The organism is Mycobacterium sp. NS-7484 (assembly GCF_001953975.1).
Lineage (GTDB): Bacteria > Actinomycetota > Actinomycetes > Mycobacteriales > Mycobacteriaceae > Mycobacterium.
In genome coordinates, this window is the sequence record NZ_MBEJ01000110.1 from 1 (window position 1) to 56,971 (window position 56,971).

General features: G+C 67.3%; 55 protein-coding genes and 1 tRNA gene (1 of these 56 cut by a window edge). 18 read left to right on the forward strand and 38 right to left on the reverse strand.

The features are described 5' to 3' along the window. Positions 1-402 (reverse strand): tRNA (adenine-N1)-methyltransferase (locus A5733_RS20455; protein ID WP_369830959.1); only part of this gene is annotated, 402 nt, incomplete at its 3' end. 86 nt (positions 403-488) lie between these two features. On the opposite strand from A5733_RS20455, the gene A5733_RS20460 reads away from it, so the two are divergent. The 3 genes from A5733_RS20460 to A5733_RS20470 all read left to right on the forward strand — a co-directional run bounded on the left by A5733_RS20460 (position 489) and on the right by A5733_RS20470 (position 2,608). After that, on the forward strand, positions 489-1,316 hold the full coding sequence (locus A5733_RS20460; RefSeq protein WP_076241471.1) for a RecB family exonuclease: 828 nt from the start codon (positions 489-491) through the stop codon (positions 1,314-1,316). Next, complete coding sequence (locus A5733_RS20465) at positions 1,313-2,113, forward strand: thioesterase family protein (RefSeq protein ID WP_076241472.1); 801 nt, start codon at positions 1,313-1,315, stop codon at positions 2,111-2,113. Before A5733_RS20460 ends, A5733_RS20465 begins: the two co-directional genes overlap by 4 nt. 135 nt (positions 2,114-2,248) lie before the next feature. After that, a complete protein-coding gene (locus tag A5733_RS20470) occupies positions 2,249-2,608 on the forward strand; it encodes a nuclear transport factor 2 family protein (RefSeq protein WP_076241473.1) in 360 nt (119 codons plus the stop codon). A gap of 25 nt (positions 2,609-2,633) precedes the next feature. Here A5733_RS20470 and A5733_RS27590 read toward each other — a convergent pair whose 3' ends face one another. The 5 genes from A5733_RS27590 to A5733_RS20495 all read right to left on the reverse strand — a co-directional run bounded on the left by A5733_RS27590 (position 2,634) and on the right by A5733_RS20495 (position 6,214). Beyond that, entirely contained in the window at positions 2,634-2,984 is a 351-nt protein-coding gene (locus A5733_RS27590; RefSeq protein WP_158070628.1) for a hypothetical protein, read from the reverse strand. Between the two features lie 147 nt (positions 2,985-3,131). Next, positions 3,132-4,508: an FAD-containing oxidoreductase gene (locus tag A5733_RS20480; protein ID WP_076241475.1), complete on the reverse strand. Its 1,377-nt coding sequence runs from the start codon at positions 4,506-4,508 to the stop codon at positions 3,132-3,134. Between the two features lie 3 nt (positions 4,509-4,511). After that, positions 4,512-4,994: a DUF4126 family protein gene (locus A5733_RS20485; protein WP_067770597.1), complete on the reverse strand. Its 483-nt coding sequence runs from the start codon at positions 4,992-4,994 to the stop codon at positions 4,512-4,514. A 69-nt stretch (positions 4,995-5,063) separates the two neighbouring features. Then, positions 5,064-5,918 carry an ATP phosphoribosyltransferase gene (gene hisG / locus A5733_RS20490; RefSeq protein WP_076241513.1) on the reverse strand — a complete coding sequence of 285 codons (855 nt, stop codon included), beginning with the start codon at positions 5,916-5,918 and terminating at the stop codon, positions 5,064-5,066. 14 nt (positions 5,919-5,932) lie between these two features. Next, positions 5,933-6,214 carry a phosphoribosyl-ATP diphosphatase gene (locus A5733_RS20495; protein WP_067770595.1) on the reverse strand — a complete coding sequence of 94 codons (282 nt, stop codon included), beginning with the start codon at positions 6,212-6,214 and terminating at the stop codon, positions 5,933-5,935. A 37-nt stretch (positions 6,215-6,251) separates the two neighbouring features. Between A5733_RS20495 and A5733_RS20500 the strand changes: the two genes are divergently transcribed. Next, positions 6,252-6,731 carry a hypothetical protein gene (locus A5733_RS20500; protein WP_076241476.1) on the forward strand — a complete coding sequence of 160 codons (480 nt, stop codon included), beginning with the start codon at positions 6,252-6,254 and terminating at the stop codon, positions 6,729-6,731. An 11-nt stretch (positions 6,732-6,742) separates the two neighbouring features. Here A5733_RS20500 and A5733_RS20505 read toward each other — a convergent pair whose 3' ends face one another. From A5733_RS20505 to metH, 3 genes are all read right to left on the reverse strand, one after another. Beyond that, entirely contained in the window at positions 6,743-8,218 is a 1,476-nt protein-coding gene (locus A5733_RS20505; RefSeq protein WP_067770591.1) for a sugar porter family MFS transporter, read from the reverse strand. Positions 8,219-8,317: 99 nt separating this feature from the next. Further along, on the reverse strand, positions 8,318-9,001 hold the full coding sequence (locus tag A5733_RS20510) for an HAD family phosphatase (RefSeq protein WP_076241477.1): 684 nt from the start codon (positions 8,999-9,001) through the stop codon (positions 8,318-8,320). A 76-nt stretch (positions 9,002-9,077) separates the two neighbouring features. Next, positions 9,078-12,782, reverse strand: a complete 3,705-nt coding sequence (gene metH / locus A5733_RS20515) for a methionine synthase (RefSeq protein WP_233152748.1) — start codon at positions 12,780-12,782, stop codon at positions 9,078-9,080. 346 nt (positions 12,783-13,128) lie between these two features. On the opposite strand from metH, the gene A5733_RS27595 reads away from it, so the two are divergent. Together A5733_RS27595 and A5733_RS20525 are read left to right on the forward strand one after the other, a co-directional pair. Continuing rightward, on the forward strand, positions 13,129-13,281 hold the full coding sequence (locus tag A5733_RS27595; protein ID WP_157561275.1) for a hypothetical protein: 153 nt from the start codon (positions 13,129-13,131) through the stop codon (positions 13,279-13,281). After that, positions 13,278-14,156 (forward strand): PAC2 family protein, encoded by an 879-nt coding sequence (locus tag A5733_RS20525; RefSeq protein WP_067770584.1) that lies wholly within the window; start codon positions 13,278-13,280, stop codon positions 14,154-14,156. Before A5733_RS27595 ends, A5733_RS20525 begins: the two co-directional genes overlap by 4 nt. Before the next feature lie 22 nt (positions 14,157-14,178). Here the strand turns inward: A5733_RS20525 and A5733_RS20530 are convergent, their stop codons facing one another. From A5733_RS20530 to A5733_RS20540, 3 genes are all read right to left on the reverse strand, one after another. Continuing rightward, entirely contained in the window at positions 14,179-15,063 is an 885-nt protein-coding gene (locus A5733_RS20530; protein WP_067770582.1) for an SDR family oxidoreductase, read from the reverse strand. A gap of 25 nt (positions 15,064-15,088) precedes the next feature. Beyond that, the gene (gene mshC, locus A5733_RS20535) at positions 15,089-16,327 is read right to left on the reverse strand and encodes a cysteine--1-D-myo-inosityl 2-amino-2-deoxy-alpha-D-glucopyranoside ligase (RefSeq protein ID WP_067770580.1); all 1,239 of its coding nucleotides are present in this window, start codon (positions 16,325-16,327) and stop codon (positions 15,089-15,091) included. Between the two features lie 102 nt (positions 16,328-16,429). Beyond that, positions 16,430-17,194: a 3'(2'),5'-bisphosphate nucleotidase CysQ gene (locus tag A5733_RS20540; RefSeq protein ID WP_076241479.1), complete on the reverse strand. Its 765-nt coding sequence runs from the start codon at positions 17,192-17,194 to the stop codon at positions 16,430-16,432. A gap of 68 nt (positions 17,195-17,262) precedes the next feature. Between A5733_RS20540 and A5733_RS20545 the strand changes: the two genes are divergently transcribed. Continuing rightward, positions 17,263-17,670: a DUF2628 domain-containing protein gene (locus A5733_RS20545; protein ID WP_067770576.1), complete on the forward strand. Its 408-nt coding sequence runs from the start codon at positions 17,263-17,265 to the stop codon at positions 17,668-17,670. Here the strand turns inward: A5733_RS20545 and A5733_RS20550 are convergent. From A5733_RS20550 to A5733_RS20570, 5 genes are read right to left on the reverse strand one after another with little or no spacing between them, the layout of a single operon-like run. Then, positions 17,667-18,497, reverse strand: a complete 831-nt coding sequence (locus tag A5733_RS20550; protein WP_076241480.1) for an SCO1664 family protein — start codon at positions 18,495-18,497, stop codon at positions 17,667-17,669. The genes A5733_RS20545 and A5733_RS20550 overlap by 4 nt on opposite strands. Continuing rightward, positions 18,481-19,068, reverse strand: coding sequence for a DUF3090 domain-containing protein (locus A5733_RS20555; RefSeq protein WP_067770572.1), 588 nt, complete (start codon positions 19,066-19,068; stop codon positions 18,481-18,483). The genes A5733_RS20550 and A5733_RS20555 overlap by 17 nt, the downstream gene beginning before the upstream one ends. 35 nt (positions 19,069-19,103) lie before the next feature. Beyond that, complete coding sequence (locus tag A5733_RS20560) at positions 19,104-19,775, reverse strand: histidine phosphatase family protein (protein ID WP_076241481.1); 672 nt, start codon at positions 19,773-19,775, stop codon at positions 19,104-19,106. Between the two features lie 15 nt (positions 19,776-19,790). Next, positions 19,791-20,621 carry an undecaprenyl-diphosphate phosphatase gene (locus A5733_RS20565; RefSeq protein WP_067770644.1) on the reverse strand — a complete coding sequence of 277 codons (831 nt, stop codon included), beginning with the start codon at positions 20,619-20,621 and terminating at the stop codon, positions 19,791-19,793. A gap of 55 nt (positions 20,622-20,676) precedes the next feature. Beyond that, complete coding sequence (locus A5733_RS20570; RefSeq protein ID WP_067770568.1) at positions 20,677-20,988, reverse strand: hypothetical protein; 312 nt, start codon at positions 20,986-20,988, stop codon at positions 20,677-20,679. Between the two features lie 161 nt (positions 20,989-21,149). On the opposite strand from A5733_RS20570, the gene A5733_RS20575 reads away from it, so the two are divergent. Genes A5733_RS20575 through A5733_RS20585 form a run of 3 tightly spaced genes read left to right on the forward strand, consistent with a single transcriptional unit; the run spans position 21,150 to position 23,487 of the window. Further along, a complete protein-coding gene (locus tag A5733_RS20575; RefSeq protein WP_076241482.1) occupies positions 21,150-22,139 on the forward strand; it encodes a YncE family protein in 990 nt (329 codons plus the stop codon). Next, the gene (locus A5733_RS20580) at positions 22,136-22,405 is read left to right on the forward strand and encodes a DUF5703 family protein (RefSeq protein WP_067770565.1); all 270 of its coding nucleotides are present in this window, start codon (positions 22,136-22,138) and stop codon (positions 22,403-22,405) included. Before A5733_RS20575 ends, A5733_RS20580 begins: the two co-directional genes overlap by 4 nt. Next, positions 22,405-23,487 (forward strand): quinone-dependent dihydroorotate dehydrogenase, encoded by a 1,083-nt coding sequence (locus A5733_RS20585; RefSeq protein ID WP_076241514.1) that lies wholly within the window; start codon positions 22,405-22,407, stop codon positions 23,485-23,487. The genes A5733_RS20580 and A5733_RS20585 overlap by 1 nt, the downstream gene beginning before the upstream one ends. 42 nt (positions 23,488-23,529) lie before the next feature. On the opposite strand, the gene A5733_RS20590 is transcribed toward A5733_RS20585, so the two are convergent. Further along, complete coding sequence (locus tag A5733_RS20590; RefSeq protein WP_076241483.1) at positions 23,530-24,054, reverse strand: YbhB/YbcL family Raf kinase inhibitor-like protein; 525 nt, start codon at positions 24,052-24,054, stop codon at positions 23,530-23,532. 42 nt (positions 24,055-24,096) lie between these two features. Then, the gene (locus A5733_RS20595; protein WP_076241484.1) at positions 24,097-25,431 is read right to left on the reverse strand and encodes a M20/M25/M40 family metallo-hydrolase; all 1,335 of its coding nucleotides are present in this window, start codon (positions 25,429-25,431) and stop codon (positions 24,097-24,099) included. 86 nt (positions 25,432-25,517) lie between these two features. Between A5733_RS20595 and A5733_RS20600 the strand changes: the two genes are divergently transcribed. Then, a tRNA-Leu gene (locus A5733_RS20600) sits at positions 25,518-25,603 on the forward strand. Between the two features lie 4 nt (positions 25,604-25,607). Here A5733_RS20600 and A5733_RS20605 read toward each other — a convergent pair. The 3 genes from A5733_RS20605 to A5733_RS20615 form a co-directional block, all read right to left on the reverse strand. Next, entirely contained in the window at positions 25,608-26,951 is a 1,344-nt protein-coding gene (locus A5733_RS20605) for a serine-threonine protein kinase (protein ID WP_076241485.1), read from the reverse strand. A gap of 25 nt (positions 26,952-26,976) precedes the next feature. Continuing rightward, entirely contained in the window at positions 26,977-28,848 is a 1,872-nt protein-coding gene (locus A5733_RS20610; RefSeq protein WP_076241486.1) for a S8 family peptidase, read from the reverse strand. 148 nt (positions 28,849-28,996) lie between these two features. Then, positions 28,997-30,382: a hemopexin repeat-containing protein gene (locus tag A5733_RS20615; protein ID WP_076241487.1), complete on the reverse strand. Its 1,386-nt coding sequence runs from the start codon at positions 30,380-30,382 to the stop codon at positions 28,997-28,999. 186 nt (positions 30,383-30,568) lie between these two features. Between A5733_RS20615 and A5733_RS20620 the strand changes: the two genes are divergently transcribed. From A5733_RS20620 to A5733_RS20630, 3 genes are all read left to right on the forward strand, one after another. Next, on the forward strand, positions 30,569-32,356 hold the full coding sequence (locus A5733_RS20620) for a peroxidase family protein (protein WP_076241488.1): 1,788 nt from the start codon (positions 30,569-30,571) through the stop codon (positions 32,354-32,356). A 20-nt stretch (positions 32,357-32,376) separates the two neighbouring features. Further along, positions 32,377-33,492 carry a catalase family protein gene (locus tag A5733_RS20625; RefSeq protein WP_076241515.1) on the forward strand — a complete coding sequence of 372 codons (1,116 nt, stop codon included), beginning with the start codon at positions 32,377-32,379 and terminating at the stop codon, positions 33,490-33,492. A gap of 122 nt (positions 33,493-33,614) precedes the next feature. After that, complete coding sequence (locus A5733_RS20630) at positions 33,615-36,215, forward strand: LuxR C-terminal-related transcriptional regulator (RefSeq protein ID WP_076241489.1); 2,601 nt, start codon at positions 33,615-33,617, stop codon at positions 36,213-36,215. On the opposite strand, the gene A5733_RS20635 is transcribed toward A5733_RS20630, so the two are convergent. From A5733_RS20635 to A5733_RS20655, 5 genes are all read right to left on the reverse strand, one after another. Beyond that, the gene (locus A5733_RS20635) at positions 36,209-40,228 is read right to left on the reverse strand and encodes a bifunctional nitrate reductase/sulfite reductase flavoprotein subunit alpha (RefSeq protein WP_076241490.1); all 4,020 of its coding nucleotides are present in this window, start codon (positions 40,226-40,228) and stop codon (positions 36,209-36,211) included. The genes A5733_RS20630 and A5733_RS20635 overlap by 7 nt on opposite strands. 113 nt (positions 40,229-40,341) lie before the next feature. Further along, complete coding sequence (locus tag A5733_RS20640) at positions 40,342-40,728, reverse strand: universal stress protein (protein WP_067765982.1); 387 nt, start codon at positions 40,726-40,728, stop codon at positions 40,342-40,344. After that, entirely contained in the window at positions 40,725-42,266 is a 1,542-nt protein-coding gene (locus A5733_RS20645) for a tripartite tricarboxylate transporter permease (protein WP_076241491.1), read from the reverse strand. The genes A5733_RS20640 and A5733_RS20645 overlap by 4 nt, the downstream gene beginning before the upstream one ends. Then, complete coding sequence (locus A5733_RS20650; protein WP_198938907.1) at positions 42,267-42,752, reverse strand: tripartite tricarboxylate transporter TctB family protein; 486 nt, start codon at positions 42,750-42,752, stop codon at positions 42,267-42,269. Next, positions 42,749-43,732: a tripartite tricarboxylate transporter substrate binding protein gene (locus A5733_RS20655; protein ID WP_076241516.1), complete on the reverse strand. Its 984-nt coding sequence runs from the start codon at positions 43,730-43,732 to the stop codon at positions 42,749-42,751. Before A5733_RS20655 ends, A5733_RS20650 begins: the two co-directional genes overlap by 4 nt. 118 nt (positions 43,733-43,850) lie before the next feature. Here A5733_RS20655 and A5733_RS20660 point away from each other — a divergent pair, with 118 nt between their 5' ends. The 4 genes from A5733_RS20660 (at position 43,851) to A5733_RS20675 (ending at position 47,612) form a co-directional block, all read left to right on the forward strand. After that, on the forward strand, positions 43,851-45,434 hold the full coding sequence (locus A5733_RS20660) for an ATP-binding protein (protein ID WP_076241493.1): 1,584 nt from the start codon (positions 43,851-43,853) through the stop codon (positions 45,432-45,434). After that, positions 45,427-46,080, forward strand: coding sequence for a response regulator (locus A5733_RS20665; protein WP_076241494.1), 654 nt, complete (start codon positions 45,427-45,429; stop codon positions 46,078-46,080). Before A5733_RS20660 ends, A5733_RS20665 begins: the two co-directional genes overlap by 8 nt. Positions 46,081-46,163: 83 nt before the next feature. After that, positions 46,164-46,886: a type 1 glutamine amidotransferase gene (locus A5733_RS20670; protein ID WP_076241495.1), complete on the forward strand. Its 723-nt coding sequence runs from the start codon at positions 46,164-46,166 to the stop codon at positions 46,884-46,886. 45 nt (positions 46,887-46,931) lie between these two features. Beyond that, the gene (locus A5733_RS20675; protein ID WP_076241496.1) at positions 46,932-47,612 is read left to right on the forward strand and encodes a phosphoribosyltransferase; all 681 of its coding nucleotides are present in this window, start codon (positions 46,932-46,934) and stop codon (positions 47,610-47,612) included. Here the strand turns inward: A5733_RS20675 and A5733_RS20680 are convergent. The 11 genes from A5733_RS20680 to ftsW all read right to left on the reverse strand — a co-directional run. Continuing rightward, the gene (locus A5733_RS20680; RefSeq protein ID WP_076241497.1) at positions 47,609-48,007 is read right to left on the reverse strand and encodes a hypothetical protein; all 399 of its coding nucleotides are present in this window, start codon (positions 48,005-48,007) and stop codon (positions 47,609-47,611) included. The genes A5733_RS20675 and A5733_RS20680 overlap by 4 nt on opposite strands. 72 nt (positions 48,008-48,079) lie before the next feature. After that, entirely contained in the window at positions 48,080-48,901 is an 822-nt protein-coding gene (locus A5733_RS20685; RefSeq protein ID WP_067767783.1) for a DivIVA domain-containing protein, read from the reverse strand. A gap of 216 nt (positions 48,902-49,117) precedes the next feature. Next, complete coding sequence (locus A5733_RS20690; RefSeq protein WP_067767780.1) at positions 49,118-49,408, reverse strand: YggT family protein; 291 nt, start codon at positions 49,406-49,408, stop codon at positions 49,118-49,120. 170 nt (positions 49,409-49,578) lie between these two features. After that, positions 49,579-50,214, reverse strand: coding sequence for a cell division protein SepF (locus A5733_RS20695; RefSeq protein ID WP_067767777.1), 636 nt, complete (start codon positions 50,212-50,214; stop codon positions 49,579-49,581). Beyond that, a complete protein-coding gene (locus A5733_RS20700) occupies positions 50,211-51,044 on the reverse strand; it encodes a YggS family pyridoxal phosphate-dependent enzyme (protein WP_076241498.1) in 834 nt (277 codons plus the stop codon). Before A5733_RS20700 ends, A5733_RS20695 begins: the two co-directional genes overlap by 4 nt. A gap of 45 nt (positions 51,045-51,089) precedes the next feature. Then, positions 51,090-51,800 (reverse strand): peptidoglycan editing factor PgeF, encoded by a 711-nt coding sequence (gene pgeF, locus A5733_RS20705; protein WP_142254117.1) that lies wholly within the window; start codon positions 51,798-51,800, stop codon positions 51,090-51,092. Between the two features lie 34 nt (positions 51,801-51,834). Then, positions 51,835-52,995: a cell division protein FtsZ gene (ftsZ, locus tag A5733_RS20710; protein WP_067767768.1), complete on the reverse strand. Its 1,161-nt coding sequence runs from the start codon at positions 52,993-52,995 to the stop codon at positions 51,835-51,837. 208 nt (positions 52,996-53,203) lie between these two features. Then, entirely contained in the window at positions 53,204-54,175 is a 972-nt protein-coding gene (locus A5733_RS20715) for a cell division protein FtsQ/DivIB (RefSeq protein ID WP_083666360.1), read from the reverse strand. After that, positions 54,172-55,590, reverse strand: a complete 1,419-nt coding sequence (gene murC / locus A5733_RS20720; protein ID WP_369830960.1) for a UDP-N-acetylmuramate--L-alanine ligase — start codon at positions 55,588-55,590, stop codon at positions 54,172-54,174. Before murC ends, A5733_RS20715 begins: the two co-directional genes overlap by 4 nt. A 38-nt stretch (positions 55,591-55,628) precedes the next feature. Beyond that, positions 55,629-56,801, reverse strand: a complete 1,173-nt coding sequence (murG, locus tag A5733_RS20725; RefSeq protein ID WP_076241500.1) for an undecaprenyldiphospho-muramoylpentapeptide beta-N-acetylglucosaminyltransferase — start codon at positions 56,799-56,801, stop codon at positions 55,629-55,631. Continuing rightward, a protein-coding gene (ftsW, locus tag A5733_RS20730) for a putative lipid II flippase FtsW (protein WP_076241501.1) crosses the window boundary here: on the reverse strand, positions 56,798-56,971 show its 3' portion. 1,464 nt of this gene lie beyond the right edge of the window; 174 of the gene's 1,638 nt are visible here — the last part of the coding sequence; its start codon lies beyond the right edge, outside the window; the stop codon is at positions 56,798-56,800. Before ftsW ends, murG begins: the two co-directional genes overlap by 4 nt.

The window sequence follows — 56,971 nt, forward strand, 5'->3', positions numbered from 1 at the left end:
AGAGAAAGACGTCACCCGTCCCTCGGGTCCCACCGCCCGCAGCAGCGAGCATGTCAGCGCACCCGAGCCAGCACCGGCCTCCAACACCCGTGCGCCCGGGAAGATGTCCCCCTCGTGCACGATCTGCGCGGCGTCCTTCGGATAGATCACCTGCGCCCCGCGCGGCATGGACATCACGTAGTCGACCAGCAGCGGGCGCAGCACCAGGAACTGATCGCCGTTGGTGGATTTGACCACGCTGCCCTCGGGCAACCCGATCACGTTGTCGAACGCGATGATGCCGCGATGAGTGTGGAACTCTCCGCCGGGGTTGAGCACCATCGTGTAGCGCCGGCCCTTGGCGTCGGTGAGTTGTACCCGGTCGCCAACGGCAAACGGTCCGGTCGGTCTCTTCGCTGCCACGGACGTCCAGCCTGCCAGTAGCCGCGCACGGTCGGGTGGTCGGGGTTCGCCCAACTTTGTCAGAGCCCGGCCCTAGGCTTGCGGATGTGAGTGAGGAACCGGCTTCGACGCCCCGCCGCCCGGCGTTGTCACCGTCGCGGGCCGGCGATTTCAAGCAGTGTCCGTTGCTGTACCGGTTCCGTGCCATCGACCGACTTCCGGAGCCGCGGTCCACCGCACAGCTGCGTGGCTCCGTGGTCCATGCCGCATTGGAGCAGCTCTACGGACTTCCGGCGGCCGAGCGAGTGCACGACACCGCGCTGGCCCTGATCGAGCCGGCCTGGGAGCAGGTCCTCGCCGCCGAACCCGAGTTGGCCGACACCGAGTATCCGACCACGTTGCTGGCCGAGGCGAGGGCGCTGCTGTCCGGGTATTACCGGCTGGAGGATCCGACCCGGTTCGATCCACAGTGCTGCGAGCACCGCCTCGAAGTCGAGTTGGCTGACGGCACCCTGTTACGCGGATTCGTCGACCGGATCGATGTCGCTCCGTCGGGCGAGTTGCGGGTGGTCGACTACAAGACCGGCAAAGCGCCGCCGGCGGCACGGGCGCAGGCTGAGTTCAAAGCGATGTTCCAGATGAAGTTCTATGCCGTGGCGTTGCTGCGGTCGCGCGGCGTGATGCCGGCGCGGCTGCGGTTGTTGTACCTCGCCGACGGTCAAGTGCTCGACTACTCCCCCAGCCACGACGAGCTGTTGCGGTTTGAGCGCACGCTGATGGCGATCTGGCAGGCCATCCAGGTGGCCGGGGCCACCGGAGACTTCCGGCCCAACCCGTCGCGGCTGTGCTCGTGGTGCGCACACCAGAACCTGTGCCCGGCGTTCGGCGGCACGCCGCCACCGTATCCGGGCTGGCCAGAATCAGGAGCTGCATGATCGGGTGTCACTATCATCGGCTCGGTGCCGATGGTGAGTATCAGCTGTTCGAGTCCACCGCCGACACCCGGAGCAACTGGGATCCGGCGATTCAGCACGGTTCACCGCCGCTGGCGCTGCTGACCAAGGCGATCGAAGAGTTGACCGCTGGCTCGGGTCTGCGGGTCGGGCGTTTGACGCTCGACATCCTGGGCGCGATTCCCGTTGCCCCCGTGCGGGTTCGGGCATGGGTCGATCGGCCCGGCAGCCGGATCTCGATGGCCGTCTCGGAGATGGAGGCGGCCCGCGCGGACGGCTCGTGGCGTGCAGTCGCTCGGGTGACGGCCTGGCTATTGGCGCCCAGTGACACCAGTGATGTGGCCACCGACCGCTTTCCACCGTTGCTGGAGGGTGAGGCCGCCGAGGTGGCGCACAGGTGGGAGGGCGCTGCAGGTTACCTCGACACCGTGACGTGGCGACGCCAGCGCACCACCGAAGGTGAGGCCGCTGTGGCGTGGATGAGTCCGCTGACGTCCGTGGTCGACGACGAAGAGACGACGGCCCTGCAACGCCTGGCGCTCGTGGTGGATTCGGCGAATGGCATTGGTGCGGCGTTGGATCCGCAGAAGTTCATCTTCATGAACACCGACACCTCCGTGCATCTGCACCGGCTCCCAGTCGGCTCCGATTTCGCCGTTCGGGCCCGTGGTTCGATCGGTCCGGACGGCATCGGCGTGACCACAGCGGAAATCTTTGACCGCCAAGGGTTTATCGGCACCTCTGCGCAAACCTTGTTGGTGATGCGCGCGCCGGGTTAGATGCTTTGGTCCAATCAGCGTCTCAGGCTGACGCGATCCCGCTCATACTGGCACAAGGGACGATAGGTCACGCCGAGGCTGGGGGCTCCGATGACATCTCAAACTGAACGTTCTCGGACGGTCGTACAGGACTTCGTGAGTGCGATCGGGGAAGCCAGGTTCGATGATGCTCGACGGCTGCTGCACGACGACTTCGTGATCCATGCGGCCGGGGACGTTCCGTACCGCGGCGACTACCTCGGCCCCGACGGCTTTTTCGATCTCATCGCGCAGATGTTCACGGTGCTAGAGCTCACACCGAGCCCGGACATGCGGTACATCGCCGACGACGACACGGTGGTGCTCTACTACCGCCTGAATTTCACGGCACGCGCCTCTGGAGCGACTGCCGAAATGGCCGTGACCGAGGTGGTGACGGTTCGAGAAGGCCTGATCACCGAACTCGACGTGTTCTACAAGAATCCGTCGGCCGTCACCGCACTGCTGGCCGAATAACTTTCAGCGCCGAACAGATCGCAGCTCAGATACTCCCGGGCATTCCCGGAATGCTCCCAGGCATGCCGGGAGGCGGACCACTGCCGTAAGGCATTCCGTCGGGCATCATGCTGCCCGGCAGATCGCTGCCGACCGGCGGCGGCATGGCCGGCGCCGGCGGCGCGTACGGACCTCCCGCGCACACCGGATCGATCGGCGACGAAATGCATGCGGAATCAGACGGACCGGTGGGCGCCCCGAATCCGCTGTCCGTGCACTCGGCCAGGTACGGCTCCGCGACACAATTGGGATCACCTGAGTTGGGGTTCGCCTTCGCCGGGGCGGCCACACCCATGGCTGCCATCCCGATCAGCACGGCGGCAACTGCAATTCTCATCTTTGCTCCTCACGCCAAGGCCGATGGTTACACGCCTGGCTACCGCGTGAGGACGAAATCGAATTTCCCACCCGCCTTTGGTAATTGACGCTGACGTCGCTGAAATCCGCCGCTGACGATCACCACGCGTTCAACGCAGAGGGTCGCTCACTCCAGTGGCTTCAGCTCCTGCAGCATTGTCGGCACCAGCTCACTGACCGTCGGGTGGATGTGCATGGTTCGCGATATCGCGGTGTAGGGCAGTTTGGCGGTCATGACGTCGAGGATCGAATGCACCACCTCGTCCCCGCCCACACCGAGGATCGCCGCACCGAGGATCTCCTCGGTCTCGGCATCGACCACCACTTTCATGAAGCCCTGCGTCTCACCCTTCTCCACGGCCCGCCCGACCCGGGTCATCGGGCGCTTGCCCACCAACGCCTTCCGGCCTGATGCCCGCACCTGGTCGACGGTCATGCCGGCCCGGCCCAGCGGCGGGTCGATGTAGAGCGCATAGGTGGTAACGCGGTCGCTCACCCGCCGTGGGTCGTCGTCGAGAAGGTTGGCCGCGACGATCTCGAAGTCGTTGTAGGACGTGTGCGTGAACGCCCCTTTGCCGTTGCAATCCCCCATCGCCCAGATGTGCTCGGCGGTGGTGCGGAGTTGATCATCGACGACGATGTAGCCGCGCCGGTCGACGTCCACGCCGGCGTTCTCCAGCCCGAGGTCGTCGGTGTTGGGTGCGCGTCCCACCGCGAGCAGCAGATGGGTTCCCCAGATCGGATCCGCACCATCGCGAGGCGTCACTTCGAAGCCGTTGTCCCGCTTGGCGAACCGGATACCGGTGGCGTCGAGCACCACCGAGATGTCCTCGGCCCGCAAGATTTCGGCGATGGCGGCCGAGACGTCCTCGTCTTCGCGCGAGGTCAGCCGCGGGCCCTTCTCGATTACGGTGACGCGCGAACCGAACCGGCGGTACATCTGCGCGAACTCCAGTGCGATGTAGCTGCCGCCCACGATTACCAGATGTTCCGGAAGCACATCGAGGTCCAGGACACCGACGTTGGTCAAATAGTCGATGCCGTCCAGGCCGGGAAAGTCGGGAACCACTGCGCGCCCACCGACATTGAGGAAGATGCGCTCGGCCCGCAGTAATTGACCATCGACATCGATGGTGTGCGGGTCGACGAACCGAGCATGTCCGCGGATGAGGGTGGCGCCGTCCATGCCGTCGAGCCAATCCTCGACGCCGCGGCGGTCGGCCAGCATGATCGCATCTTTGCGGGCTTTCACCTTGGCCATGTCGACGACGACTTCGCCTGTGCGCACACCGAAGTCAGCCCCGCGGCGCGCCATGTGGGCAGCATGCGCGCTGGCAACGAGAGTCTTGGTGGGAATGCAGCCGTAGTTGACGCAGGTTCCGCCCACCAGCTTGCGTTCGATCACCGCGACGGTCTGCCCCGCCGAGGTCAACCGACCGGCCAGCGGTGGGCCGGCTTGGCCCGCACCGATGACGATGGCGTCGAAATTGCGTGCGGGCGCCATGGTTCAGACGACCGCGGTCAGCGCGGCGACGCCGAGACCGCCAAGCACCGCAACGGCGTCCTCCACCAAGGCGATCGGCAGGTCACGACCGCCGGTGGCGGCGACCAGACGCTTACGCGCCTCATAGCCACCGAGGGTGCCCAGCACCGCGCCGATCAGACCCGCACCCAGGCCGCCGAACGTGTATCCCCATGCGGTGCCGATCACCGCCCCGGCGAAACCACCGGTGATCAGCCGGGCGATGAACTGCACCGCCGTCTTACGGCTCGGCGTACTCGGCAGTTGATCGGTAACCAATTCGCCCACAGCAAGAATCGTCAACACGGTGACCGTGACCGGATGCGCCAGCCATTCCACCCAGGTGCCGTCGAGGTTGATCCAGCTCAATGTGGCGGCCCAGGCCACGACGGCCGGTGCAGTGAAAGCCCGGAGACCGGCCACCACGCCGATCAGCAGCGCCAACAACAGAACCAGAAAATGCGTCACGGCAACCTCCGAGGGCCTGGACTTGTCCCCCCCGGACGCTAACACGCAGAACGACGCGGCACGCGCCGATCAGAAACGGCAGAACCGAATATCTGACGCCAGTATCGCTTTGGCGCCGATCGCCGATATCTCATCCATGATGGCGTTGACGTCGCGGCGCGGCACCAGCGCGCGCACGGCCACCCAGTCCGGATCGGCCAGCGGTGCGATGGTCGGTGATTCCAGCCCCGGCGTCGCCTGGGTGGCCTTCTCCAGAACCGCACGCGGGCAGTCGTAATCCAGCATCAGGTACTGCTGGCCGAAGACCACACCCTGCACCCGCGCGGTGAGTTGATCGCGCGCGGCGGCGTTGCCGTCGCCCTGAGCGCCGTCGCGTTCGATCAGCACTGCCTCCGACTCACACAGCGGCGCACCGAACGCCACCAGATCATGCAGCCCGAGCGTGCGACCCGAGCCGACCACGTCGGCAATCACGTCGGCGACACCGAGCTGGATCGAGATCTCCACCGCGCCGTCGAGCCGGATGACCGAGGCCTCGATGCCCTGCGCCGCGAGATCCTTGCGAACCAGGTTCGGAAACGAGGTCGCGATGCGCTTGCCCGCCAGATCCTGCGCGGTCCACTCCCGACCAGCCGGGCCGGCGTAGCGGAACGTGGAGTTGCCGAATCCCAGCGCCAGGCGTTCACGAACCGGGGCATCCGAATCGGCGGCCAGATCACGTCCGGTGATGCCCAGGTCGAGTTCGCCTGAGCCGACGTAGATCGCGATGTCCTTGGGCCGGAGGAAGAAGAACTCGACGTTGTTGATCGGGTCGACGACGGTCAGGTCCTTGGGATCACGCCGGCGCCGGTACCCCGCCTCGGAGAGGATCTCGGCGGCCGATTCGCTCAGTGACCCCTTGTTGGGGACGGCAACGCGCAACATCTGATCGGCCACGTTCACAGCTTCCGGTAGACGTCGTCGAGGGTCAGACCGCGGGAGAGCAGCAGCACCTGCGTCCAGTACAGCAACTGGCTGACCTCCTCGGCGAGCGATTCGTCGCTCTCGTGCTCGGCGGCCAGCCATACCTCGCCGGCCTCCTCCAGGATCTTCTTGCCGAGCCCATGGATGCCGGCGTCAAGTGCGGCGACCGTGCCGCTACCGGCGGGTCTGGTGCGCGCTTTGTCGCTGAGTTCGGCGAACAGGGCATCGAAGGTCTTCACAGCAGTGAATTGTTTCATGCTCGGTGGGGGTCGGTTTGTGCGGTGCAATAGAAGCGTGAGCGAATCAGCCGACTGCCCGTTGCCGACGTACACCGCCCGGGTCGCCGAGATCCGGGCGATCCTGGCCAAGCATCTTCCCGTCGAGCACCTGATTCAGAACAACCGCACCGCCAATCCGATCCGGCCCCTCGATTGCCTGGCGGCGGCCTGGGGTCCGGATGTCGCCGCGGCCGCGACGCTGACGGTGGCCATCCATCCGATCGACGACGCGACGGTGGCGCGTGAGGAGTTACGTCAGGCGGCGGACTTCACGCCGGGGACCTATGGGGTGCCTCGCGACGAGCCCGACGAGTTCGCCCTGGTGCAGACGACGCTGGCCAGCGTCCGGGTCCTCGTCGGTGATTGCGAGGTCTATCTGGCCCACCGGGACATCTCCCCGGAGAAGCTGGTCGAGGCGGCCGTCGAGATAGCTCGCACCCTCGACGCCGGACCGTACACCGACGACTACGAACCTCTGCCGATGCCAGAAGCGTGAACGCTCGGCCTTTACGTCTTCAACACCTCGGCGTGCATGTCTTCGAGGTTCTTGCCCTTGGTCTCCTCGACCCAGCGCCACACGAAGAGGAACGACAGCACCGCGCAGATCGCATAGAACCCATATGCCGCCCCGAGCATGTTGCGCAATTCCGGGAACGACACGGTGATCAGCCAGTTCGCCGCCCACTGCCCCGCGGCCGCCAGACCGAGCGCGGCCGCGCGGATCCGGTTGGGGAACATCTCTCCGAGCAGCACCCACACCACCGGCCCCCATGACATACCGAAGGCCACCACGAACAGGTTGGCCGCGACCAGCGCTATCGGACCGGTGATACCACCGAGGAAGGGCTGCTGCTCCATCAGGCCCGTCGAGGTGTTGAGTACCTCATGCGTCTTTGCCGTACCGAAGATCACGGCCATCGTGCCCAGTGTCACCGCCATTCCCAACGACCCGATCAGCAGCAACGGTTTACGGCCCACCCGGTCGATCAACGCGATCGCGATCAGCGTGGTCAAGATGTTGGTCACCGAGGTGATGACGGTGATGACGAACGACGAATTCTCGTCGAATCCGACGGCCTGCCACAGCACGTTCGAGTAATAGAAGATCACGTTGATGCCGACGAACTGCTGGAAAACCGACAGGCCAAGACCCACCCACACGATGCCGTAGACCCCACCGGTCGGTTTGCGTAGATCACGCCAGGCTGCGGGCTTCTCCTGCTTGAGGGTGTCCTGGATGCGGTTCAGGGTGATCTCGAGGTTCTTCTCGCCCAGCAGCCGTGAGAGCACCTTGCGTGCTTCGGGAATGCGGTGTGTGGCAACCAGATACCGGGGCGACTCGGGGATCGTGAACGTCAGCAGACCGTAGACGGTCGCCGGAATCGCCATCATCAAGAACATCCACCGCCACGCCTCCATGTTCAGCCACAGTTCCTTGGTGGCGTCCCCGGCGAGGCGGGCCAGCAGCGCATCGATGCTCAGCGACAGGAAAATGCCGCAGACGATGGCCAACTGCTGCAGGGACCCCAACCGTCCGCGGATTCCCGGCGGTGAGGTTTCGGCGATGTAGGCGGGCGCGATCACCGAGGCGATGCCGACACCGATGCCGCCGACGATGCGGAACAGGACCACCACCCAGACGCTGGGGGCCAGCCCGGTGCCGATCGCGCTGATGAAGAAGAACACCGCGGCGATCTTCATGACGGCGAGTCGACCGATGCGGTCGGCGATCCGGCCCGCCGTCAGCGCGCCGACGGCCGCCCCGAGCAGTGCCGAGGCCACCGCGAATCCCAGGATCTTGTTGTCGATGTCGAAGTTCTTCTGGACGGCGTCGACCGCGCCGTTGATCACCGCGCTGTCGTAGCCGAACAACAACCCACCGAGGGCGGCGACCGAGGCGATCCGCACGGCGCTGCGCCCCGACGAGAAATACTCGTCGTCGTGGACCGACGAAGTACCGCCGCTTACCGGACCATGTGACATGACCTGTCCTCTCCGCGCCGTCGGGTGACCAGTCATCATCACCTTGGCACAGTGAGCCCAAAGGTCGGGCCATATCCGGGTAGCTGACTTCGGCGCGTCTCAGACGCCGCGGGCACCCGAGCCGACGGCCAGTTCGGCGTGGATGGAACGCAGATCCCAGACATCGAGCGCGCCCAGCGTTTCCGCGTGCCGACGGCCCGGGCCCTGCGGCACCTCGATGTCGTTGGGCACCACCAGCACGGAACAGCCGGCGGACTCCGCAGAGGTCGTACCGGTCACCGAGTCCTCGACTGCCAGGCAGTCGGCCGGCACCACGCCGAGCAGCTCGGTGGCCCGCAGATACGGATCCGGTGCCGGCTTGCCGTTCGGTACCTCGTCGCCGCAGACGATCACCGAGAAGTAATGGCGGCCAATGCTATTCAAGGCTCGCTCGGCGAGATCTCGGCGCGTGTTGGTGACGAGCGCCATCGGGACGCCCGCCGCGGACAATCCCTCGAGCATCTCCTGGGCACCCGGCCGCCAGGGCAGGCCCTGGTCGAACAGCTCACCGGTGTAATCGTGCAACCAATCCGCCGACTCGGCCATCGCGGCCGGATCCGGCTCGAGACCGAGGTCGTCGTAGACGATGCGCATCACAGATTCCGACGAGCCGCCGACCGTGGACTCGCGCACCTCGGGTGTGAGCACCGCGCCCATGCGGGCATACAGCGCGTGCATCGCAATGTCCCAGAGCTTTTCGGAGTCGACAAGGGTGCCGTCCATGTCCCACAGCACCGCCCGCATGATCCGATTGTCCCATCGCACAACCGAGCTCGCGAAATCATGTGACTCAACGCACTGCGGGGCGCCGGGTTTCGGCTCAGTCCTCCGGGTTGTAGGCGAGGTTGGAGGACAACCAGCGCTCGGCTTCGGCCAGGGTCCAGCCCTTGCGCTTCGCGTAATCGGCGACCTGGTCCTGGGCCACCCGGCCGACCACGAAGTACTGCGACTGCGGGTGCGAGAAGTACCAGCCGCTGACCGCCGCGCCGGGCCACATCGCCATCGACTCGGTCAGCTCGATGCCGGTGCGCTCATGGACGTCCATCAACTTCCAGAGCGTCGCCTTCTCGGTGTGTTCCGGGCAGGCCGGGTAGCCGGGGGCGGGACGGATGCCGACGTACTTCTCGGCGATCAGCGCGTCGTTGTCCAGCTGTTCGTCGGGCTGGTATCCCCAGAACTCCTCGCGGACCCGCTGATGCATGCGTTCGGCGAAGGCCTCGGCCAACCGGTCGGCCAGTGACTCCAGCAGGATGGCGCTGTAGTCGTCGAGGGCGGCCTTGAACTCCATGATCTTGTCCTGGCTGCCGAGCCCGGCGGTGACGGCGAAGGCGCCGATATAGTCCGGCACCCCAGTCTCCTTGGGAGCGATGAAGTCTCCCAACGATCGGTTCGGGATGCCTTCGCGGTGCTCGCCCTGCTGGCGCAGGTTGTGCAGCGTGGTCAACACCTCGGTGCGGCTCTCGTCGGTGTAGACCTCGACGTCGTCGCCGACGGCGTTCGCCGGGAAGAAGCCGATCACCCCGTTGGCCGTCAGCCACTTCTCCTTGATCAGCGTGTCGAGCATCTCCTGGGCGTCGTCGTAGAGCTTGCGGGCGGTCTCACCGGTGGCCGGGTTGTTGAGGATGTCGGGGAAACGGCCCTTCATCTCCCAGGCGTTGAAGAACGGCTGCCAGTCGATGTACTCGCGCAACTCGGCCAGGTCGTACTCGTGGAAATCTCGCACGCCGAGACCGTGGGCGGGCACCGGCGGCGTGTAGTCGTCCCAGTCGATCGGCGTGCGGTTGGCGCGCGCCTTCTCCAGCGTCAGCATCGGCCGCTCGTTCTTCTGGGCGTGCCGCTCGCGCAAGGCCGCGTAGTCCTTCTCGGTGGCCTCCAGCAGCGCCGGGCGCTGCTTGTCGTCGAGCAGCGCGGCAGCGACCGGCACGGAACGGGAGGCGTCCTTGACCCAGACCACCGGACCGCTGCGCCGCGGCGAGATCTTCACCGCGGTGTGCGCGCGCGAGGTGGTCGCGCCGCCGATCAGCAACGGGATCTCCAGGCCCTCGCGTTCCATCTCGACGGCGAAGTTGGACATCTCGTCCAGGGACGGGGTGATCAGGCCGGACAGCCCGATGATGTCGGCGTCGTGCTCCCTGGCCGCATCCAGGATTTTCTGCGCCGGCACCATCACGCCGAGGTCGATCACCTCGAAGTTGTTGCACTGCAAGACAACTCCGACGATGTTCTTGCCGATGTCGTGGACGTCGCCTTTGACCGTCGCCATCACGATCGTGCCGTTGGTGTCCTTGGAGTCGCCGGGCTGCTTCTCGGCCTCGATGTACGGCAGCAGGTAGGCGACGGCCTTCTTCATCACCCGGGCCGACTTCACCACCTGTGGTAGGAACATCTTGCCCGAGCCGAAGAGGTCCCCGACGACGTTCATCCCGTCCATCAACGGACCCTCGATCACCTCGATCGGGCGGCCGCCCGACGCGGCGATCTCGGCCCGCAGTTCCTCGGTGTCCTCCTCGACGTGGGCATCAATGCCCTTGACCAGGGCGTGGGTGATCCGCTCCCGGACCGGCAGGGAGCGCCACTCGGCAGCCTGCGGGTCCTCGTCCTTCCCGGACTTGTTGAAGCGTTCGGCGATCTCGAGCAACCGCTCCGCGGCGTCGGCGCGACGGTTGAGCACCACGTCCTCGATGCGGTCCCGCAGCTCGGGATCGATCGAGTCGTAGGGCACCAGGGCACCCGCGTTCACGATGCCCATGTCCAGACCCGCTTTGATGGCGTGGTAGAGGAACACCGCGTGGATCGCCTCGCGGACCGGGTTGTTGCCCCGGAACGAGAACGACACGTTCGAGATACCGCCGGAGAGGTGCACTCCGGGCAGGTTCTCCTTGATCCAGGCGCAGGCCTCGATGAAGTCGATCCCGTAGGTGGCGTGCTCCTCGATACCGGTGGCCAGCGCGAAGCAGTTCGGGTCGAAGATGATGTCCTCGGCCGGGAAGTCGACCTTCTCGGTCAGGATTCGGTAGGCACGGCCGCAGATCTCCTTGCGGCGCTCCAGGTTGTCGGCCTGCCCCTGCTCGTCGAAGGCCATCACGACGACGGCGGCGCCGAACTTGCGGCACAACTGCGCCTCGCGGATGAACTTCTCCTCGCCCTCCTTCATGGAGATCGAGTTGACGATCGGCTTGCCCTGGACGTTCTTCAAGCCCGTCTCGATGACCTCCCACTTGGAGGAGTCGATCATCACCGGGACGCGGCTGATGTCCGGCTCGGAGGCGATCAGCTTGGTGAACCGGTCCATCGCGGCGACGCCGTCGATCATGCCCTCGTCCATGTTGATGTCGATGACCTGTGCACCGACCTCGACCTGCTGCAGGGCCACCGACAGCGCGGTGTCGTAGTCCTCGGCCTTGATCAGGTTGCGGAAGCGGGCCGAGCCGGTGATGTTGGTGCGCTCACCGATGTTGACGAACAGGGAGTCCTCGGTGATGTTGAGCGGCTCCAGGCCGGCCAACCGGGTGGCGACCGGGATCTCGGGCACCTGCCGCGGTGGCTTCCCCTCGACGACCTTGGCGATCTCGGCGATGTGCGCGGGCGTCGTGCCGCAGCATCCGCCGGCCAGGTTGAGCAGGCCGTCCTGGGCGAACTCCGCGATGTAGGAGGCCTGACGCTGCGGCGTCTCGTCGTACTCGGCGAAGGCGTTGGGCAGGCCGGCATTCGGGTAGCAGGACACGAACGTGTCGGCGACCCGTGCCATCTCGGCGATGTAGGGCCTCATCTCCGGTGCGCCCAGCGCACAGTTGAGGCCGACCGCGAGCGGCTTGGCGTGCCGGATCGAGTTCCAGAACGCCTCGGTGACCTGGCCGGACAGCGTCCGCCCGGACGCATCGGTGATCGTGCCGGAGATGATCACCGGCCAGCGCCTGCCGCGCTCCTCGAACAGGGTCTCGAGGGCGAACACCGCGGCCTTGGCGTTGAGCGTGTCGAAGATCGTCTCGACGATGATGATGTCGGAACCACCGTCGACCAAGCCCTTGGCTGATTCGAGGTAGGCGGCGACCAGCTGGTCGTAGGAGACGTTGCGGGCTCCGGGATCGTTGACGTCCGGTGAGATCGACGCGGTACGTGTCGTCGGCCCCAGTGCCCCGGCGACGTAGCGGGGCTTGTCAGCGGTGCTGTACTCGTCGCAGGCCGCCCGGGCCAGCGCAGCGCCGGCGTAGTTCAGTTCGTAACTGAACTCCTCCATGCCGTAGTCGCCCAGCGACACCGCGTTGGCGTTGAAGGTGTTGGTCTCCAGGATGTCGGCGCCGGCCTCGAGGTATTCGCGGTGGATCGCCTCGATGATGTGCGGCTGCGTCAGGTTGAGCAGGTCGTTGTTGCCCTGCAGATCGCTGGGCCAGTCCTTGAACCGCTCGCCGCGGTAACCGGCCTCGTCCGGGCGGTCGCGCTGGATCGCCGTACCCATCGCGCCGTCGATCACCATGATCCGCTCGCGCAGGGTAGCCGTCAGGTCCTCGGTGCAGTCGGGGCGGATGTTCGGCTCGAAGGTGTCCGACGCCTTCGAATTCGACCCAGACGAATTGAACTCAGAGGTATTCGACTCAGAAGTGCTCACGTACGTTCCTTCCGTAGCGGAAGGCGTCCTTGTCTCTGCCGAGCGTGGCGGATACCGCAGGGGTCCGGCCCCCCGATAACCGTTGCAACGCCTCTCGACCAGAAAAGTCTACGTCGTCACCCGATCGACGTCTGGACACCCATCCCGTCGCGTCTACCGCGACCGCCCGCGGATCTTGTCGGCAATGTCGTCGTCACCAAGGCTAACCAGGCTGTGGCCGACCATATTTCATCTCCGCGGCGCGTGGCCGGCGGACGGTCTGCACTTGGCTGCCCAGGTCGATGCCATCGACCGATGTGTCAGCGACAGTCACATCAACAGGGTAGACGGTCTATCAAACATGCTGTTCGACCCCGCGACGACCCGCGCGCGCAACGCGCTCATCGGCACCATCGGAAGGCTTACGCTGAAGGTGTGACACCGTCGTATCCGAACGCCGGCCGGCCGATCAACCTGCCCGAACTGAAGGACGCCACCATCGTGGCGGCATTCGAGGGCTGGAACGACGCCGGCGACGCGGCCAGTGACGCGCTGGACCACCTGGATGCGATCTGGGAGGCCCAACCCATCGTCGAGATCGACGACGAGTCGTATTACGACTACCAGGTGAACCGCCCGGTGATCCGTCAGGTCGACGGCGTCACCCGGGAGCTGGTGTGGCCGTCGATGCGGGTCTCGCACTGCCGTCCCCCGGGCAGCAACCGCGATGTGGTGTTGATGCACGGGGTGGAACCCAACATGCGCTGGCGTACGTTCTGCGCGGAGTTGCTGGCCATCGCCGACAAGCTCAATGTGCAGACCGTGGTGATCTTGGGCGCGCTGCTGGCCGACACCCCGCACACCCGGCCGGTTCCGGTGTCGGGCTCGGCGTACTCATCGGATTCGGCGAAGGTGTTCGGGCTGGAAGAAACCCGGTACGAGGGTCCGACCGGGATCGCCGGGGTGTTCCAGGATGCCTGTGTGCAGGCCGGGATTCCGGCGGTGACGTTCTGGGCGGCGGTCCCGCACTACGTGTCCCAACCGCCCAGCCCCAAGGCCACCGTGGCCCTGCTGCGCCGCGTCGAGGACGTGCTCGACGTCGAGGTGCCGCTGGCCGATCTGCCCGCCGCCGCCGAGGAGTGGGAGCAGGCCGTCTCCGAGATGACGGCCGAGGACGAAGAGATCGCCGAGTACGTCGCGTCGCTGGAGCAGCGTGGCGACGCCGAGGTGGACATGAACGAGGCGCTCGGCAAGATCGATGGTGACGCGTTGGCGGCGGAGTTCGAGCGCTACCTGCGGCGGAGAGGCCGCTGAGCGGCCTGTTCAACCGGCGCCGTTAGGACTCGGGTTTCTCCAGCGCTTCGATGCGGGCGCTGGTCGAGCGGCCCAGCGCGGCGGCCTCGGCGTCCAGCTTGGGCAGCAGCGTCGGCGTGAACTTGCGGATGTCGCGTTCGGCCAGCGACGTGGACACCACCGGCCGGATCCAGCGGAACGCCCCCACCCACTCCGGGCTGTAGATGCGCTTCTTGCGTCCCTCGATGCCCTTGACGAAGGCCGCGCCGCAGGCGTCGACGGTGGTGGTCCGGTTCAACGGCGGCGGCAGTTTGGACAGCATCTCGCGGAACGCCGACAGGTCGGACTTCGCGTCCTGTACCAGCGGAGTGTCGATCCAGCTCATGTGCGCCGAGCCGACGTCGACGCCGAGGTGGGCCACCTCCAGTCGCAGGGTGTTGGCGAAGTACTCGGCCCCGGCCTTGGAGGCGTGATAGGCGGCCAGCCCGGGGGCTGAGGTGAATGCCGCCAGCGAGGACACCACGAGTACGTAGCCGCGGCGTTGGATGACCGCCGGGAGCGTGGCCCGGACGGTGTTGAACACCCCGACCACGTTGATGTCGACGACGCGCTTGAACGCCTCGGGATCCACCTGCATGACCGAGCCGAAGCTGGCGATACCGGCGTTGGCCATCACGACGTCGATGCCGCCGAAGCGCTCGACGGCGGCATCGGCGGCCTTCTGCATGGCAGCCAGGTCGCGCACGTCGGCCAGCGCGGTGAGCACATGTTCCTCGCCGAGTTCGGCGGCCAGCGCGCTCAGCGGGGCCTCGTCGAGATCGGTGAGCACGAGCTTGGCGCCCCGACGTCGCAACCGGCGGGCCACCTCGGCGCCGATCCCGCGCGCACCGCCGGTGATGAACACGACTTTCCCGTTCACAGAACCCATGGCGGTAACGTACCGCCGCGCCCAGCTACAGGTCCACACCCAGCAATGCGTCGACCGCAGTCGCGACCAATCCCGGTGCGGCGGGGTCATGCCCGCCGTAGGCCAGCGCATCGGTACACCAACCATCAAGTGCGGCAAGAGCTTTCGGGGTGTCCAGATCGTCGGCGAGATATTGGCGCACCCGGGCCACCACATCGGTGGCATCCGGTCCGGCAGGCAGTGCGGTGGCCCTGCGCCAGTGCGCAAGCCGGTCGGTGGCCTCGGCGAGCACGGCGTCGCTCCAGAACCGGTCGCTGCGGTAGTGCCCGGCGAACAATCCCAGCCGAATGGCCGAGGGCTCCACCCCCTGCGCGCGCAGTCGCGACACCAGCACCAGGTTGCCGCGGCTCTTGCTCATCTTGTGCCCGTCCCAGCCGATCATCCCGGCGTGCACATAGTGGCGGGCGAAACGCCGCTCCCCCGTTGCCGATTCGGCGTGGGCCGCGGAGAACTCGTGGTGCGGGAAGATCAGGTCGCTGCCGCCGCCCTGGATGTCCAGCCCGGTGCCGATGCGGGTCAGCGCGATCGCCGAACACTCGACATGCCAGCCGGGCCGGCCCGGACCGAACGGCGAGGGCCAGCTGGGTTCGCCGGGACGCTCGGCCCGCCACAGCAGCGCGTCGAGTTCGTCGCTCTTGCCGGCCCGCTCCGGGTCACCACCGCGCTCACCGAACAGCCGCAGCATGGTGTCGCGGTCGTAGCCCGACTCGTAGCCGAACTGCACGGTGGCGTCGGCACGGTAGTACACGTCGGGGTACTGGGCGTCGTCGAGGACGTAGGCCGCCCCCGAGGCCAGCATCTTCTCGACCAGCTCGATCACCTCGGCGATGGCGTCGGTGGCAGCCACGTAGTCCTGCGGCGGCAGCACCCGCAGCGCGGTCATGTCCTCGCGGAACAACTGGGTCTCGCGGTCACCGAGGTCGCGCCAGTCGATGCCGTCGCGCTCGGCGCGTTCGAACAGCGGGTCGTCGACGTCGGTGACGTTCTGTACGTAATGCACGCTGTGCCCGGCATCCAGCCACAGCCGGTGCACCAGGTCGAAGGTCAGGTAGGTCGCGGCGTGGCCCAGATGGGTGGCGTCATACGGCGTGATGCCGCACACGTACATCGTGGCCGTCGGGCCCGGGCTGACGGGACGGACCTGCCGATCGGCGCTGTCGTACAGCCGTAGTTGCGGACCACGCCCTTTCAGCACCGGAATTGACGGCGCCGCCCACGATTGCATGGCCTCGACTCTAAGGTGCTCGCTCAGGACGGCCTCCCGCCGGTCGGTCCCCACAGTTCAGGTAGACAGACAACCGCGCCGACGAATCCATTCCCGCGGCGCTCATCGGGAGGCGACCCCGATCGCCTCCAACAGGATGGGCGCCAGCTCCTTGCGGCACATGACGAAGTCCGGCAGATATGGATCGGCGCGGTTGTAGCGCAGTTCCGAGCCGTCCAACCGGGAGGCGTGCAGGCCCGCGGCCAGCACCACCCCTGCCGGTGCGGCCGAATCCCACTCCCACTGCCCGCCGGCGTGGATGTAGGCGTCGACGTCACCGCGCACCACGGCCATCGCCTTGGCCCCGGCCGAACCGATGCGCACCATCCGGAAATCGAGCTGCTCGCGCATCCGCCACAGCACCGCCGGCGGCCGGTTCGAGCTCGCGGTGATCAACAACGGCCCGGGGCGCCGCGGACCCGGTGGGCTGACCGCATCGCTGCGGTACACCTCGTCGCGGGCCGGCAGGGCCACCACCGCATCCGACAGGCCGCCGTCGACGCCGACCGAGCGCTGCCACAACGCGATGTGCACGGCCCAGTCCTCGCGGCCCGGCAGCGAGAACTCGTGCGTGCCGTCGACCGGGTCGACGATCCAGACCCGATCGGCGTCGACGCGGGCCAGGTCGTCGACCGCCTCCTCGCTGAGCACCGAATCCCCGGGGCGGGCCTGGGCCAACCGGTCGAGGATCAGGGCGTTGGATCGCCGATCCCCCTCGTCACCGAGGTAGTACGGGTCGTAGAAGCCGATCTCCTCGCGTACTGCCAACAACAGCTCACCGGCTTCCTTGGCCACGGCGGCAGCCAGGTCGGCGTCGGTCGAGTGCACCCACCAAGTATCGGTGGCGGGCCAGGCCGGTGCGCTGGCGGGGCCGGTTGTGCCATTAGGGTCAAGCCATGACCGAGCAGACGCCTGTCGACAACCTGTCCGACTCGTGGCGCTGGAAGTTCGATTTCTTCAGTACCTACGGGCTGCCTAGCGCGAGCCCGGAAGCCAAGGCCGCGTACCGCAACCTCAGCTTGATGGCCAAGCTGCGGCTCACGTCGAACATCCTGGCGTTTCTGTTCGGGCCGCTCTACTTCTTCGTCAAAGGCATGTGGCGCAAGGGTTTGACGCTGCTGGGGTTGACGATCGCGGTCGCGGTGGTGTTCACGGCCATCGGGGTCAGCGACGGCATCGCCCGCGCCATCGGCCTGGGAATCGCGGCGATGGCGATGTCGACCGCCAACTACGCCTACTACCTGCACGTGGTGCGCGGCAGCCAGTCCTGGAATCCGTTCGAGGGGTTCGGACGCGCCCGCTAGAACGCCGGCCATGGGATCGGCCGGTGCCGATCGGGTGTCGGCATCACCGGATCATCCAGTAAGCCAACGATTCTCGACCGCAGCGCGGCGATCTCGGCGTCGGTGATGTGGGGGCACAGCTGTTCGGCCAGGCCGGCGAAGCCGTCGCGCAGCGCCGCGACGTCGGCCAGCGTTTCGTCGTCGACGGGTTTGCCGGCCCACCCCCACAGCACCGTGCGCAGCTTGTCCTCGACGTGCAGGCTCACCCCGTGGTCGACGCCGTACACCGCGCCGTCCACCCCGGCCAGGATGTGCCCGCCCTTGCGGTCGGCGTTGTTGATCAGCACATCGAACACCGCCAGCCGGAACAGCCGGGGATCGTCGGCGTGTACCAGGGTCACCTCGTCACCGGCGTAGTCGTAGGCCTGCAGGATCGGCAGGAAACCCGGTGGAAGATGGCCGGCCGGCAGCAGGTCCACCAGATCGGGACCGGCCGCCGGCTCGTCGCCCACCGCGTCTTCCGGCTGGTCCACCCACCGCTGCACCATGCCGGGCCCGGCCGGACCGTCACGAATAATGGTGCGCGGCACCAGGTTCCACCCAAGGCCGGCCGACACCAGGTACGCGCCGACCTCGCGGCCGGCCAAGGTGCCGTCGGGAAAATCCCACAGCGGCGCCTCGCCCCGAATCGGTTTGTACACGCAGTGCACCTGGCGGTCGCGAAAGTTGGCCTCGCACAGGAAAGTGGCGTTGCTGGCCGAGCGGATGCGGCCGATCACCGTCAGTTCGCCCTCGGCCAGCGCCTCGTCGTCGGGTTGGGCGGGCCCGCGCTCAGGTGTCGGCGTCATCGTCGGACCCGGTGATCTCACCGCGCCGATAGCCGTTGGTACGCACGCAGATGTGGCCGTCCGGGTCCAGGGGTTCGTCGCACAGAGGGCACGGCGGACGTCCCGCCGAGATCACCCGGTTGGATCGGGTGGCGAATTCGCGCGCCGACTCCGGGGTGAGGAACACCCGTACCGCGTCCGGCCCGTCCTCGGCGTCGTCGAGGACCACCGACGCGTCGAATTCGCCTTCGGAAACCGCGAGGAGCTCCACCACGACCGTCTGGGCCTCCGAGTCCCAGCCCAGCCCCATGGTGCCCACCCGGAACTCGGCGTCGACCGGGGTGACCAATGGCAACAGGTCGCTCACCTCACCGGTGTCCGGCGGGATTGGCGTGCCGAACCGGCGGTTGATCTCGGTGAGCAACGCGGCGATTCGCTCGGCGAGGACGGCGACCTGCTGCTTCTCCAGGACCACCGAGATCACCCGCTTGTCGTGGACCGCCTGCAGATAAAACGTCCGGTTGCCGGGTTGGCCGACAGTCCCGGCCACGAATCGGTCGGGAGTACGGAATACGTGAATTGCGCGGGCCATGGCACCTTCCAAAATACCGGTATAGCTATGCCGGGTCAGTTGGTGGACCCACCGACCACCGCGTCGGTGGCGGGTTTGGCGGCCAGGCCGGCACTCAACTGCGCACCCGTGTGGTTGATGTGCATGACGAAGGGCCGCAGGTCGGTGTAGCGGATCACGCTCATCGATGCCGGGTCGGCGGTGATGCGCTGGAACCCGTCCAGATGCACCCCCAGCGCGTCGGCCAGCACCGCCTTGATCACGTCGCCGTGTGTGCAGGCCACCCACAGCACGTCGGCGCCGTGCTGCTCGGCCAGTGCACGGTCACGTTCGCGCACCGCAGTCACCGCGCGGGCCTGCACCTGGGCCAGGCCCTCCCCATCGGGGAACACCGCGGCACTGGGCTGCTGCTGTACCACCGCCCACAACGGTTCCTTGACCAACTCGCCGATCGCGCGCCCGGTCCAGCTGCCGTAGTCCACCTCGGTGAGCCGCTCGTCGACGATCGGCTCCAGCCCCAGCGCCTCCGCCAGCGGTGCCACCGTGCGCTCACAGCGCAACAGCGGAGAACGCACGATCACGGTCACCGGCAGCTCCCCGATCCGGGCGGCCAGTCCGGCGGCCTGTTCGGCGCCCCGTTCGTCGAGGTCGACGCCGTCGCTGCGGCCGGCCAGGGTGTGCGCGGTGTTCGACGTCGAGCGGCCGTGCCGCAGCAAGATCACCGTCATCTCAGCTCCTCTCGATCACTGCGCGGCCACCACCCCGGTGCCCAGCAGCGCCAACACCACCACGCCGAGCACCACGCGGTACCCCACAAACCAATACATGCTGTGCGACACCAGGAATTTCAGGAACCAGGCGATCGCGGCGAAACCAACGACGAAGGCGATCACCGTGGACACCAACAGCTGAGCACCGGTCGCGCTCATCCCCTCGCCGACGGGGTGGAACGCATCGGGCAGGGAGAACAGGCCCGAGGCGAAAACCGCCGGGATGGCCAACAGGAAGCCGAACCGGGCGGCGAGCTCGCGCTCCATACCCAAAAAGAGTCCGGCGCTGATGGTCGCGCCCGAGCGCGACACGCCCGGCACCAGCGCCAGGCACTGGGCCAGGCCGACGATGACACTGTCGCGCCAGGTCAACTGCTCGACGCGGCGGGTCTGTCGGCCGTAGTACTCGGCCGCGGCGATCACCGCGGAGAACACGATCAACGCCGAGGCCACGAGCCACAGATTGCGTGCGCCACTGCGGATTTCGTCCTTGAACAACAGGCCGAACACCCCGATCGGGATGGTGCCGATGATCACCCACCAGCCGAGCCAGTAGTCAGCCGTGCGGTGGGCCGCCACGAACAGTCCGTTGAACCAGGCCTTGAGGATGCGGGCGATGTCCTTGGCGAAATAGACCAGGACCGCGAGTTCGGTGCCCAGCTGGGTGACCGCGGTGAAGGAGGCGCCGGCGTCGTCGGCGAAGAAGACCCGTGAGGTGATCGCAAGATGCCCCGACGAGGAGACCGGGAGAAACTCGGTGAGCCCCTGGACAATCGACAATACGACCACTTGCAGCCAGGACATGGCACCGACGTCAGTCACGCCGACGACCGTACCGTGACGATCGCCGGGGACGTCGTCAGCGCGTGGCGCGTGAAACCGGTTGCGCGTCGGCCACCGCGTCCCGCACGGTTGCCGACAAGCTGCGTTCGTCAGACAGGTCGATATCGGTCAGTTTGCGGGAGGCCACGGCGACCACGTCGTCCTCGACGGGAACCGGACCCGACAGTCGCGGGCGATAGATCTCGATGATCAGTTGCTGACGCTCGATATGGAACGAAAAGCTCCGGCCATCGCCAACCTGGCCAAACCCACTGGCGTGTACACCAGTGGAAATATCCTCCATAGCAAACTCACGGCTAACCAGTTGTTGGTCTGCGGCGAGGGTCATGGTCGAACCATACCTCGACTTATGCCGTAATGGTTGAAGACGCGACCATTTCTGGCCAACCACCATGCCTAAACTGGATCCCTGCCCGTCACCGACCATTCACATCCGATCGAGAGCCCACGTTGCGCCCAATCTTTGCAGGTCAGCCTGTTCGCGCCGGCGTGATCGCGCTGGCCCTGCTGCTCACCGCGGGGTGCACGTCCAACCCCGCCGACGCCCCGCCACCCACCATCGAACCGGCTCAGGCCGCAGTATCGCCGCCGGTCACCGTCACCCCCGATGGCCAGATCACACCGCTGGCCGGACGCGCCGAGAGCGCGGTGTTCGATCCAGCAACAGCCACCCTGGCCGTGCTCTCCCCCGGAGCCGAGGGGCAGTCGACGCTGAGCCTGCTGAGCGGCACGGGACCCACCCGGAACGTGACGCTGACCCCGGCGGCCACCGCGATGAGCGTCGACAGCCACGGCGACATCCTGGCCGCCACCCGCGGCGGCTATTTCCGCATCGACATCGGCGCCGCCAAGACCGACAAGATCGAGGTGGCGGACAACCAGGACGTCGAGTTCACCGCGATCGCGGTACGCGCCGACGGCAGAGTCGTGCTGGGCAGCGCCGACGGCGCCGTGTACACGCTGGCCGACAATCACACCGTGAGCGCTCGGCTCAAGATCTTCGCCCGGGTGGATTCGCTTGTCACACAAGGTAATACCGCGGTTGTCCTGGACCGCGGGCAGACCTCGGTGACCGCCGTGGATCCCAGCGGCACCAAGGCCGCGCAGGCACTCCGGGCCGGCGAGGGCGCCACCACGATCGCCGCCGACGCTCGCGGCCGGGTCCTGGTCGCCGACACTCGCGGCGACGAACTGCTGGTGTTCGGCACCGATCCGTTGATCATGCGGCAGCGCTACCCGGTGCCCGCCGCCCCGTACGGCCTGGCCGGATCCGCCGAGTTGGCCTGGGTGTCGCAGACCGCGGCCAACACCGTGATTGGTTACGATCTGTCCACCGGCATACCCGTGGAAAAGGTGCGTCATCGAACCGTGCAGCAACCGAACTCCCTGGCCTACGACGACAAGACCGGCACCCTGTACGTGGTGTCCGGCTCGGGAGCCGGTGTCCAGGTGATCCGCGATGCGGCAGGGCGCCGATGACCACCATCCAGCAAGGCCGCATGCCCCCCGGATGGGACAAGGTCGTCGCCGAGGACCTCTCGGAGGAATACGACTGGATCCCGCTGCGACTGCCCCCTGATGTCACCAGGATCAGCGCGTCGATCCGCTTGTCCATCGAGGCCGAGTACCGCGGCTGGGAACTGACCCGGGTGCGGGCCTACACAGACGGGAGCCGACGGGTGCTGTTGCGCCGCAAGAAAACCGCGTCATCGATGGCGGGCACGCCCCAGGCGCCGTCCCTGTGATCTACGCGGCGCTGCGGCGGGCACTATTCCTGGTGCCCCCGGAACGGATTCATCTGTGGGTGTTCGCCCTCCTGCGGACCGCCACCGGCCCCGCCGTCCTGCGGCGCGCCCTGGCGCGTCGGTTGGCCCCGGCCGATCCGGCGCTGGCCAGCACGGTGTTCGGGGTGCGGTTTCCCGGGCCGATGGGGCTGGCCGCCGGATTCGACAAGGACGGCCGCGGGCTGCAGACCTGGGGCGCGCTCGGCTTCGGCTACGCCGAGGTGGGCACCGTCACCGCGCAGGCACAGCCTGGCAACCCCGAACCCCGGCTGTTCCGGCTGCCCGAAGACCACGCGCTGCTCAACCGGATGGGGTTCAACAACGAAGGCGCGGGGGCTCTGGCGATGCGATTGGCCGAACACACCCCTGACGTCCCGATCGGGGTGAACATCGGCAAGACCAAGGTCACCCGGGCCGAGGATGCGGTCGCCGACTACGCCGAGAGCACCCGACTGGTGAGCGGGCGGGCCGCCTATGTCGTGGTCAACGTCAGCTCCCCCAACACCCCGGGGCTGCGGGATCTGCAGGCGGTGGAATCGCTGCGGCCGATCCTGGCCGCGGTGCGGGCCGAGACGACCAAGCCGGTACTGGTCAAGATCGCACCCGACCTCTCGGACGCCGACATCGACGAAATCGCGGACCTGGCAGTGGAATTGGGCTTGGCCGGAATCGTCGCCACCAACACCACGATCTCGCGGGACGGGCTGACCACCCCCGGCGTCGCCGAGTTGGGCAACGGCGGGATCTCGGGGCGACCGGTGGCGCAGCGGTCGCTGCAGGTTCTGCGTCGGTTGTACTCGCGAGTGGGTGACAAACTCGTGTTGATCAGCGTCGGCGGCATCGAGACCGCCGACGACGCCTGGGAGCGGATCATCTCCGGAGCCAGCCTGCTGCAGGGCTATACGGGGTTCATCTACGGCGGCGGATTGTGGGCCAAGCAGATTCACGACGGCATCGCCGAGCGGTTGCATGCCGGCGGGTTCGCCTCACTGGCCGACGCCGTGGGTTCCGCCAACCCGCGAGCAGACGTAAACCCTTACTAAAACGCCGGTTTCGGTACGGGTTTACGTCTGCTCGGCGGAGAACTACTTCTGCTCGTAGGTGCCGTGGATGACGGCGCGGGCAATGGCCTGCCCGAACAGATTGAAGCCGAGGTAGGCCGGGGTGGCGCCGTCGGGCAGCTCAAGAGACTCGACCGGCAGGGCGTGCACGGCGATGTAGTACCGGTGCGGGCCGTGACCGGCCGGCGGGGCCGCCCCGATGTAGCGCTTCTGGCTCGCGTCGTTGGCCAGCGTCACCGCGCCGCCGGGCAGCTCACCGCCGTCACCGGCGCCGGCGGGCAGCTCGGTCACCGAGGCGGGCAGATCGGCCACCGCCCAGTGCCAGAAACCCGAGGCGGTCGGAGCGTCCGGGTCATACACCGTGACGGCGAAACTCTTGGTTTCGGCCGGGAAACCCGACCAGCTCAGCTGCGGTGAGACGTCTGAACCGCCGGCCCCCATGATCCCGCTGACCTGGTCGTTGGCCAGCGGCTGCCCGTCGCTGACCGATTCGGAGGTCAGGGTGAACGTCGGCAGCTTCGGCAGGTTGTCGTACGGAGATGTGCTCATGGTTCCCTCTCGTAGTCAGTTCGTGTAACCAGCTCGTGCAAGTCAGCAGTTCCGCAGAAAGTGTTCCAGAACGCCCGCCCCGAATTGCAGGGCATCCACCGGTACGCGTTCGTCGACCCCGTGGAACAACGCGGCGAAGTCCAGGTCCGGCGGCAGCCGCAGCGGCGCGAACCCGAAGCAGCGAATCCCCAACCGCTGGAACGACTTCGCATCGGTCCCGCCCGACAGCATGTAGGGCACGGTGCGGGCCTCGGGGTCCAGCGCCAGGATCGCCGCGTTCATCGCGTCGACCAGGTCCCCGTCGAACGTGGTCTCATAGGACGGCAGATCGCGCTCCCAACTGCGGGTGACGTCGGGACCGATCAGCGCGTCGACCTCACGCTCGAAGGCTTCCTTGCGGCCCGGCAGCACCCGGCAGTCGATCACCGCCTCCGCCGACGCGGGGATCACATTGGCCTTGTAGCCGGCCTTGAGCATCGTCGGATTGGCGGTGTCACGCAGTGTGGCCGACACGATCCGGGCCACGCCGCCGAGTTTGGCGATGGTGCCGTCGAGGTCCGGGGAGTTCACGTCGAAGTCGTACCCGGTCTCCTCGGCCACCGCGCTGAGGAACTGCTCCACGGCCGGATTGAGCACCAGCGGGAACTGATGGCGGCCCAGCCGGTCCACCGCGCCCGCGATCGCCGTCACGGCGTTGTCGTCGTGCACCATCGAACCGTGCCCGGCCCGTCCCCGCGCGGTCAGCCGCATCCAGGACAGGCCCTTCTCGGCGGTCTCGATCAGGTAGAGCCGACGCTCCCCGCCGTCCTTGCAGGGCACGGTCAGGGAGAACCCGCCCACCTCACCGATCGCCTCGGTGACGCCCTCGAACAGATCGGGCCGGTTGTCCACCAGCCAGTTGGCCCCGTAGGTGCCGCCGTGTTCCTCGTCGGAGACGAACGCGAACAACAGGTCCCGCGGCGGCACGATGCCCGAACGCTTGAAGTGGCGGGCCACCGCGATGGCCATCCCGACCATGTCCTTCATGTCGACCGCGCCGCGGCCCCAGACATAACCGTCCTTGACCGCGCCGGAGAACGGATGCACGCTCCAGTCGGCCGGCTCGGCCGGGACGACGTCGAGGTGGCCGTGGACCATCAGCGCCCCGCGCGACGGGTCGGCGCCGGCCAAGCGGGCGAACACATTGCCCCGCCCGGGTGCCCCGGCCTCCACGTATTCGGTCTCGTAACCGACCTCCTGCAGCTGCTCGGCCACCCAGTGGGCACACTCGGCCTCCCCCTTGGTGGTGGCCGGATCACCGGTGTTGGAGGTGTCGAATCGGATGAGCGCGCTGACGAGATCGACCACCTCGTCGGCGCTGGAGGCGGGGACAGTCACAGTCCCATTCGTACCACTGGGACACCGGTTTGGGTCTAGGGCACACAATCCGATAGCCTTAGGCGCCCAACCCGCAAGGTTGGCAAGTCCGAGTGGCGGAATGGCAGACGCGCTAGCTTGAGGTGCTAGTGCCCTATTAACGGGCGTGGGGGTTCAAGTCCCCCCTCGGACACAATTCAAACCGGGATCAATTTCCCGGCCACGGCGGTAACCCAACTCAGTTCTTTGTGGAAGATGTCGCTGTGCGCCCCGGACGGGCCCGCATCGGCGATCACCACCTCTGACGAGTTCAGGTTCAGGATCTGGCCCGGTTGGAACGGATACTGCGCCCCCTCCTCGCCCAGAACCTGCGTGTCACTGCCGAATGCGCCCAGTGCGCCCATCGCCCGCCACCGCGCCATCGGATCGTCGAGGCCGGCGGCGTCGTCACCGGCGGTCAACGAGGCCAACGGGTAGAACGTCCCCAGCGCCCGGTCATGGCTGGAGAAGCAGACCGCCATCGGACCGTCGATCCGGGCCAATCGGCCCGCCAGGGCGCCGTCGCCGTCCCGGAACGGCAGCCCCTTCGTGAATGTGAACCGGGAGAATGCGCCCTGCAGCAGGGTCACCGATTTCACCGGCGACGGCCGGTGATCGGCGATGCCGTCGAGCGCGAACGACACCAGCCGGGCACCGAAGCTGTGTCCGATCAGATGGATCCGCAGATCCGGATGAGCACCGGAGAGATCGTCGATCGCGGGGCCCAATCCGGTGCGTCCGACGACGCCGGCCCGGTTCTTCATTTTCCAGTAGCTGAGCTGACGCAGGACTTCCTTGGCACCGTGCCAGAGCTTGTCGCCCATGTCGCCGAGACCGGCCGCCCCGCCGGTGCCGTCGGTGAACTGCACGCCGGAATCGGCCAACCGGTCGGCGAACCGGGTGAAGACGTCGACGGGCTCCCGCTGCGCGTCCAGCATGCCCGGCACCTGGACCGGCTCGTCCGCCTCGCCGTCGTCGAAACCGGTCTTGGTCGAGGCGTTGAACCGGCGCAACTCGGCGAACATCTCGTGCGCGCGCTGTGCGGTGGGTGGCTTCTCCAACAGCGCTGCGATGGCGTCCAGATGCGCGCTGCCATCGGGAAACATGTCCTTGAGGTCGGCCAGCTCGGCCGGCCCGAGCGTGGCCGGGCCGGCCGCGGTCGCGGTACGTTCGGTCAACGCCGCCGCGCCGCCGTCATGTGCGGGTGTGTCCTCGAAGTCCGGGATCGGTTCGTCCCGCCACAGTTGCGACGGCCATCGAATCCCGACGAATCCGACCTTCCGGTCACCGTCGAGCTGATCGGCCAGCAGGGCGAACCAGCGGGCATACAACGACTCTGCTGCGGCCTCGTCGTTGTTCCAGCCGTGGGACAACAGCACCAGGTCGGAGAGTGCGTGGGCGCCGATGCCCTCGCGTATCGCGGCGAGGGTGTCCGTGTCGACGTCGCCATCGGCGTCGAACACCAGCCGCCACAACGGCCTGCCCTTGATCGTGTCGGTCATGGTGACTCCTCGGTGCTGTGAATCTTCAGACGGATTGCAGGGCCCGCATCAGGTCCAGCAGGCCCGCCCCCTGGAACGCCCGGTCGCGACCGAGCGAGGTGGCAGATTCGATGAAGATGCGCTTGATCTCGTCGGGCCGGCCGACCAGTTCGCGCTGCACCGACAGGAATGCCGCGATCGCCCCGGACACATGCGGCGCGGCCATGCTGGTCCCGGTGGCCTCGATGTAGATCGCCGCGCTCTCCGGCGGCGCGTCGGTCTGCCGCAGCACATCGCTGCGCATTCGACCGGCCGCGACCGAGGTGATGCGCTCACCGGGAGCCAGCAGGTCGGGCTTGCACCGGCCGTCACCGGTGGGGCCCTTGGACGAGAAGTAGGACACCCCGGAGGTATGCGGGGCGTCGCGGTGCGTCGAACCGACGGTGATGGCGCGCTCGGCGTTGCCGGGATCGTTGATCGTCATGCCCGCACTGAACTTCGTGACGTCGGTGGTGAACAGCGGGTTGAGCGAGACGTATCCGCTGTTTCCGGCCGCCGCGACCACGACCACCCCCGACCGCACGGTCTTGTCGACCTCGATGCACAGCGGGCTCTGCCCGCACGCGAACCACTCCGCGGCGAACTCGTAACCCAGGCTGAGGTTCACGCCGTGGATGCGCGGCATCCGCTGGCTCGCGGCGTTCACCTCGCGGACATAGGCCAGGGCCCGCATCACCCGACTCACCCGCGCGGCCCGCTCCCCCGGCCCCAACACCTTCAGACTGACCAACTTGGCCTCGGGTGCCATCCCGGCCAACCGGCTCGGATCGCTGATCGCCCGCTTCTGCAGGATGGGGATATCGCCTTCCGGCGCACCGACATTGAAGCGCTTCTCGGCCACATAGACGTCGTCGGCCGATTTTCCGACAAGGCCGCCGGCGATGATGCCCGCAACATGCGAGCCGTGTCCGTCCGCATCCTGCAGTGCACTGGGCGTGAATGCCGCATCACCCCCGGTCACCGTGAAATCGCGATGTAGGTCGCAGACCGAGGGGTCCGTGACGGTGGCCCGGTCACCGAAATGTGGATGCGTCTCGTCGATCCCGGAATCGACGACGGCCCAGACGATTCCGGACCCGAAGCAGGCGAATGTCCGCTGCGCGGGGACCGCCTTGACGGTGTTGGACGACGCGTCGATCTGCGGGTGGGCGTCGAAATCCGGCCAGATCCGGTAGACCGCCCGCTCGGGCCACTGCTGCGGCACCGCGTCCGCCGAGACCATGCCCTCGATCTGGCGGGTGGTCAGCTCACCGACCATGAACTGGTCGGCCACCATCAGCGGGACGTCGGCCCCGCCGACCAGGCGCCACAGCTCGCGCACCCGGTCCATCGCCGCCGCAACTCCGCCGGCAAACCGCAGATTGAGTTCGATCATGATCGGCCACAACGTTTCCCGCGCCGTCTCGGCGTCATCGTCAGGACCCACCACAAACTTCTCCCGCAGTGGCGGCGTGATCACCCCGGCCACCAGCAGGTCGCGGTGCGGTGGCGCGTCGGCCGGAGCCACCGCCCGGGCCCGCTCCTGCGGCGCCATCGCCCGCTCACAGGCCTGCTCGGCGGCACGGCGGCCGGCGGCCGTCAAGGCCACCGTCGGCTCGGCCCCCGCCGCGTCCTTCCTCGCGCGTCGTCGGGTCGCCAGCTTGTCGTGCACCAACCGGTCGACGGCCTCGGCGACACTGCGGTGCCACCGCGGCGTCCCGTCCGCGCAGAGACGATCCTCGGAGTCGAACCGTGAGGCGAACCGGGCGGCCACGGCTTCCAGGATGTTCTGCGGACCGGCGTCGATGTTCTTGGCTGCCAAGTCGGCCAGGGCGCACTGCGCCCGATCGGTCCAGGCTTCACTGTTTGACGGACTCACCGCAACACCTCGGAACTGTGCTCGACCCTACAACTGGCATTCAACACACGATCGGGCCTCAGGGAGGCGATAGTTCGCCGATTCCGCAATCGACGGTTCGACGCCGCCGGTTCGAGCATGCGCGCGGGTGCTGAGCATGGGTACGCGCTCAGTCCGGCCGGCCGACGCCGTCGGCCCACAATCCGGGCCAGTTGCCGGCCACCTGTTTGGGGTAGCCGGCGTCGACCCGTGACGACGCGATGTCATAGCGGATGTACTGCGACCCTTTGAAGAAGTACGCCTTGCCGTTGTTGCGGATCACCACATGATCGATGCCGTTCTCGTATTCGGTGGGCAGATTGGGCGCCCAGTTGTCCTTGATCGGCTTGGGATAACCCGCGTCGACCTGATCGGTGGCGATGTCGTAGCGCAGATACTGCGCCCCCTTGAAGAAGTAGGCCTTGCTGTTCGGCCACACCACCACCGCGTCGAAACCATCCGGCCAGACGCCCGGCCACCCCGCCGAGATGTCCATCGGATAACCGGGATCCACCCGATCGGTCGGCAGATCGAAGCGCAGGTATCGGCTGCCCTTGAAGAAGTACGCTTTTCCGTTGGTCCACAGCACATCCGCATCGATGCCATCGGCGAACTCCGCCGGGAAACCGGCCCAGAACCCGGCCATCGGCAGCGGATAACCGGGATCCGTCTTGCCTACGGCCTCGTCGAACCGCGCGTACTGCGAGCCGTTGAAGAGGTACAGTTTGCCGTTCGGCCACACCGAGCTCGGCGACACCGGACCGGGGTACATGCTCGCCGCGAACTGGGCGTCCAGGTTGTCGATGTCGGTTCCGCCGGGTACACCGATGCCGTCGGTCATGATCGAACCCGGCAGTTCGTAGCACATGATCGAGTTCTCGTCGGTCTCGTTGGTCGCGGTCAAGGCCGAGACGTCGAACGGGGTGAGCACCTGCTCGATCACCTCGTCCCGCGACCAGCCCTGGGTCGCCATGAACAGGGTGATGGCCTTCTCCCGGTCGATCCGGTCGACAATTGCCTTGCGGCGGTGCTCATGTGGGAACCCCAGAGTGTGTCCCGTCTCGTGCCGGACCACCCGGCGAAACTCCGCCTCGGCGGTGCTCATCGTGAAACCGTCGAGGTTCATGGTCTGCTCGTCGGCGGCGGCCAGGAGGATGTCGGTACCGAGGTAGGACCAGTACCCGTCGTCGGCCACCCGGGCGATCCGCACCTGGGGATCGACGTGGGACGCCACGAACCTGACGTTCGCCCACGCTCCCCAGGCGTTCATATGAGCCAGGATTCGGCGCTGCAGATCGGCCGGCGGGGTGTCCAGGAAGCCGACCGTCAGCCGGACCCCGCCGGCATTCCAGCGCTTGTTCGTCATGACGGCCAGGTGTTCACGAGACGGCCGATCCCCGGCCGAGATCCCGGTGACGTTGGGGGCATTCGCCGGATTGACCCCGACGGCGGCCTCCGCGGAGGCGATCACCTTTCCGGCCGGCAGTCCTTTGATCGTGCACGGTATGAATGTCATCGTCGTCCCTCCTTCGGGTCCGGACGTCATCGGTTGTCACCGGCGAACGTAGAGCCATCGACACCTCGACACACGAGTGGAGCGCTACCTGCATTCGGGTAGCTCACTACTCGTGTCATTTCGCATCGGCGCGACAACGATCGACATGTGCGTCAAAACAATGTCGGATCCAGAGCGCGGTCGACGATGGCCGCGGTGGGCGCCCGGATCGCCCAGCAGATTGATCAGTCGGTGGGTTGGTCGCGGCTGCCGACCGCGCTGGGCCTGGCGGTCCTGGTCGGCCTACGCCATCAACTGCGCACCTCGAATCTGTATGCTGCCGAACCGGGTCCACCTCAAACCGCCGTCCCCGGTGCGGTAGGTAACTATCTGTCGGCCCGTACTCGTGACGGCTCGTACAACGACCTCGCCGATCCGCGGATGGGCGCCGTCGGTTGCCGCTTCGGGCGCAACGTGCCGGCCGAGTACACGTACCCGGAATCGGACCCGCAGCTTCTCGATCCCAACCCGCGGCTGATCAGCCGCCGCCTGCTGACCCGCGAGCGCTTTCAACCCGCGACCACACTCAACCTGCTGGCCGCCGCGTGGATCCAGTTCGAGGTACACGACTGGTTCGCCCACGGCACCGTCGCCGGCGGCCCCTGGGTGGTACCGCTGCACGACGACGACCCGTGGCCGCAGCGGCCGATGCGGGTGCAGCGCACACAGCCTGATCCCCACCCCAACCCGGTCGGTCCGCCCACCTTCACCACGCAGGAGTCACACTGGTGGGATGGCTCTCAGATCTACGGAACCACACCGGAATTCGCCAGCGCACTGCGCTCACCCGAGGGTGGCAAGCTACGCATCGATTCCGCGGGGCTACCGCCGCAGGATGTGGAGGCGACGGTCGACCTGACCGGTACCGCCGGAAACTTCTGGGTCGGGCTGGCCTTGCTGCACTCACTGTTCATGCGTGAGCACAACGCCATCTGCGACCGCCTGGCGCAGGCGCATCCACATCTGACCGATCAACAGCTCTACGACAAGGCGCGCCTGGTCAATTCCGCGTTGATGGCAAAGATCCACACGGTGGACTGGACCCCCGCCATCATCGCGCACCCCACCACGGTGGCGGCGATGCGGGCCAACTGGTTCGGGCTGCTGGGCGAACGGCTGGGCCGGCGCTTCGGTCGCATCAGCCGCAGTCCGCTGCTGCGCGGTATCCCGGGCTCAGCGACCACCCACCACGGCGTGCCCTATTCGCTCACCGAGGAGTTCGTCGCGGTGTACCGGATGCATCCACTGATCCCTGACGACTTCATCTTCCGTTCGGTGGTCGATGACCGGATCGTCGCAGAGCACGAGCTGCCCGAGCTGTCCGTCGAGAACGTACGGGCCCGGTTGGCCGAGACGCCGATGGCCGATCTGTTCTACTCCTTCGGCCGTGCCCACCCGGGAGCGTTGTCGCTGCACAACTTTCCCCGGCACCTGCAGAACCTGCGTCGCGTCGACGGCGCACTACTCGACCTGGCCACCATCGACCTGATCCGGTCCAGGGAGCGCGGTGTGCCGCGCTACAACGAGTTCCGGAAGCTGTTCCGGCTCAAGCCGGCCAGGACTTTCGAGGAACTCACCGGTGAAACGGTGCTGGCAGCCGAGCTGCGTGAGATCTACGACGACGTGGACCTGGTCGACCTGATGATCGGCTTGTACGCCGAACCCAAGCCCCGAGGTTTCGGGTTCAGCGACACCGCCTTCCGGGTTTTCATCCTGATGGCCACCCGCCGGCTGGAAAGCGACCGATTCTTCACCGTCGACTTCCGTGAAGAGACGTACACGGTCGCCGGCATGAAGTGGGTTCGCGACAACGACATGCGATCGGTGCTGCTGCGTCACTTTCCCGAATTGGCCCCCGCTCTGGCCGGGGTGACCAACCCATTCGCTCCCTGGAATTCCATGTCCCCCAAGCCCGGCAGAAAGGTATGTACATGACCGAGGCCACCACCGCCACGATGACCGAAGCCGATGTCCGTCGCATCGCCGAGAATCTCGACCCGGTCTCCTACCGCGACGACCTCGAGCAACCACGGGCCGGAGAAGCCGAGGTGATCGAAAAGATCATCGCGGCACTGCGCAAGAACAACGAGCGGGCGTACAAGAAGTTCAAACGGGGCCTGCGGGATGCCCACGCCAAGAGTCACGCCGTGCTGCGCGGTGAACTGATCGTCAACCCCGACCTGCCCGGTGTGCTGGCCCAGGGGATGTTCGCCGAGCCGCGCAGTTATCCGGTGATCGCGCGCATTTCGACGACCTCGGGGGTGTTGCGTAGCGACAAGATGCGCGGTGTCCGCGGCCTGGCCCTCAAGGCCATCGGCGTGCACGGGGCCCGGGCGATGGACGACGAACCGAACATCACCCAGGACTTCGTGTTGGTCACCCACGAGGAGTTCCTGTTCGCCGATGCCCACGCCTATCTCAGACTGGGAATGCCCACGGCCAGTGCGCTGGCCCGGTTGTCCGACGGGGTGCTCGGCGCGGGCAGTGAACTGTTGGGTCTGCTGAAGAAGGTCGGGCTGCCACTCCCGCCGAACCTGGCGGTGTTCGTCGCCCCCAACCGGCCGATCCTGGGCGAGACCTTCTTCTCCTCCGCACCCATCCGCTACGGCGACTACGTGGCGAGGTTCAAGTACGAGCCGTCCTCGCCCGAGGTCAAAGCTCTTGCCGGGCAACTCCTCCCACGAAATCCCGGTCAAGATGCCCACCGTGACCTGATCATGGAATTTTTCGAGAACAACTGTGCGGAATACACCTTCAGCGTGCAGCTGTGCACCGATGCCCAGACGATGCCGATCGAGGATGCCACGAAGCACTGGGACACCTCGGTCTCGCCCTACCTACCGGTCGCCAAAATCGTGTTCCCCCGGCAGAACCCCTACAGCGCGCTGCGTCGGGCCTACGGCGACGACGTGTTGTCGTTCAACTCATGGCGTGGGCTCGAAGCCCACCGGCCGCTGGGGTCGATCAACCGGTTGAAACGCACGGTGTACGAGGCCTCGAGCGACTTCCGGCACCTCAAGAACCACGTCGAACGGCACGAACCGTCGGATATCTCCGAGCTTCCGGACTGAACCTCAGCGAACGGGAATTGCTTGACATGGCAAGAACTTCCAGCCTCGTCGCCCACAGACGTCATGCCGTTGACCCGAGGTTCGCCAGCGTCGGCGGTCCGATGCCCTTAGACTCTGCGTTCATGCCTGGTCAGTGGCAGCTTCTGGACCGGCCCACCGAGCACGAGGCCATCCGGTCCGCCCTCAGTGGGACCGAGAGCTGCGGAGTAATCCTCGTCGGGGCTGCCGGCGTGGGCAAGACCACGTTGGCGCGCACCGTCACAGCATCGTTGGGCCGTAGGGTGCACTGGACGGCCTGTACCGAATCGTCCCGCAGCATTCCGCTCGGCGCCTTCGCCCATTGGGTCTCCTCGACGGCTTCGCGCGACCCCATCGCGCTCATCGGATCGGCGCGTGAATCGCTTGTGTCCGACGGTGACACCGTCGTCGGTATCGACGACGCCCACCTGCTCGACCAGTTGTCGGCCACCCTGTTGCACCAGATCGCCGTCGAACGTTCCGGGCATGTGGTGGCCACCGTGCGCAGCGGCGAACCGGTACCCGACGCCGTCACCTCGCTGTGGAAGGACGGCTACCTCCAGCGCTTCGAGCTCAGCCCGTTCACCAAGCAGCAGAGCATCGCCCTGATCGAAACCGTGCTGGGCGGAACACTTGAGGGTCTCAGCGCCGACGTGATGTGGCAGACCTCCGGCGGCAACCCGCTGTTCTTGCGCAACATGGTCGAGGGCGCTCTCGACGCCGGAACGCTGGCCGAGGTCAACGGGGTCTGGCAGTTCCGCGGTCCCACCGTCATCCCGTCCGGGCTCGTCGAACTGCTCGACGAGCGACTCGCGCATGCCGGTGAAGATGTGTTGCATGCGCTGAAACTGCTGTCGCTGTGCGAACCGCTCGACATCGATGCACTGGCCGAACTCGCCGGGGAGGAGGCGGTGGACGCGGCCGAGATGCGCGGCCTGATCCGGATCGTCTCCGACGACGGTCAGATCAACGTCCGGTTCTCGCACCCGTTGTTCGGCGAGGTGGTGCGCCGCCGGGTGGGTACCGCATCGGCCCGCAAACTCCGCGGTCGCATCGCCAAGATCCTGCACGAACGTAACCTCGACTCCCCGGCCAGCCGAATCAAGTTGGCCGAGTTGGCCATCGAGAGTGATCAGGGCACCGACATCGAACTGCTGATCACCGCCGCGAAAGACGCGGTGTTCCTGTCCAACCTTCCGCTCGGGGAGAAACTGGCGCGCGCGGCGTTCGACCACGGCGGTGGCCTGGGTGCGGCGGCCCTGCTGTCCCGCGCGCTGTTGTGGCAGGGTCATCCCGCCCAGGCCGACAGCATCCTGGAGCAGTTCTCCCCCGCCGATCTCAACGAATTGGAACTTGTGCAGTGGGGCGTACCGCGGGTGTCCAACCTGTTCTGGTCCATGGGCGAGGTGGGGCGGGCGGATCAAGTGCTGGCGCTCCTGCAGCAGCGGGTCAGCCACCCGGCCCTGCGGTTGATCATCGACGCCACCGGCGCGGGAATGGCCGTGCACCAGAACAAGATCGACGAGGGCCTGACGATCGCCGAACGAGTGCTGGCCACGCCCGAGGCGCCCCGCCAGGCCGTGGATTTCGCGGCGTTCGCCGCGGGGTTGTCGATGCCGTTGGTGGGCCGGGGCGATGATTTCCTGCCGATCGCGTCGCGGTGCCGCGCGCAACGCAAGACCACCGACGGCATGGTCCGCATCATGGTGTTCTACGGCGAGGTGCTGGCTCTGGCCTACACCGGCCGGCTGGATCTGGCCCGGCAGCGCGCCACCGAATACGCCGAGTTCTCCTCGGCCGGCCAGTTCGCCGGATGGGCCATCGCCAAGATCATGGAGGGCGTGGCCGCCACCCACAGTGGCCGGTTCCGGGACGCCATCTCGGCGATCGAGCAGGCGCTGGCCGCACTGAACGCCGAGAGCTCACTGCCCTGGCAGCTGCCCGGCCGGCTGCTGTTGGCTCGCGCGTACGCCGGGGTGGGCAACCCCACCGACGCCGAACGGGTGCTCGCCGACGCCGAGGAACACTCGGGCGAATTCATGGCCCTGCACGAGCCGCATCGGATGATCGCCAAGGCCTGGCTTGCCGCCGCCAAAGGGAGTCACCGCTCAGCCATCGACCAGGCCCGCGCCGCCGCTGACGCCGCACATTCCTGCGGCCAGTTCGCCGTCGAGGTCGAGGCTCTGCACAGCGCGGCCCGGTTCGGCGACCGCAGTGTCACCCGTCGTCTGCAGGACCTGGTGGACCGCGTCGGCGGCCCGCTGGCGGCGCTGTACGCCCGCCACGCCGCGGCCGTGACCGCCGCGGATCCGGGCGAATTGGACAAGGTGGCCGCCGCATTCGAAACCGCTGGTGTCCTGTTGTCGGCGGCGGACGCTGCGGCCCAGGCGGTGCCGCTGCACGATCGCGCCGGACATCGCCGCAACAGCACCGAATCTGCCGCCCGCGCACTGCAATTGGCGGCCAAGTGCGGTGGGGCCGCCACCCCGGCGATCCGTTCGGCGGCCCGCCCGCTGCCGGTGACGGGCCGCGAGCGTGAGGTGGCCGGACTCGTCGCGCAGGGCCTGTCCAACCGTGAGATCGCCGAACGCCTGACCGTCTCGGTCCGCACCGTCGAGGGCCACATCTACCGGGCCTGCATCAAACTCGACGTGGCCGACCGCGACGAGCTCGCCAAGATCGTCTGGAGCGATCTGGCTCAGTAGACGTCGCGCACGTACCGCTTGTCGGCGATCAGTTCCCGCTTGTAGTCACGCGTGGTGTCCTCGGACATGCCGCCGTGGGTGCGCAGGATCGTGCTGAGCGCGGCGTCGACGTCCTTTGCCATCCGGGCCGCGTCACCGCAGACGTAGAAATGTGCGCCCTCGGCCAGCCAGCGCCATACCTCTGCGCCGGCCTCGAGCATCTTGTGCTGGACGTACACCCGGTCGGCCTGGTCGCGGGAGAACGCCAGATCCAGCCGGCTCAAGAACCCGTCACCAGCCATCTCCTCGAGCTCGTTGCGATAGTAGAAGTTCTCACGGCGATGCTGATCGCCGAAGAACAACCAGTTGCGGCCGGTGTGCCCGAGTGCCCGCCGCTCCTGCAGGAATCCCCGGAACGGGGCGATGCCGGTGCCGGGGCCGACCATGATCATCGGGGTGCCCGCGCCCTCGGGTGGACGGAAGTGCGGTGAGCGTTGCAGGAAAACCGGTGCGGCCGCAGCCCGGTCAGCCAGGAAGGTGGAACACACCCCACTGCGCATCGTCCCGCCGGCGCCGCGGTAACGCACCACCGACACCGTCAGCTGTATCTCCCGTGGACTGACCAACGGACTCGACGAGATCGAGTAGTTGCGCGGGGTGAGTCGGACCAGCACCTCCTGCCACTGTTGTGGGTCGGCGCGGACCGCGAACTCGGTGACCACGTCCAGGCCGTTGCGGTTGTGCAACCACCGACGGTGCCGTTCACCGGAACCGCGCAGCCGCTTGGCCGCGGCCCGGTCGGTGCAGGAATCGGCGACGAACCGCAGCAAGTCCGGGGTGATCCGGCAGATGTCGTAGGAGCAAATGAGCGCGTCCCGCAGGGACTGCTCGACGCCGTCGACCTCGATCACCGAGTCGGGGTTCAGCGCGGTGGCCGCCAGCCAGGCGTCCACCACGGCCGGGTCGTTACTGGCGTACACGCCGAGTGAGTCGCCCACCGCGTAGCCGACGTCGTAATCGGAGATGTCGAAACCCAACTGGCGCACCTCCTTGGCCGCCCCGGGGGCCGTCAGCACCTCGTTACGTGTCACCGTCGCCAGAATCGGCTTGGCTCGGGTGAATTCGTCGGGCTCGGTGGGGATGACGGTACGGCCTCGGCCGATCACCACCGGTTCGGGCGCCGCACCGGTGAGTGCCTGGGTGACCGCCTCGGCCCACGACCGCAGCGGCTCGTCGTCGTAGGCCTCACACTCGGCGCGGTCGAGCAGCTTCGTGGCCCCCAGATCGGCCAGCCGGTGATCCAGAGCCTTGGCGTGTCCACAGAAGTTGCCGTAAGACCGGTCACCGATCCCGAGCACCGCATACCGAATGCCGTGCAGCGCCGGGGCATTCGGAGCCTGCAGCCGGCTCCAGAAGTCGGCCCCGTTGTCCGGCGGGCCCCCGTCCCCGAACGTGCTGGTGATCACCAGGATGTCACGTGCAGCGGCCAGATCGGCAAGGTCGAGCTCATCCATGTTGACCAGGGCGGCGCCGTCGATGCGGCCCGCGAGCCCAGCCGCGAACTCCTCGGCGGTCCCGGTCTGGGAGGCCCACACCACCAGTGGGCCGCCCGGTACCGAGCGTTCGACCCGGCCGACACGCGAATAGCGCCCGGCCAGCAGACCATCCACCCAGAGCCGCACCTTGGCGCTCACCGGCGCGACGTCGGGCAGCACCGGCACATCGGCCGGGGCATCCGGCAACCCGGTGAAAAAGCCGGCCAGATAGATCTTTTCGTCGAGGCTCAGCGCGGGTTTGGGCGCGGCACCCACACCCATTTCGATCGCCAGCGGATGCCGGGCGGCTGTGCCGTCAACCGAACGGGCCGGGCGCAGGCTCACCGCGCACACCTTGAATTCCGGCTGCAACGACTCCGGGTCGACGGCGTCGTTGGTCACCGCGTTCACGGTGAGGTATTCGCCGTGTTCGTCGTTCCAGTGAAACGGTGCGAAACAGTTTCCCGGCCGCACCCGGTCCGACACCACCGCGGGCAGCACCGCGCGGCCGCGCCGCGACGTCAACTCGACCGGTTGTCCGTCGACGATGTCGAGTTCCATGGCGTCGACCGGGTGGATTTCGACGAACGGCGCCGGGTTGAGTTTGTTGAGCTTGTCCACCGTGCCGGTCTTGGTCATGGTGTGCCATTGATGTTGCAGCCGACCGGTATTGAGCACCATCGGATAGTCGTCATCAGGCATCTCCGCGGCGTCCATGTGCGGCCGAGCGTGGAACACCGCGCGCCGTGACGGCGTGGCGAAGGCCAGCCGCGGCCGCCGGCCGTCGGCGTCGACGAACAGATCCTGGCTGACACCGTCGTTGAGATAGCGGATGGGGTGGCGATCGTCGTCCGCGCCGGGGTCGTCGACCGGCGGGACCGGCCACTGCAACGGTGTGCGCCGCAGCCTCTCATAGCTCGCGCCGCGTAGGTCGTATCCGGTCGCCGGATTGGCGAACCCGCGGATCTCGTCGAAGATCTCTTCTGCCGAGGCGTAGTCGAAATGCTCGGCAAAACCCAAGTGCGCGGCCAGCTGACAGATCATTTGCCAGTCCGGCCGCGCCTCACCGACGGGGTCGACCGACTGGGACAACAGGGTGAGGTTGCGTTCCGAATTCACCATGACGCCTTCGGATTCCGCCCACAACGCGGCGGGCAGCAGGATGTCGGCGTAGTGATTGGTCGCTGTGGAACGGTAGGCGTCCTGGACGATCACCAACTCGGCCGCTTCCAGGCCGTTGATCACGGTCTTACGGTTGGCCACGCTGGCAACCGGATTCGTGCAGATGATCCAGCACGCCTTGATCTGGCCCTGCGCCATCTGCTCGAACATGCCGATCGTGCCCGGCCCCGCCTCGGGGCGGATGGTGCCGGGCGCCAAACCCCACCGGGCCTCGACGAACTCGCGGTCTTCAGCCGCGAACACGCTCCGCTGGCCGGGCAGACCCGGACCCATGTACCCCATTTCGCGACCACCCATGGCGTTGGGCTGGCCGGTCAGCGACATCGGCCCACTTCCCGGGCGGCAGATGGCGCCGGTGGCCAGGTGCAGGTTACAGATCGCGTTCGTGTTCCAGGTGCCGTGCGTGCTCTGGTTCAGACCCATCGTCCAGCAGCTCATCCACTCGCCGGCCGCGCCGATCATCGCTGCCGCGGTGCGGATGTCGGCCTCGGGGATCCCGGTGATCCCGGCGACCACCTCCGGCGGGTAGTCGGCCAGGAATTCGGGCATTCCGTCCCAGCCGGTGGTGTGCTCGGCGATGAACTCGCTGTCGATGTCGCCGTTGTGCACCAGCAGGTGCAGCAGACCGTTGAGCAGGGCCAGATCGGTCCCCGGTTTGATCTGCAGGAACAGATCAGCGCGTTCGGCGGTCGCCGTGCGGCGCGGGTCCACCACGATCAGCTTGGCGCCGGTCTTGAGCCGATCAGCCATGCGCAGGAACAGGATCGGATGACAATCGGCCATGTTTGCGCCGATGACGAAAAACAGGTCGGCCCGGTCGAAGTCGGTGTAGGACCCCGGAGGCCCGTCGGCGCCGAGCGACTGTTTGAAACCAGTACCGGCACTGGCCATGCACAACCGCGAGTTGGATTCGATATGCACCGTGCGCAGGAACCCCTTGGCCAGCTTGGTGGCCAGATACTGTGCCTCCAAGGACATCTGCCCGGACACATACAGCGCCACCGAGTCCGGGCCGTGCTCGTCGACGATGGCCCGCAGCCGGCGGCCGGCCTCGGCCACGGCATCGTCGACCGGGGTCGGCGTCAGTTCGTCGGCACGGGTGGGCCGCAACAATGCCGACGTGAGCCGCTCGTCGTCAGCGGCCATCATCTCGGCATGCATCGCGCCCTTGGTGCACAGCCGACCGAAATTCGTGGGGTGGAGCTTGTCCCCGCTGACCCTGGCGATCACCGTCCGGCCGGCGTCGACTCGGGTGCTGACCTCGATGCCGCAACCCACACCGCAGTACGAGCACGCAGTCCGGTGGGTCGCCTCCATGCCCACATCGTCGGGTGAGGGTGTTGTCGGATCTTTCCGGCGAGGTTATCGCCGCGAAAACTGATCCTCACCGCTGCGGTACCCGCGCGGTGAGGACGATTTGCCCAGGTCAGCTACCCCGGCTTGACGGCCAGCACTGGTTTGGGGCACTCCAACAAGAGTTGCTGTGACACGCTGCCCAGCAACAGCTTGCCCACCGGACTGCGGTGGCGGATGCCGATCACCAACAGCTCGGCGTCCTCGCGATCCATCGCGTCGAGCAATTCGGTGGCGGCGTCGACCCCTACCGGTTGCCGGAACTCGAACGGTACGCCGCTCTCCCGCAGCCGCTCCTCGACATCGTGGATCTGCCCCGAGCGGGCGAAGCGCGCGTCGACATACGCCTCCCCCGACGTCGAGTTGATCACCAGCAAGCTGGTGCCGCGCAGCTTGGCCTCGGCGATGCCGTGCTCGATGGCGGCGGCACCGAAGGCGTCCGCGGAGTAGCCGATGACTATCATTGTTGGACCGCCTTCTGCTGCTGATCCGCATCATCCTCGACGATCAACAACGTCTCCTCACTGCGGTGCATCAGCTTGAGCACCAACGGCATCAGCAGCAGGATCGCCATGAGCACATAGGTGACGATCGCCACGGGCTCAGTGAACAGGCTCGTCCAGTCACCGCCACCGAGTTGGAGGCTCTGGCGCAGTTGCCGTTCGATACGTGGTCCGAGGATCACTCCGATGATCAACGGCAGGATCGGCAACCCGAACCGGCGCATCATCAGGCCCAGGAGCCCGAACACCAACAGCAGGGCCAGATCCAGTGGCTGCACGTTGACCGCGAGCGCGCCCAGCGTGGCGAAGAACAGGATGCCGGCGTACAGGTACGGCCGCGGGGTGCGCAACAGCTTGGCCCACAGCGGCGCCAGCGGCAGGTTGAGCACCAGCAGCAGGAAGTTGCCGATGAACAGGCTGGCGATCAGCGTCCAGATCAGCAGCGGTTCCTTTTCGAAAAGGGTTGGGCCGGGCTGAATCCCGTAGGACACGAACGCGGTCAGCATCACCGCGGCGGTGGCGTTGGTCGGCAGACCGAGTGACAGCATCGGAACCAGGGTGCCCGCGGCCGACGCGTTGTTGGCCGCCTCCGGTCCGGCCACCCCTTCGATGGCACCCTTGCCGAACTCCTCGGGATGCTTCGACAGCCGCTTCTCGGTGATGTAGGACAAGAACGTCGGTAGCTCAGCTCCTCCGGCCGGCAGCGCCCCGAACGGGAATCCGTAGGCGGTGCCGCGCAACCACGGCTTCCACGACCGCGCGAAATCCTGCCGGCTCATCCACGGCCGGCCCACCGGGATCACGTCGGCCGGCCGGCGGCGCAGGTGCGCGGCCACCCAGAGTGCCTCGCCGAGCGCGAAGATCGCGACGGCGATCACCACGATGTCGATGCCGTCGGACAGCTGCGGCAGGCCGAACGTGGCCCGGGGCTGGCCGGTGAGGAAGTCGATACCGACCACGCCGATCGCCAGGCCGAGAAACAGCGAGATGGCACCGCGCAGCTTCGACGACCCGAGCACCGCGGTCACGGCCACCAGGGCGAACAGCATGATGGCCAGGTAGGACGGCGCGCCCAGGGTGACCGCGAACCGGGAAATCGGCGGGGCGAACGCGGCCAGCAGCGCGGTGCCGATCGCCCCGGCGACGAAGGAGCCGATCGCCGCGGTGGCCAACGCCTGCGCGGCCCGGCCGGCCTTGGCCATCTTGTTGCCCTCGATCGCGGTGAGCACCGACGACGACTCCCCTGGGGTGTTCAGAAGAATCGAAGTGGTTGAGCCGCCGTACATCCCGCCGTAGAAGATCCCGGCGAACATGATGAACGCGGCACTGGGGCTGACGTTGTAGGTCACCGGCAGCAGCAACGCCACCGTCATGGCCGGCCCGATGCCCGGAAGCACGCCCACCGCGGTGCCCAGCAGCACCCCGATCACCGCGTACAGCAGGTTCATCGGGGTGGCGGCCTCGGCGAACCCCTGCAACAACCAGTCGAAGTTACCCATCTACAGAATCCCGTCCAGAATGCCTGCGGGCAGCGGGATTCCGAGCCCGGAGTAAAACGCATAGAAGCTGCCGACCGACAGCAGCGTGCCGATCACCAGATTGCGGATGTAGTGCCGGTTACCGAGAACCGTTGCCGCCCCGGCGAACAGCAACGCCCCCGTGATGGCCCACCCCAGCGGTTTGACCGTGACGATCACGAAGACGAACAGCCCGACCAGCAGGCCCACCGTGCGCCAGTCCCCCGGCATGTCCGGGTCCACGTCCTCCCCCGCGTCGGCCTCACCGACCGATCCACGTCCGATCGCCACCGCCAGCACCGCCGCGAGCCCGATCAGCACGATCCCGATGCCCAGCGGAAATGCCCGCGGGCCCACCGGATCCACCTTGGCGAACCCACCGGTCAAGGTGAGCGCGTCATAGATCAGGAACCCGCCGACGGCGACCAGGACCACGCAGACCAGATACTGCGCCTTGTCGAGCTTCACAACAACCCCAATTCGTTCAGCGTCGTCGAGACGCGGTTGTCCTGATCGCGCAGGAACTGTTCGAACTCGTCGCCGGTGCTGAACGCGTCACTCCAGCCGTTCTTGACCAGCGCGTCGCGCCACTGCTGGGTGCCGTGCAGTTCGGTCAGGGCACGCACCATGGCCGCCTTAACCTCTGCTGAAATACCCGGCGGCGCAAGGATTCCGCGCCAGTTGGTGAACGTCAGGTCGATGCCGGCCTCGGTCAGCGTCGGGGCATCGATGCCCTCGACCCGCTCTTTGCCCGACACCGCCAGCACCCGGACCTGGCCCGCCTCGATCTGGTCGACGAACTCACCCAGGCCCGTGGTGCCCGCCGCGATCTTCTTGCCCAGCAACGCCGTCAACAGGTCGCCGCCGCCGTCATAGGTGATGTAGTTGACCTGCCGCGGGTCCACTCCGACCGCCCGCGCGGTTTCCATCGGGAACAGATGGTCGGGCCCGCCGGGCGAGGATCCGCCGCCGATCGTGACCTTGGCCGGATCGGCCTTCCATGCCGCGACCAGATCGCCGATGGTGCGCAGCGGCGAATCACCCGGGACCAGAATGCCTTCCTGTTCCTCGACCATCTTGGCCAGCGCGGTGGCATCGGAGGCCCGCGCGGAGGATCCGTTGGTGTACACCGCGCCCACGACCCCGAGCCCCATCATCATCATGAGGTCGTCGTTGCCCTTCTCGTTCATCAGCCGGGCCATCGCGACGGTGCCGCCGGCCCCGATGACGTTGAACACCTCGATGCGCCCGGTGATGTCGGTGTCTTCCATGACCTTCACCGCGGTGCGGGCGGTCAGGTCGTAGCCGCCGCCCGGGCTGTTGGGCACCATCATGCGCAGCCGGTGCAGACCACGCGATTCGTCACCACGGGTCACCCCGCATGCCGTCACCAGCATCAGGGCGACCACGACCGCCGTCAGCGCGGCACCTAGCCGTCGAAACCTCATGGTCAGCAATACTGGACCCATGACGTGACGCAGGTCACCCATTCGGTCGCAAAGGAAGTTTTGTTCGTTGAGTTCACACGCCGCGCGTTCACAGGTCGGGCGTTCACCGTCGGCGCGTATGTGGCTGCCTCAGGGCAGTCTGGCTGGACGCTTCCTGGTATTCCAGCTGCTCGTCGTCGCCGTGGTGTTGATCGCGGTGGCCGCGGTGTCCGTGGCGCAGTCCACCCGAGAATTCCGCGATGTGCGCGGACAGCGGATGATCGCCGTCGCCGAGAACGTGGCGTCCACCCCGATCGTGCGTGACCGCTACGGCGATCCGTTCGCCGCGCGGGTGCTCGCACCCGAAGTCGACCGCGCGGTGGCGCTGTCGGGTGCCGATCTGGCCGAGATCACCGATCCGGCCGGAATGGTCCGGGTGTCGTCGGATCCCGCCCGGATCGGGCAGCGGCTCGACCTGGGTGCCAGCCGCGCCGACGAGGGCCGCGGGTGGTCCGGTGAGACCGACATCGACGGCGTGCCGCACCTGGCGGGGCAGGTTCCGATCCTGGCCCCAGACGGCGAGGTGCTGGCGATCGTGTCGGTCACCCAGCGCTACCCGTCGACGTGGCAGCTGTTGGGCGGAGCCGGTGAACGGCTTCTGATCTATCTGGGATTGGGTGCGGCACTGGGCATGCTGGTGTCATGGCTGTTGTCGCGCCGGATCAACCGCCACACCCGCGGCCTGGGCATCGCCGAGATCGCCAGCTTGGCCGACCACCGGGAAGCGCTGCTGCACAGCATCCGTGAGGGCGTGGTGGCCGTGAACAACGACGGGGTGATCACCGTGGTCAACGACAGTGCCTGCGAGCTGCTGGGTCTCGATGCGGGGGCAGTCGGCAAACATGGCGACGCGGTGGGACTCGATCCTTCGGTGGTGTCTTTCCTGTTGTCCGACGAGCCAATTCGGTCCGAGGACTCCGACGTGGTGATCACGACGCGCACCCGTGTCTTGGCGCTGAACCGGCGTGCGGCAAGCAGCCAGGGACAGCGCATCGGTACGGTGACCACCATGCGCGACAGCACCGAGCTCGCCGCACTCCAGGCCCAACTGTCCTCCCACCGCAGCGTCACCGACACCTTGCGGGCCCAGACCCACGAGTTCTCCAATCAGTTGCACACCATCTCAGGTCTCGTCCAGCTCGGCGAGTTCGACGCCGTGCACGAGCTGGTCGGCACCTTGACCCGCCGCCGCGCCGAGCTCAACGAGGCTGTGACGCAACATGTTTCCGACCCCGCAGTGGCGGCGCTGTTGATTGCGAAGACCTCGCTGGCCGCCGAGAACGGTGTCACGCTGACGTTGTCCACCGACAGCCATCTCGGCGCGTTGGAGCCGGCCCTGGCCACCGATGTGATCACGTTGCTGGGCAACCTGATCGACAACGCCGTCGACGTATCGGTCGGATCGCCGGCTGCACAGGTGACGGTGCGCGTCGACGATTCGGCCGGTCTGCTCCTGGCCGTCGCCGACTCCGGCCCAGGTGTGCCCGAACACCTCCGCGAGATCATCTTCTCCCGCGGCATCACCTCCAAGACGCCGGTCCCCGGGGGCCGGGGCATCGGCCTGTCCCTGGTACGTCTGGTGACCGCCCAGCACGGCGGTGACGTCGAGGTCACCGACGCGCCGGACGGTGGCGCCCTGTTCGTGGTGAGGCTCCATGCGTGACGTATTGGTCGTCGACGACGACTTCATGGTGGCCGACATCCACCGCCGCTTCGTCGAACGCGTCGACGGCTTCCGCCCGGTTTCGGTGGCGCGCAACGGAAGCGAGGCCCTGGCGGCCGCCGCCGAATTGCGTCCGGACCTGATCCTGCTCGACGTCTACCTGCCCGACATGACCGGACTGGATGTGCTCCGGCGGCTACGCGCCGACGGTAACCGCGCCGGAGTGATCATGGTGACCGCGGCTCGCGAGCTCGACACCGTCGGCGGCGCGCTGGACGGCGGGGCCGCCTATTACCTGGTCAAGCCGTTCGACTTCGACCAATTGCGGGCGAAGCTGTTGGCCTTCGCCGCCCGCGCCGACGCCCTCGCGGGCGCCGGCGGTGCGGACCAGGCGACGATCGATGCGTTGTTCGGAGGCACGGCCCCGACCACGCTGCCGAAAGGCCTGGGCGCCGAAACCGGGCGTCTGGTGATGGATGCCGTGCGTCGCACGGGCGAGGTATCGGCAACGGAATGTGCCGATCTGGTGGGCATTTCGCGGGTAAGCGCACGACGTTACCTGGAGTACTACCTGAGCACCGGAGCCTTGGAATTGCGGCTGCAATACGGCACCGGCCGCCCGGAACGGCGCTACCGGGCCAGGTAACACCGATGACGCTCGAGGCCATAGAAGGTCCAAATATTGGACCTGAAATTCGCGCCCGGCCGGATACCGAGATAATTGGCGTCGTGACACCGAGGGTGCTGTTTCTGCGCAACGACCACACGGCCACCGAAGCCCTGCTGGAACAGGTCTTCACCGAGTACGGATTCGTCATCGACACGTTCGATGTCGTCCCCGCCGACCGGGAGGACGACCCGGCCGGACAGGTGCCCTTCCCGGACCCGACGGGCTATGACGTGATCGTGCCGTTGGGCGCCCGCTGGCCGGTCTACGACGCGGCACTGCGTGACAGCTGGGTCGGCGCCGAGATGGCCATGATCCGTCGGGCCGTCGACGCCGGTGTCGGCGTGCTCGGCGTGTGCTTCGGCGGTCAACTCGTCGCGCAGGCCTTCGGCGGGTCGGTCAGCCGATCCCCGGCACCCGAGATCGGCTGGTACGACGTGGTGAGCGACGACGAGCGTGTGGTTCCCGGTGGGTTGTGGTTCCAGTGGCATTTCGACCGCTGGACTCTTCCCCCGGGCGCGACGGAGATCGCCCGGACCCCCAACGCGTCACAGGCGTTCATCCTGGGTACGGCGCTGGCCCTGCAGTTCCACCCCGAGCTCGATTCGGAGCTGCTGGAAACCTGGTTGGCCGACGACCGCGACGGCGCGGCCGCCGGACTGGGCCGCACCCATGATGAATTACGTTTGCAGACAAAAGAACTCACCGACGATGCGGTTGCACGGTTACGCCGGCTGGTGCACGGCTTCCTGGGCCGGGTGGTCCGGTCCGCGCCATCGACGTAGGCTGGCGTCAGCCGGCCGAGTTCCTCACCGCCGGCCGTTGAGCCGATGAACGCCTGGAGCCTGCGCACCAACGCCGATCGCGTCTATCAGGACCGCCGCGAGGCGGGCCGGGTCCTGGCCGAGCAGTTGGCGTCCTATCGCGACCGGTCCGATGTCCTTGTCCTGGGATTGGCCCGGGGCGGGGTTCCGATCGCCTGGGAGGTCGCCTCTTATCTGCACGCTCCCCTCGACGTCTTCGTGGTGCGCAAGCTCGGCGTGCCGCAATGGCAGGAACTGGCCATGGGCGCGGTGGCGTCCGGCGGCGGACTGGTGATCAACCAGGGCCTGGTGGAGCGCCTGGGCATCGACGACGACACCATCGTCGAGACGATCCAGCACGAGAACGCCGAGGTCGAGCGCCGGGAGGAGGCTTACCGCCAGGGTCGTCCGGCGCCCGAGGTCACCAATCGGACGGTGATCCTCGTCGACGACGGCATCGCGACCGGGGCCACGATGCTGGCCGCGGTCCGGGCCGTGCGGGCGGCCCGGCGAGTCGTGGTCGCGGTACCAGTGGGGCCGCGGGCGGTCTGCGCGGAACTGCGCGATGAGGCCGACGAGGTGATCTGCGCCAGCACCCCGCCTCGGTTCGAAGCGGTGGGTCAGGTGTTCGCCGACTTTCACCAGGTCAGCGACGAGGAGGTCAACCGGCTTCTGGAAGAGCCGACGACGAGGTCTGCGGAAGGTTAGTTCTTGTGCTTCTCGGCCGAGCCGTCAGGCTCGACGTCGGTGTCCACGTCCGTGGCATCGGACTCACCGACGGCATCGGACTCGATCGCGACATCCGATTCCGGTTCAGCGAGTGGTTCCTCGGGATAGTCGATCGGCTCTTGGCCCTGCGGGGGCTCCTGGACCGCTTCGAACGACTCGGTGATCTCGCCCGCATCCGCCTCATCGGCTGATGCGGTGTCGTCGTCAGCTTTGGCGCCGCGCGAGCGTTCCCGCACGGCGTCGACGATCAGCAGCAACACGCCTATCACGCTGGCACCGATACAGACCCAGGCGATCAACTCATTGCTGGTGACCACCGCGGTCACCAGCGCGGCCAGGCCGATGACGGCAAGCACGAGCGCAATGATCAACATCGTTCAACCCTAAGGTGTGGTGGCCCCGAGATCGGGCCGGTTCACGACTGTGTCGAGAAGCCAGACGGACGGTCAGTTGTTGCCGCGGTTGAACTGGCTGAATCCTCCGGCGGAGTCGTTGTTGGCACTGGAATCCACCGGTGCGGCCGAACCGCGCTGGCCCAGCTCCTCGAGCTGCGACTCCAGGTAGGTCTTCAGGCGGGTCCGGTATTCACGCTCGAACGTGCGCAGCTGCTCCAGGCGGCCCTCCAGGACCGTGCGCTGCTGATTGATCGTGCCCATGATCTCGGAGTGCTTGCGCTCGGCGTCGGCCTGCAGCGCGTCGGCCTTCTCCTGGGCCTGACGCAGCTGGGTCTCGGACCGGGTCTGCGCATCGGCCAGCATCGCGTCGGCGCGCTGACGGGCCTCCGAGACCGTGGTCTCGGCGGTCTTGCGGGCATCGCTGACCATGGCGTCGGCCTGGGCGCGGGCATCCGAGAGCAGCTTCTCCGACTCGGCCTTCGCCGTGGAGGTCAGGCGATCGGCGGTGTCCTGAGCCAGGCTGAGCACGCGGGCGGCACGCACGGCGGTGTCCTCGCTCGGCGCCGCGGCGGGGGCGGCCGGTGCCGGCGGGGCCTCGTACACCGGCTGGGGCGCCGGAGTGGGCTCGGGCTCGGGCTCGTAGACCGGGATGGACTGGCTGGACGCAGCGCCGCCACCGGCACGCGCCGAGGCCAGCTCGGAATCGAGCTCGGACACCCGCTGCCGAAGATCGGCGTTCTCCTCGATGAGCCGAGTCAGTTCGTTCTCAACCAGATCGAGAAAGGCATCGACCTCGTCCTCGTTGTAGCCACGTTTGCCGATGGGCGGCTTGCTGAACGCGACGTTATGGACGTCCGCTGGTGTGAGCGGCATTGTCTGCCCCCTTGAAGTCTTGGACTGTCAACCGATCTAAAAGTGTAAAGCCTTGCTTGAACGCAACTGGCGTCCATCCTGTCACACCAGACCCGGCGGTTGCAGTGGAGGCCTATTTTTAAGAACGAATTTCAATCTTCTTACGCATTTGCGGCGCGTCCGGCAAACGCCCGGAGCTGCTCGAATCGAGAGCGCACGCAGCGGATCTACTCACATCTACATGGCCGCGTTGAACGCCAGCTGCATGCCGATGAACGCCGCGAGCAGCAGCACCATGATCGACAGATCGAAGCGGACCGCGCCTATCGTGAGCTGGGGAATGAGCCGCCGCAGGAGTTTCACGGGCGGGTCGGTGACGGTCATGATCAGCTCCAGCACCACGACGGTCAGACCCCTGGGGTGCCAGTCACGGCTGAACGATCGGATGAACTCGACGACGACGCGTGCGATGAGCAGCAGCCAAAAGATGAACAGCGCGAAACCGAGGATTTCGAAAAACAGCGACAACTGAGCCGACCTCACTACAGCAGGATGTGTGACATTGGATACAGGTCGCCGTAGGCCGGACACATCTCACACAGACGACGTGGTCAACCGGTAGTGCGACGCCGCCAGCCTACCCGGGCCCGGTGGGCCGATCGGGCACGCGGCGGCGTCGACGCGACGTATGTCGGGGCCTACTGATAGGAGTAGAAACCGGCCTCGGCGATCCGGCGGCGCTCCTCGGCGCTGACGTCGACGTCGGCCGGCGACAACAGGAAGACCTTGGTGGCCACCTTGTCGAACGAGCCACGCAGGGCGAACGCCAGGCCGGCGGCGAAGTCGACCAGGCGCTTGGCGTCGGCGTTGTCCATCGAGACCAGGTCCATGATCACCGGGGTGCCGTCACGGAACCGCTCACCGATGGTGCGGGCCTCGCTGTAGTCCTTGGGCCGCAACGTAGTGATCTTCGACAACGGGCTGCCCGCCTCGAAGAGCTCGGCCATCCGACGCGGGTCCATTGCCAGCGCACCACGGGTGCTGCCGCGCAGCGCGCCCAAACGCGGTGCCGCCCGGTCAAATTCACGGGGCCCGCGCATCCGCGGCTCGAACCGCTGCTCGTCGGCGAAACCGCCGGCATAGCCACCGCGGTAGGCCGGGCCGTCGTCGTACTCGGGACCCTCGTAGCCGTAGCTGTCCTCTTCGAACCGCTCGTCACGGGGACGCCGGGCGTAGCTGCGGGGCGCGCGCTCGTCGTCCTCGTAGTACTCGTCGTCGTAGTCCTCCATCGGCGCCATGCCGAAGTAGGCCTTGACCTTGTGCAGTGTGCTCATCTCGGCGACCCTTCTGCTGACCGTGGGGGTGGTGATGTCTGTGATGAAGATGTGACTGGTGTGACTACTGCGGGTGACGTTAGCGGGCGTTGCCCCAGGATCGCGGTTCCGACACGCACACACGTCGATCCATGTTTGACGGCGATGTCGAGGTCTCCGGACATCCCGGCCGACAGTTCCAGCCGGTGCTGGTAGTCGCGCTGCACCCGGTCCCGCTCGGCGGCCAGCCGGGAAAAAGCGTCGTCCGGGTCGGACTCCAGCGGCGGGACGCCCATCAACCCGATGAACTCCAGACCCGTGGCGGCGTTCGCTGAGCCGCAGATCTCGTCAACCAGCGCCCCGTCGTTCACATCGACGCCGCCGCGTGCGGTGTCCCCGTCGAGACTGATCTGGATGTAGACCCGCAACGGCGCGCTCCGCGTGCCGGCCGACAGCGCCTCGCTCGCCGCCCGGTCCAGTGCGGTCAACAGACGCATGCTGTCCACCGAGTGCGCGGTATGCGCCCACCCCGCGACGGCCCGCGCCTTGTTCCTCTGGATGCGCCCCACCATGTGCCAGCGAATCGGCGCCTCCGGCAATTTCTCGCGAACCTCCGCGACTTTATTGGCGGCCTCTTGTTCGCGGGATTCACCAAATGCCAGGCACCCTAATTGGTTCAGAATAATGACATCGGAGGCCGGAAAGTATTTTGTAATCGGCAGTAATTCGATGTCATTGACATTTCGTCCGGCCGATTCTGCCGCCCGCGCCAAACGTGCCCGCGCCGCACCGAGCGCGGCGGTCAATTCGGCCGTCCGGTCGGCATCACGCCCGCGCTGCACGGTGCTCATCTCAGGCTCACTCGCGATCCACTCGGCTTTCTTTCTGTGATCGGTTCATCGGCTCGGCTCCATCCACACGACACTCGCCAGCCGTCCGGTCGGCGCGTCACGGCGATGGCTGAACAGCGCCCGGTCGGCGACCGTGCACCTCGGGTCGACGTCGATCGCGGTGACGCCCAAACCCGTTAGCTGCCGGGCGATTCCGGCCCGCAGATCCAACCCGGGCGTACCGCGGGAGGTGGTGGTGCGCGACCCGGGCAGCGCCGCCTCGACATCGGCGGCCATCGATTCGGGCACCTCGTAGTTGGCGCCGCTGACCGCGGGCCCGAGCAGCACCGAGATATCCCCGACATGTGCGCCGGCGGCCACCATGGCCTCGACCGTCCGCGCGACGATGCCTTTTTGTGCACCCACCCGTCCGGCATGAACGGCGGCCACCACGCCGGCCCGGGCATCGCCCATTAATACCGGCACACAATCAGCGGTCACCACCACCAAAGCCAAACCCGGCCGCGACGTCACCAATGCATCGGTATTTTCGACCGCGCCCCGGTGCGGACCGTCCACCGTGACGACGTGATCACTGTGCACCTGATTCATCCACACCAGCGCATCGGCACCCACAGCGGCGGCCAGCCGACGACGGTTCTGGGCCACGGCGGCCGGATCGTCACCGACGTGATCGCCAAGGTTGAACGAATCGAACGGGGGCGCCGAGACACCGCCGGCCCGGGTGGTGGTCACCCGGCGAATACGCACACTCACGATCCCAGTATCCGAACCGCCCGTGAAGCCCGAGTCAGTGCCGCATGAACGGCGGCACGTCGACATCGTCGTCGGAGATCCCGCCGTCTCCGTCCCCGCCGACACTGACGGTGGCGCCATTGGTGTGCGCCGGCACGCTCGCCGCGTCCGTCGGCTCGAACAGCGACGTCGTCACCTTGCCCGCCCGCGCCGTGGCGATCGGCTGGGTCTGCGCCGCGCTCGGGCTGACCACCGGCTTACGGCTCGGCCCCGCACTGTCGAATCCGGCGGCGATGACCGTGACCCGCACCTCGTCACCCAGCGAGTCGTCGATCACGGTGCCGAAGATGATGTTGGCCTCGGGGTGCGCCGCGTCCTGCACGAGCGAGGCGGCCTCGTTGATCTCGAACAGACCCAGATCACTACCGCCGGCCACCGACAGCAGCACACCCTGGGCACCCTCCATTGAGGCTTCCAGCAGCGGCGAGTTGATCGCGATCTCGGCGGCCTTGAGTGCCCGGCCGTCACCGCGCGCCGAGCCGATGCCCATCAACGCGGTACCCGCCCCGCTCATCACGCCTTTGACGTCGGCGAAGTCGACGTTGATCAACCCGGGCGTGGTGATCAGATCGGTGATGCCCTGAACACCGTTGAGCAGCACCTCGTCGGCGCTGCGGAAGGCGTCCATCAACGACACTGCGGCGTCACCCATCTGCAGCAGCCGGTCGTTGGGGATGACGATGAGGGTGTCGCAGCTCTCGCGCAAGGTCTGGATGCCGTTCTCGGCCTGGTTGCTTCGGCGCTTGCCCTCGAACGAGAACGGCCGCGTCACCACGCCGACGGTGAGTGCACCGAGCTTGCGGGCGATCGACGCCACCACCGGCGCGCCGCCGGTTCCGGTGCCGCCGCCCTCACCGGCGGTGACGAACACCATGTCGGCGCCGCGCAGCAGCTCTTCGATGTCGTCCTTGGCGTCCTCGGCTGCCTTGCGGCCGACCTCGGGATCCGCCCCGGCACCGAGGCCACGGGTGGAGTCACGCCCGACATCGAGCTTGACGTCGGCGTCACTCATCAGCAGTGCCTGTGCGTCGGTGTTGATCGCGATGAACTCGACGCCCTTGAGGCCCTGTTCGATCATTCGGTTGACGGCGTTGACACCGCCGCCGCCGATACCAACCACCTTGATTACCGCGAGGTAGTTATGCGGGGGGGTCATCGTGGTCTTCCTCCCAAGTCGGGTGTTCACAGTGCTTCTGACGCCGAATCCTCCCGAGCAAACCCTCAACCTCAACCATAGGCTTAGAGTTATGTCAAGTAGTTCCGCGCAAACAGAACGGTAGGGGGCCAACGGCGCCGATCGTGGCAGGCGCGCCGACGCGCGTGCGGCAATTTCTGCCGAAGACCCGAATCTCTTCGCGGGCGGTCTACTTCACCGTGGGCAGATCCGGGCTCGAGACGTCGTAGGTGTGGCCCGGCTGGGTCAACAGGGCGGCCAACTTCAGCGCCTTTTCCTCGGTCCGGTCGTTGGTCCCCCACACCACGACTCGGCCATCGGTGAGCGTCAACGCGATCGAGGCCACCGATGGCGCGGCGATCCGGCCGACCTGGGCGACCACATCCGGCGGCAAGGCCAGCATCACTTCGAGGGCGGCCTTGGTGGCCGGGTCCTTGGGGCCGGGATGGTCGGTATCGAGATACGGCAGTGTGGGCGGAGGCGGCTCGGTGGCGAAGTCGACGCCGTCGCGGTCGAACAGATGCGGCCCGTCCGGATAATCCTTGACCACCACCGGGACCCGCTCGACCACGGTGATCCGCAGGGTCGACGGGTACTCCCGCTGCACCCGTGCGGTGGCGATACGCCGGATGGCGGCGACGCGTTCGGCGACCGCGTCCGTGTCGATCTGCAACAGCGGCGTGCCCGGCGCCACCGCCGCGGCCGCCAACACCTGCTCGGTGGGCACCGCGGCCGCGCCCGTGACCGCCACGGTGCGGGCCGACATCACCGGCGTGAAATACAGCACCAGGCCCAGCGCCACCGCCACCACGCTTGCCAGCGCGGTCCACAGCAGCACCTTGAGACCGCGAACAGTGCTGCGGGCCACCGTGTTCGGCGCATCTGCAGATTGACCGATCCGGCGCTTGGCCTCGCGGCGAGCCTGCTCGATGGCCATCGCGCGGTCCCGCGCGGCACGGCGCTCGGCGCGCTCACGGCGGGCCCGGCGGCGGGGGCCCTCGTAGTCGGGTTCTCCCGCGGGCGGCGAGTCGGAGCCCTCCGCGGGCGGCGAATCGGGGTCGGCCGCGGGCGGTGAATTCGGCCCGGCCGCGGGCGGCGGGGTGTCCGCCTCGCCGGGAACCTCGGTCACCTCGTCGGGACCGCCGGGACCCGCCTCGGTCACGGCGACTCCGAGGACGAACGGCCCGGGGCGCTGCGGTTGGCCTTGATTCCGAGCTCGGTCAGGATCTCCTGGCCGAGCATCGTGACATCGCCGGCGCCCATGGTGAGCACCACATCCCCGGAGCGGGCCGCAGCTGCCACCGTCGCTGCCACCGCCGAGAAATCGGGCACGTAGGTGACTGCCGAGGTGACATGTTCGGCGACCGTGGCGCCACTGATCCCGGGCAGCGGCTGCTCGCGCGCACCGTAGACGTCAAGGACGAAGACCTCGTCGGCGGCACTGAGTGCGGCGCCGAATTCGGTCGCGAAAGTCGCGGTGCGCGAGTACAAGTGGGGCTGGAACGCGACGAGGACCCGGCCACCGGTCTGGGCCACGACGGAGCGAGCGGCCTCCAGCGTGGCCCGCACCTCGGTGGGATGGTGCGCGTAGTCATCGAACACCCGAACCCCGGCCGTCGAACCCACCAGCTCGAAACGCCGTCGCACGCCCTCGAATTCGGCCAGCCCGTCGAGCACGGTTTCCGCCGACGCGCCCACCTCGATGGCGGCCAGCAACGCCGCCAGCGCATTGAGCGCCATGTGCCGGCCCGGTACCGCCAGGCGGATCGCCCGCGGATGCGGCTCACCGGCGAGTTGGATATGGGCCACCGCACCGGTCCCCTGTTGCTCCCAATTCAGCAGAGTGCCCGCCAGGTCATCGGCCGGGGAGCTGCCGTAGCGCAAGACCCGGATTCCCAGTGCCGCAGTATGTTCGGCGAGAGTCGCAGATCCCGGATCGTCGGTACACACCACCAGCGCACCACCGGGTGCGATGCGGTCGACGAAGGCGGAGAAGACCTCTGTGTAGGCCTGCTCGCTACCGAAGAAGTCCAGATGGTCAGCCTCGATGTTGGTGACCACCGCGACATTCGGGGTGTACTCCAGCAGCGAGCCGTCGCTCTCGTCGGCCTCGGCGACAAAGCACGTCCCACTGCCGTGGTGGGCATTGGTCCCCGCCTCACCCAACTCCCCGCCGACGGCGAACGACGGATCGAAACCGCTGTGCTGCAACGCCACGATGAGCATCGACGTGGTGGTGGTCTTGCCGTGGGTTCCGGTCACCATCACCGTGGTGTAGCCGGCCATCAGTTTGGCCAGCACCACCGGCCGCAGGATCACCGGGATTCCCCGACGCCGAGCCTCGACCAGTTCCGGATTCGTCTTGGGGATCGCCGCGTGGGTGGTGACCACAGCGGTCGGCCCACCCGGCAACAGATCCAGTGACGCCGCGTCATGGCCGATCCGGATCTCGGCACCGCGGGCCCGCAACGCGACCACGCCGCGTGACTCCTTGGCGTCCGATCCCGAGACCAGCCCGCCACGGTCCAGCAGGATGCGGGCCACACCCGACATCCCGGCTCCTCCGATCCCGACCATGTGCACCCGCTCCAACTCGGCCGGAAGTGAATTACCGTTCACCGCAGCTTCTTTCGTTGGTCACGGACGACATCGAGGGCAACCTGCGCTACCTGCCGGGCCGCATCGGGATGGCCGGACAGCGACGCGGCTGCCGTCATCGCGGCCAAGCGCGCGTCATCGGTCATCAATGCCGCGACGGTATCGGCCACGAACTCACCGGTGAGATCGGCGTCGTCGACGATGACGCCGCCGCCGGCCGACACCACCGGCAACGCATTGAACCGCTGCTCACCGTTGCCGATCGGCAGCGGGACGTACACCGCGGGCAGACCCACGGCGGTCACCTCGGCCACGGTCATCGCCCCGGAGCGGCAGATCGCGAGATCCGCTGCGGCATAGGCCAGATCCATCCGGTCCAGGTAGGGCACCGCGACGTAGGGGGGCGCGCCCGCGTCGGCGGCCGGAAGCTCCAGGGTGTTCTTGGGCCCATGGGCGTGCAGAACCGAAACACCCGCAGCCGCAAGGGCCCCGGCCGCCGAGGACACCGCGCGGTTGATCGACTGTGCCCCCTGGGAGCCACCGAACACCAACAGCACCTTGGCATCCGGGGCAAATCCGAAGAATGCCCGCGCTTCGGCCCGCAGCGCCGCACGGTCCAGCGAGGTGATCGCGGCGCGCACCGGCACCCCGACGACCTCGACCTTGCGCAACCCCGGCTCGGGGACCGCCGAGAGCACCCGGCGCGCCGAGATGGCACCGACCCGGTTGGCCAGCCCCGCGCTGGCGTTCGCCTCATGGACCACCACCGGAACGGCACGGCGACGCCCGCGCAGGCCGAAGCCGCCGCGCGCGGCGAGATAGGCCGGCAGCGCCACGTACCCGCCGAAGCCGATCACCACGTCGGCTTCAACGCCGGCGAGCACCGAGCGGGTCTCGCGGATCGCGGTACGCACCCGCAGCGGCAACCGCACCAGATCGCCCGACGGCTTGCGCGGCAGCGGGACCGGGGTGATCAACTCCAGGTCATACCCGCGCTGCGGCACCAGCCGGGTCTCCAGGCCCCGGGCCGTGCCGAGGGCGGTGATACGCACCTGCGGGTCGAGCTCCCGCAGCGCGTCGGCCACCGCCATCGCCGGCTCGACGTGACCCGCCGTCCCGCCACCGGCGAGAACGACTGATATCCCCCGGTCACTTCGCTCCTGCCCCCGAGGATCAGAAATCCGGCTCACCCGTAACGCTGACCTTCCAAAGTCCGGGTCCGTCGACCCTGTTTCCGCTGGCCTGCACCATATCGGACCGACGACCTGCCGGTTCCGGCCGGCTGCTGGACGCGGGCCCGTCCGGACCGCCCGCCGCGACCGTCCGCGCCTTGCGGGGCGCGGCGCCGGGCCGCGGGTTG

Excerpts from the sequence above, each read along its gene's own strand:
- A5733_RS27590 (WP_158070628.1), bottom strand. The coding sequence starts at position 2,984 with ATGAGAATTGCAGTTGCCGCCGTGCTGATCGGGATGGCAGCCATGGGT.
- A5733_RS20660 (WP_076241493.1), top strand. The coding sequence starts at position 43,851 with ATGTGGCTGCCTCAGGGCAGTCTGGCTGGACGCTTCCTGGTATTCCAG.
- A5733_RS20680 (WP_076241497.1), bottom strand. The coding sequence starts at position 48,007 with ATGTTGATCATTGCGCTCGTGCTTGCCGTCATCGGCCTGGCCGCGCTG.
- mshC (WP_067770580.1), bottom strand. The coding sequence starts at position 16,327 with ATGCAATCGTGGGCGGCGCCGTCAATTCCGGTGCTGAAAGGGCGTGGT.
- A5733_RS20635 (WP_076241490.1), bottom strand. The coding sequence starts at position 40,228 with ATGGAGGCGACCCACCGGACTGCGTGCTCGTACTGCGGTGTGGGTTGC.
- A5733_RS20605 (WP_076241485.1), bottom strand. The coding sequence starts at position 26,951 with ATGACCGACACGATCAAGGGCAGGCCGTTGTGGCGGCTGGTGTTCGAC.
- A5733_RS20480 (WP_076241475.1), bottom strand. The coding sequence starts at position 4,508 with ATGGCGCCCGCACGCAATTTCGACGCCATCGTCATCGGTGCGGGCCAA.
- murC (WP_369830960.1), bottom strand. The coding sequence starts at position 55,590 with ATGGTCGGGATCGGAGGAGCCGGGATGTCGGGTGTGGCCCGCATCCTG.
- A5733_RS20625 (WP_076241515.1), top strand. The coding sequence starts at position 32,377 with ATGACCGAAGCCGATGTCCGTCGCATCGCCGAGAATCTCGACCCGGTC.
- ftsZ (WP_067767768.1), bottom strand. The coding sequence starts at position 52,995 with ATGACCCCCCCGCATAACTACCTCGCGGTAATCAAGGTGGTTGGTATC.
- A5733_RS20530 (WP_067770582.1), bottom strand. The coding sequence starts at position 15,063 with ATGGGTTCTGTGAACGGGAAAGTCGTGTTCATCACCGGCGGTGCGCGC.
- A5733_RS20570 (WP_067770568.1), bottom strand. The coding sequence starts at position 20,988 with ATGACCCTCGCCGCAGACCAACAACTGGTTAGCCGTGAGTTTGCTATG.
- A5733_RS20505 (WP_067770591.1), bottom strand. The coding sequence starts at position 8,218 with ATGTCACATGGTCCGGTAAGCGGCGGTACTTCGTCGGTCCACGACGAC.
- A5733_RS20545 (WP_067770576.1), top strand. The coding sequence starts at position 17,263 with ATGACCGAGCAGACGCCTGTCGACAACCTGTCCGACTCGTGGCGCTGG.
- hisG (WP_076241513.1), bottom strand. The coding sequence starts at position 5,918 with ATGTTGCGCGTTGCCGTCCCCAACAAGGGGTCACTGAGCGAATCGGCC.
- A5733_RS20640 (WP_067765982.1), bottom strand. The coding sequence starts at position 40,728 with ATGATAGTCATCGGCTACTCCGCGGACGCCTTCGGTGCCGCCGCCATC.
- A5733_RS20620 (WP_076241488.1), top strand. The coding sequence starts at position 30,569 with ATGGCCGCGGTGGGCGCCCGGATCGCCCAGCAGATTGATCAGTCGGTG.
- A5733_RS20555 (WP_067770572.1), bottom strand. The coding sequence starts at position 19,068 with ATGGCCCGCGCAATTCACGTATTCCGTACTCCCGACCGATTCGTGGCC.
- A5733_RS20590 (WP_076241483.1), bottom strand. The coding sequence starts at position 24,054 with ATGAGCACATCTCCGTACGACAACCTGCCGAAGCTGCCGACGTTCACC.
- A5733_RS20675 (WP_076241496.1), top strand. The coding sequence starts at position 46,932 with ATGAACGCCTGGAGCCTGCGCACCAACGCCGATCGCGTCTATCAGGAC.
- A5733_RS20580 (WP_067770565.1), top strand. The coding sequence starts at position 22,136 with ATGACCACCATCCAGCAAGGCCGCATGCCCCCCGGATGGGACAAGGTC.
- A5733_RS20685 (WP_067767783.1), bottom strand. The coding sequence starts at position 48,901 with ATGCCGCTCACACCAGCGGACGTCCATAACGTCGCGTTCAGCAAGCCG.
- A5733_RS20615 (WP_076241487.1), bottom strand. The coding sequence starts at position 30,382 with ATGACATTCATACCGTGCACGATCAAAGGACTGCCGGCCGGAAAGGTG.
- A5733_RS20560 (WP_076241481.1), bottom strand. The coding sequence starts at position 19,775 with ATGACGGTGATCTTGCTGCGGCACGGCCGCTCGACGTCGAACACCGCG.
- A5733_RS20550 (WP_076241480.1), bottom strand. The coding sequence starts at position 18,497 with ATGACGCCGACACCTGAGCGCGGGCCCGCCCAACCCGACGACGAGGCG.
- A5733_RS20655 (WP_076241516.1), bottom strand. The coding sequence starts at position 43,732 with ATGAGGTTTCGACGGCTAGGTGCCGCGCTGACGGCGGTCGTGGTCGCC.
- A5733_RS20630 (WP_076241489.1), top strand. The coding sequence starts at position 33,615 with ATGCCTGGTCAGTGGCAGCTTCTGGACCGGCCCACCGAGCACGAGGCC.
- A5733_RS20565 (WP_067770644.1), bottom strand. The coding sequence starts at position 20,621 with ATGTCCTGGCTGCAAGTGGTCGTATTGTCGATTGTCCAGGGGCTCACC.
- A5733_RS20495 (WP_067770595.1), bottom strand. The coding sequence starts at position 6,214 with ATGAAACAATTCACTGCTGTGAAGACCTTCGATGCCCTGTTCGCCGAA.
- A5733_RS20695 (WP_067767777.1), bottom strand. The coding sequence starts at position 50,214 with ATGAGCACACTGCACAAGGTCAAGGCCTACTTCGGCATGGCGCCGATG.
- A5733_RS20700 (WP_076241498.1), bottom strand. The coding sequence starts at position 51,044 with ATGAGCACCGTGCAGCGCGGGCGTGATGCCGACCGGACGGCCGAATTG.
- A5733_RS20665 (WP_076241494.1), top strand. The coding sequence starts at position 45,427 with ATGCGTGACGTATTGGTCGTCGACGACGACTTCATGGTGGCCGACATC.
- A5733_RS20510 (WP_076241477.1), bottom strand. The coding sequence starts at position 9,001 with ATGCGGGCGGTGCTGTGGGACATGGACGGCACCCTTGTCGACTCCGAA.
- A5733_RS20465 (WP_076241472.1), top strand. The coding sequence starts at position 1,313 with ATGATCGGGTGTCACTATCATCGGCTCGGTGCCGATGGTGAGTATCAG.
- A5733_RS20645 (WP_076241491.1), bottom strand. The coding sequence starts at position 42,266 with ATGGGTAACTTCGACTGGTTGTTGCAGGGGTTCGCCGAGGCCGCCACC.